Source organism: Paracoccus salsus (genome assembly GCF_021556615.1).
GTDB lineage: Bacteria > Pseudomonadota > Alphaproteobacteria > Rhodobacterales > Rhodobacteraceae > Paracoccus > Paracoccus salsus.
Genome location: NZ_JAKGGD010000003.1, coordinates 225,341 through 279,196 on the forward strand (window position 1 = coordinate 225,341; position 53,856 = coordinate 279,196).

The 53,856-nt window shown below is 65.0% G+C and carries 64 protein-coding genes (1 of these 64 running past the window's edge); 17 read left to right on the top strand and 47 right to left on the bottom strand.

Going from position 1 to position 53,856, the window contains the following annotated elements:
• Window positions 1-89 precede the first annotated feature (89 nt).
• From L1965_RS07640 to L1965_RS07670, 7 genes are read right to left on the bottom strand one after another with little or no spacing between them, the layout of a single operon-like run.
• Window positions 90-977: an FAD:protein FMN transferase gene (locus tag L1965_RS07640; protein ID WP_235755830.1), complete on the bottom strand. Its 888-nt coding sequence runs from the start codon at window positions 975-977 to the stop codon at window positions 90-92.
• Complete coding sequence (locus L1965_RS07645; protein WP_235755831.1) at window positions 974-1,483, bottom strand: nitrous oxide reductase accessory protein NosL; 510 nt, start codon at window positions 1,481-1,483, stop codon at window positions 974-976. The genes L1965_RS07640 and L1965_RS07645 overlap by 4 nt, the downstream gene beginning before the upstream one ends.
• A complete protein-coding gene (locus L1965_RS07650; protein WP_439332068.1) occupies window positions 1,480-2,301 on the bottom strand; it encodes an ABC transporter permease in 822 nt (273 codons plus the stop codon). The genes L1965_RS07645 and L1965_RS07650 overlap by 4 nt, the downstream gene beginning before the upstream one ends.
• Complete coding sequence (locus tag L1965_RS07655; protein WP_235755833.1) at window positions 2,301-3,206, bottom strand: ABC transporter ATP-binding protein; 906 nt, start codon at window positions 3,204-3,206, stop codon at window positions 2,301-2,303. Before L1965_RS07655 ends, L1965_RS07650 begins: the two co-directional genes overlap by 1 nt.
• Complete coding sequence (locus L1965_RS07660; protein WP_235755834.1) at window positions 3,193-4,458, bottom strand: nitrous oxide reductase family maturation protein NosD; 1,266 nt, start codon at window positions 4,456-4,458, stop codon at window positions 3,193-3,195. Before L1965_RS07660 ends, L1965_RS07655 begins: the two co-directional genes overlap by 14 nt.
• Before the next feature lie 3 nt (window positions 4,459-4,461).
• Complete coding sequence (gene nosZ, locus L1965_RS07665) at window positions 4,462-6,372, bottom strand: TAT-dependent nitrous-oxide reductase (RefSeq protein WP_235755835.1); 1,911 nt, start codon at window positions 6,370-6,372, stop codon at window positions 4,462-4,464.
• A complete protein-coding gene (locus tag L1965_RS07670) occupies window positions 6,372-8,579 on the bottom strand; it encodes a NosR/NirI family protein (RefSeq protein WP_235755836.1) in 2,208 nt (735 codons plus the stop codon). The genes nosZ and L1965_RS07670 overlap by 1 nt, the downstream gene beginning before the upstream one ends.
• 769 nt (window positions 8,580-9,348) lie before the next feature.
• Between L1965_RS07670 and L1965_RS07675 the strand changes: the two genes are divergently transcribed.
• Window positions 9,349-9,660 carry an ETC complex I subunit gene (locus tag L1965_RS07675; protein WP_235755837.1) on the top strand — a complete coding sequence of 104 codons (312 nt, stop codon included), beginning with the start codon at window positions 9,349-9,351 and terminating at the stop codon, window positions 9,658-9,660.
• A 162-nt stretch (window positions 9,661-9,822) separates the two neighbouring features.
• Here L1965_RS07675 and L1965_RS07680 read toward each other — a convergent pair whose 3' ends face one another.
• A complete protein-coding gene (locus L1965_RS07680) occupies window positions 9,823-10,785 on the bottom strand; it encodes a threonine-phosphate decarboxylase (RefSeq protein WP_235755838.1) in 963 nt (320 codons plus the stop codon).
• A 207-nt stretch (window positions 10,786-10,992) separates the two neighbouring features.
• On the opposite strand from L1965_RS07680, the gene L1965_RS07685 reads away from it, so the two are divergent.
• The 7 genes from L1965_RS07685 (at window position 10,993) to L1965_RS07715 (ending at window position 16,277) form a co-directional block, all read left to right on the top strand.
• Window positions 10,993-11,496, top strand: a complete 504-nt coding sequence (locus tag L1965_RS07685) for a type III secretion system chaperone family protein (RefSeq protein ID WP_235755839.1) — start codon at window positions 10,993-10,995, stop codon at window positions 11,494-11,496.
• A gap of 44 nt (window positions 11,497-11,540) precedes the next feature.
• Entirely contained in the window at window positions 11,541-12,356 is an 816-nt protein-coding gene (gene proC / locus L1965_RS07690) for a pyrroline-5-carboxylate reductase (protein WP_235755840.1), read from the top strand.
• A complete protein-coding gene (locus tag L1965_RS07695; RefSeq protein WP_235755841.1) occupies window positions 12,353-12,685 on the top strand; it encodes a tRNA-binding protein in 333 nt (110 codons plus the stop codon). The genes proC and L1965_RS07695 overlap by 4 nt, the downstream gene beginning before the upstream one ends.
• Window positions 12,685-13,635: a 2-hydroxyacid dehydrogenase gene (locus tag L1965_RS07700; protein ID WP_235755842.1), complete on the top strand. Its 951-nt coding sequence runs from the start codon at window positions 12,685-12,687 to the stop codon at window positions 13,633-13,635. Before L1965_RS07695 ends, L1965_RS07700 begins: the two co-directional genes overlap by 1 nt.
• Before the next feature lie 78 nt (window positions 13,636-13,713).
• Window positions 13,714-13,914 (top strand): CsbD family protein, encoded by a 201-nt coding sequence (locus L1965_RS07705; RefSeq protein ID WP_235755843.1) that lies wholly within the window; start codon window positions 13,714-13,716, stop codon window positions 13,912-13,914.
• A gap of 121 nt (window positions 13,915-14,035) precedes the next feature.
• Window positions 14,036-15,280, top strand: coding sequence for a glycerate kinase type-2 family protein (locus L1965_RS07710; protein ID WP_235755844.1), 1,245 nt, complete (start codon window positions 14,036-14,038; stop codon window positions 15,278-15,280).
• A 16-nt stretch (window positions 15,281-15,296) separates the two neighbouring features.
• The gene (locus L1965_RS07715; protein WP_235755845.1) at window positions 15,297-16,277 is read left to right on the top strand and encodes a magnesium transporter CorA family protein; all 981 of its coding nucleotides are present in this window, start codon (window positions 15,297-15,299) and stop codon (window positions 16,275-16,277) included.
• Window positions 16,278-16,491: 214 nt separating this feature from the next.
• Here L1965_RS07715 and L1965_RS07720 read toward each other — a convergent pair whose 3' ends face one another.
• From L1965_RS07720 to L1965_RS16040, 6 genes are all read right to left on the bottom strand, one after another.
• Window positions 16,492-17,679, bottom strand: coding sequence for an efflux RND transporter periplasmic adaptor subunit (locus L1965_RS07720; protein WP_235755846.1), 1,188 nt, complete (start codon window positions 17,677-17,679; stop codon window positions 16,492-16,494).
• 3 nt (window positions 17,680-17,682) lie between these two features.
• Window positions 17,683-20,046 (bottom strand): ABC transporter permease, encoded by a 2,364-nt coding sequence (locus L1965_RS07725; RefSeq protein WP_235755847.1) that lies wholly within the window; start codon window positions 20,044-20,046, stop codon window positions 17,683-17,685.
• A complete protein-coding gene (locus L1965_RS07730) occupies window positions 20,043-20,759 on the bottom strand; it encodes an ABC transporter ATP-binding protein (RefSeq protein WP_235755848.1) in 717 nt (238 codons plus the stop codon). Before L1965_RS07730 ends, L1965_RS07725 begins: the two co-directional genes overlap by 4 nt.
• Before the next feature lie 121 nt (window positions 20,760-20,880).
• The gene (locus L1965_RS07735; RefSeq protein ID WP_235755849.1) at window positions 20,881-22,506 is read right to left on the bottom strand and encodes an MBL fold metallo-hydrolase RNA specificity domain-containing protein; all 1,626 of its coding nucleotides are present in this window, start codon (window positions 22,504-22,506) and stop codon (window positions 20,881-20,883) included.
• 25 nt (window positions 22,507-22,531) lie between these two features.
• The gene (locus L1965_RS07740; RefSeq protein ID WP_235755850.1) at window positions 22,532-24,328 is read right to left on the bottom strand and encodes a PHA/PHB synthase family protein; all 1,797 of its coding nucleotides are present in this window, start codon (window positions 24,326-24,328) and stop codon (window positions 22,532-22,534) included.
• Between the two features lie 86 nt (window positions 24,329-24,414).
• On the bottom strand, window positions 24,415-24,549 hold the full coding sequence (locus L1965_RS16040) for a hypothetical protein (protein ID WP_277882948.1): 135 nt from the start codon (window positions 24,547-24,549) through the stop codon (window positions 24,415-24,417).
• Between the two features lie 186 nt (window positions 24,550-24,735).
• On the opposite strand from L1965_RS16040, the gene L1965_RS07745 reads away from it, so the two are divergent.
• Window positions 24,736-25,092 (top strand): DUF4112 domain-containing protein, encoded by a 357-nt coding sequence (locus L1965_RS07745; protein WP_235755851.1) that lies wholly within the window; start codon window positions 24,736-24,738, stop codon window positions 25,090-25,092.
• A gap of 44 nt (window positions 25,093-25,136) precedes the next feature.
• On the opposite strand, the gene L1965_RS07750 is transcribed toward L1965_RS07745, so the two are convergent.
• Window positions 25,137-25,304, bottom strand: a complete 168-nt coding sequence (locus L1965_RS07750; protein ID WP_235755852.1) for a hypothetical protein — start codon at window positions 25,302-25,304, stop codon at window positions 25,137-25,139.
• Window positions 25,305-26,056: 752 nt separating this feature from the next.
• On the opposite strand from L1965_RS07750, the gene L1965_RS07755 reads away from it, so the two are divergent.
• From L1965_RS07755 to L1965_RS07775, 5 genes are all read left to right on the top strand, one after another.
• Window positions 26,057-26,539, top strand: a complete 483-nt coding sequence (locus L1965_RS07755; RefSeq protein WP_235755853.1) for a hypothetical protein — start codon at window positions 26,057-26,059, stop codon at window positions 26,537-26,539.
• A 67-nt stretch (window positions 26,540-26,606) separates the two neighbouring features.
• A complete protein-coding gene (gene ppk2 / locus L1965_RS07760; RefSeq protein WP_235755854.1) occupies window positions 26,607-27,509 on the top strand; it encodes a polyphosphate kinase 2 in 903 nt (300 codons plus the stop codon).
• Between the two features lie 38 nt (window positions 27,510-27,547).
• Entirely contained in the window at window positions 27,548-28,420 is an 873-nt protein-coding gene (locus L1965_RS07765) for a PhzF family phenazine biosynthesis protein (RefSeq protein ID WP_235755855.1), read from the top strand.
• The gene (locus L1965_RS07770; protein ID WP_235755856.1) at window positions 28,417-28,716 is read left to right on the top strand and encodes a DUF1330 domain-containing protein; all 300 of its coding nucleotides are present in this window, start codon (window positions 28,417-28,419) and stop codon (window positions 28,714-28,716) included. Before L1965_RS07765 ends, L1965_RS07770 begins: the two co-directional genes overlap by 4 nt.
• A 38-nt stretch (window positions 28,717-28,754) precedes the next feature.
• The gene (locus L1965_RS07775) at window positions 28,755-29,216 is read left to right on the top strand and encodes a tellurite resistance TerB family protein (protein ID WP_235755857.1); all 462 of its coding nucleotides are present in this window, start codon (window positions 28,755-28,757) and stop codon (window positions 29,214-29,216) included.
• Window positions 29,217-29,218: 2 nt separating this feature from the next.
• On the opposite strand, the gene L1965_RS07780 is transcribed toward L1965_RS07775, so the two are convergent.
• The 3 genes from L1965_RS07780 to L1965_RS07790 are packed head-to-tail and all read right to left on the bottom strand — an operon-like array spanning window position 29,219 to window position 32,579.
• Entirely contained in the window at window positions 29,219-30,529 is a 1,311-nt protein-coding gene (locus L1965_RS07780) for an NAD(P)/FAD-dependent oxidoreductase (RefSeq protein WP_235755858.1), read from the bottom strand.
• Entirely contained in the window at window positions 30,526-31,884 is a 1,359-nt protein-coding gene (locus L1965_RS07785) for a glutamine synthetase family protein (protein ID WP_235755859.1), read from the bottom strand. Before L1965_RS07785 ends, L1965_RS07780 begins: the two co-directional genes overlap by 4 nt.
• A complete protein-coding gene (locus L1965_RS07790) occupies window positions 31,881-32,579 on the bottom strand; it encodes a type 1 glutamine amidotransferase (protein WP_235755860.1) in 699 nt (232 codons plus the stop codon). The genes L1965_RS07785 and L1965_RS07790 overlap by 4 nt, the downstream gene beginning before the upstream one ends.
• Before the next feature lie 141 nt (window positions 32,580-32,720).
• On the opposite strand from L1965_RS07790, the gene L1965_RS07795 reads away from it, so the two are divergent.
• Window positions 32,721-33,836 (top strand): pyridoxal-phosphate-dependent aminotransferase family protein, encoded by a 1,116-nt coding sequence (locus L1965_RS07795; protein ID WP_235755861.1) that lies wholly within the window; start codon window positions 32,721-32,723, stop codon window positions 33,834-33,836.
• A 153-nt stretch (window positions 33,837-33,989) separates the two neighbouring features.
• Window positions 33,990-34,604 carry a hypothetical protein gene (locus L1965_RS07800; protein WP_235755862.1) on the top strand — a complete coding sequence of 205 codons (615 nt, stop codon included), beginning with the start codon at window positions 33,990-33,992 and terminating at the stop codon, window positions 34,602-34,604.
• A gap of 4 nt (window positions 34,605-34,608) precedes the next feature.
• On the opposite strand, the gene L1965_RS07805 is transcribed toward L1965_RS07800, so the two are convergent.
• Complete coding sequence (locus L1965_RS07805; RefSeq protein WP_235755863.1) at window positions 34,609-35,319, bottom strand: hypothetical protein; 711 nt, start codon at window positions 35,317-35,319, stop codon at window positions 34,609-34,611.
• Between the two features lie 115 nt (window positions 35,320-35,434).
• Between L1965_RS07805 and L1965_RS07810 the strand changes: the two genes are divergently transcribed.
• Window positions 35,435-36,004, top strand: coding sequence for a class I SAM-dependent methyltransferase (locus tag L1965_RS07810; RefSeq protein ID WP_235755864.1), 570 nt, complete (start codon window positions 35,435-35,437; stop codon window positions 36,002-36,004).
• A gap of 34 nt (window positions 36,005-36,038) precedes the next feature.
• On the opposite strand, the gene rpmD is transcribed toward L1965_RS07810, so the two are convergent.
• The 28 genes from rpmD to rpoC all read right to left on the bottom strand — a co-directional run.
• Window positions 36,039-36,227, bottom strand: a complete 189-nt coding sequence (rpmD, locus tag L1965_RS07815; protein WP_235755865.1) for a 50S ribosomal protein L30 — start codon at window positions 36,225-36,227, stop codon at window positions 36,039-36,041.
• Window positions 36,228-36,237: 10 nt separating this feature from the next.
• On the bottom strand, window positions 36,238-36,834 hold the full coding sequence (gene rpsE / locus L1965_RS07820; protein ID WP_235755866.1) for a 30S ribosomal protein S5: 597 nt from the start codon (window positions 36,832-36,834) through the stop codon (window positions 36,238-36,240).
• Window positions 36,835-36,938: 104 nt separating this feature from the next.
• Window positions 36,939-37,298: a 50S ribosomal protein L18 gene (gene rplR / locus L1965_RS07825; protein ID WP_235755867.1), complete on the bottom strand. Its 360-nt coding sequence runs from the start codon at window positions 37,296-37,298 to the stop codon at window positions 36,939-36,941.
• Between the two features lie 13 nt (window positions 37,299-37,311).
• A complete protein-coding gene (gene rplF / locus L1965_RS07830; RefSeq protein WP_235755868.1) occupies window positions 37,312-37,845 on the bottom strand; it encodes a 50S ribosomal protein L6 in 534 nt (177 codons plus the stop codon).
• Between the two features lie 12 nt (window positions 37,846-37,857).
• Entirely contained in the window at window positions 37,858-38,256 is a 399-nt protein-coding gene (rpsH, locus tag L1965_RS07835) for a 30S ribosomal protein S8 (protein ID WP_235755869.1), read from the bottom strand.
• Window positions 38,257-38,266: 10 nt separating this feature from the next.
• Window positions 38,267-38,572, bottom strand: coding sequence for a 30S ribosomal protein S14 (gene rpsN, locus L1965_RS07840; RefSeq protein WP_235755870.1), 306 nt, complete (start codon window positions 38,570-38,572; stop codon window positions 38,267-38,269).
• Between the two features lie 18 nt (window positions 38,573-38,590).
• On the bottom strand, window positions 38,591-39,151 hold the full coding sequence (gene rplE, locus L1965_RS07845; protein WP_235755871.1) for a 50S ribosomal protein L5: 561 nt from the start codon (window positions 39,149-39,151) through the stop codon (window positions 38,591-38,593).
• Entirely contained in the window at window positions 39,151-39,456 is a 306-nt protein-coding gene (gene rplX / locus L1965_RS07850) for a 50S ribosomal protein L24 (RefSeq protein ID WP_235755872.1), read from the bottom strand. Before rplX ends, rplE begins: the two co-directional genes overlap by 1 nt.
• Window positions 39,456-39,824 carry a 50S ribosomal protein L14 gene (gene rplN, locus L1965_RS07855; RefSeq protein WP_090746457.1) on the bottom strand — a complete coding sequence of 123 codons (369 nt, stop codon included), beginning with the start codon at window positions 39,822-39,824 and terminating at the stop codon, window positions 39,456-39,458. The genes rplX and rplN overlap by 1 nt, the downstream gene beginning before the upstream one ends.
• Before the next feature lie 67 nt (window positions 39,825-39,891).
• Window positions 39,892-40,137 (bottom strand): 30S ribosomal protein S17, encoded by a 246-nt coding sequence (rpsQ, locus tag L1965_RS07860; RefSeq protein ID WP_235755873.1) that lies wholly within the window; start codon window positions 40,135-40,137, stop codon window positions 39,892-39,894.
• 12 nt (window positions 40,138-40,149) lie between these two features.
• A complete protein-coding gene (rpmC, locus tag L1965_RS07865) occupies window positions 40,150-40,356 on the bottom strand; it encodes a 50S ribosomal protein L29 (RefSeq protein ID WP_235755874.1) in 207 nt (68 codons plus the stop codon).
• Window positions 40,357-40,556: 200 nt separating this feature from the next.
• Entirely contained in the window at window positions 40,557-40,970 is a 414-nt protein-coding gene (rplP, locus tag L1965_RS07870; RefSeq protein WP_235755875.1) for a 50S ribosomal protein L16, read from the bottom strand.
• Between the two features lie 12 nt (window positions 40,971-40,982).
• Window positions 40,983-41,693 (bottom strand): 30S ribosomal protein S3, encoded by a 711-nt coding sequence (gene rpsC, locus L1965_RS07875; protein ID WP_235755876.1) that lies wholly within the window; start codon window positions 41,691-41,693, stop codon window positions 40,983-40,985.
• A complete protein-coding gene (gene rplV, locus L1965_RS07880; RefSeq protein ID WP_101459500.1) occupies window positions 41,693-42,073 on the bottom strand; it encodes a 50S ribosomal protein L22 in 381 nt (126 codons plus the stop codon). The genes rpsC and rplV overlap by 1 nt, the downstream gene beginning before the upstream one ends.
• Window positions 42,074-42,078: 5 nt before the next feature.
• Complete coding sequence (rpsS, locus tag L1965_RS07885) at window positions 42,079-42,357, bottom strand: 30S ribosomal protein S19 (RefSeq protein WP_076526684.1); 279 nt, start codon at window positions 42,355-42,357, stop codon at window positions 42,079-42,081.
• 3 nt (window positions 42,358-42,360) lie between these two features.
• Window positions 42,361-43,200, bottom strand: coding sequence for a 50S ribosomal protein L2 (rplB, locus tag L1965_RS07890; RefSeq protein WP_235755877.1), 840 nt, complete (start codon window positions 43,198-43,200; stop codon window positions 42,361-42,363).
• Window positions 43,201-43,295: 95 nt separating this feature from the next.
• On the bottom strand, window positions 43,296-43,592 hold the full coding sequence (locus L1965_RS07895; protein ID WP_235755878.1) for a 50S ribosomal protein L23: 297 nt from the start codon (window positions 43,590-43,592) through the stop codon (window positions 43,296-43,298).
• Window positions 43,589-44,209 (bottom strand): 50S ribosomal protein L4, encoded by a 621-nt coding sequence (gene rplD, locus L1965_RS07900; protein ID WP_235755879.1) that lies wholly within the window; start codon window positions 44,207-44,209, stop codon window positions 43,589-43,591. The genes L1965_RS07895 and rplD overlap by 4 nt, the downstream gene beginning before the upstream one ends.
• Complete coding sequence (gene rplC / locus L1965_RS07905; RefSeq protein ID WP_235755880.1) at window positions 44,206-45,102, bottom strand: 50S ribosomal protein L3; 897 nt, start codon at window positions 45,100-45,102, stop codon at window positions 44,206-44,208. Before rplC ends, rplD begins: the two co-directional genes overlap by 4 nt.
• A 10-nt stretch (window positions 45,103-45,112) precedes the next feature.
• Window positions 45,113-45,421, bottom strand: coding sequence for a 30S ribosomal protein S10 (gene rpsJ, locus L1965_RS07910; RefSeq protein ID WP_042247848.1), 309 nt, complete (start codon window positions 45,419-45,421; stop codon window positions 45,113-45,115).
• Between the two features lie 185 nt (window positions 45,422-45,606).
• Entirely contained in the window at window positions 45,607-46,782 is a 1,176-nt protein-coding gene (tuf, locus tag L1965_RS07915; RefSeq protein ID WP_235755881.1) for an elongation factor Tu, read from the bottom strand.
• 80 nt (window positions 46,783-46,862) lie between these two features.
• On the bottom strand, window positions 46,863-48,986 hold the full coding sequence (gene fusA / locus L1965_RS07920; protein ID WP_235755882.1) for an elongation factor G: 2,124 nt from the start codon (window positions 48,984-48,986) through the stop codon (window positions 46,863-46,865).
• An 18-nt stretch (window positions 48,987-49,004) separates the two neighbouring features.
• A complete protein-coding gene (gene rpsG / locus L1965_RS07925) occupies window positions 49,005-49,475 on the bottom strand; it encodes a 30S ribosomal protein S7 (protein ID WP_235755883.1) in 471 nt (156 codons plus the stop codon).
• A gap of 12 nt (window positions 49,476-49,487) precedes the next feature.
• Entirely contained in the window at window positions 49,488-49,859 is a 372-nt protein-coding gene (gene rpsL, locus L1965_RS07930) for a 30S ribosomal protein S12 (RefSeq protein ID WP_022705687.1), read from the bottom strand.
• Window positions 49,860-50,149: 290 nt separating this feature from the next.
• Entirely contained in the window at window positions 50,150-51,001 is an 852-nt protein-coding gene (locus tag L1965_RS07935; RefSeq protein WP_235755884.1) for a putative rhamnosyl transferase, read from the bottom strand.
• Window positions 50,998-51,933 carry a DMT family transporter gene (locus L1965_RS07940; protein ID WP_235755885.1) on the bottom strand — a complete coding sequence of 312 codons (936 nt, stop codon included), beginning with the start codon at window positions 51,931-51,933 and terminating at the stop codon, window positions 50,998-51,000. Before L1965_RS07940 ends, L1965_RS07935 begins: the two co-directional genes overlap by 4 nt.
• Before the next feature lie 67 nt (window positions 51,934-52,000).
• The gene (locus L1965_RS07945; protein WP_235755886.1) at window positions 52,001-52,606 is read right to left on the bottom strand and encodes a methyltransferase family protein; all 606 of its coding nucleotides are present in this window, start codon (window positions 52,604-52,606) and stop codon (window positions 52,001-52,003) included.
• A 159-nt stretch (window positions 52,607-52,765) separates the two neighbouring features.
• Window positions 52,766-53,856, bottom strand: partial view of a DNA-directed RNA polymerase subunit beta' gene (gene rpoC, locus L1965_RS07950; protein ID WP_235755887.1) — the 3' end only. It continues 3,166 nt past the right edge of the window; only the last 1,091 of its 4,257 coding nucleotides appear in the window; its start codon lies beyond the right edge, outside the window — the gene reads right to left on this strand; the stop codon is at window positions 52,766-52,768.

Here is a 53,856-nt window from a genome sequence, read left to right on the forward strand (position 1 = left end):
CTTCCGCCGCAGCGGAAGCCGCAACTGGCAAGGACAAGACAGGCTCCCAGGGTCAACCGATTCCGTACTGTTCCATTTCCTCTGCCGGATCATAGCGTGGCTTCGAGCCGCGCCTCCTGAAAACGCGCCAGGGCGTGCGCCGTCTCGTCCGTGTCCAGCAGGCAGAGCGCCGTTGACAGCCCGTCGGCCAGCGCCGCGCGCGGGGCCGACACGCTGACCAGCCTGCGGGTAGGCACGCGCCCCCCGGAGCCCAGAATATGCGCCACCCCGCCTGCCAGCTGCGTGCCGAGCGGGGCCGAGGTCGCCAGCGCGCGGTCGCGCAGCGTCACGCGCTGCGTGATCAGGCCTTCGGGCGTGGCGACGCCCGCGCGCCAGCCTGTGCCGTCGCCACGCTGTCCGCGCGCCGCGATCTCGCCCATATCCACGAGAACGTCGACAAAGCCGCGCGCCGCCAGAAGATCGGCGATGCGGTCGGTGATATAGCCCTGCGCGATGCCGTTGAGCGTCAGTCCCATGCCGGGCCGGGCAAGCGTCACGCGGCTCGTATCGAAGCCGACCTGCCCCCAGCCGATCGCTGCGCGTGCCCTTGCCGTATCGCTGCCGGTGGCGAGCGCCTGCCAGAGCGGTTGCACCGTCGGGTCGAAAGCACCCGCCGTCGCCGCATGAAGTGTGCCGGCCAGCGTCAGCACCTCCAGCAATTCGGGCGGCGGGGTCGCGATATGGCCATCCCGGTTGAGCCGCACCAGCGCGCTGTCATCGCGATAGAGGCTGAAAATCCGCTCGAGCCGAAGCAGTTCGGCCTCGATCGCGGCAAAGACCGGGCGCGCCGCGATCGGCGTGACACCTGCGAGGATCATCGTGGCCGGCGCGCCAAGCGCCACGCCCTGCCAGCGGGCGACGGACTGCGCCCTTGCGCCCGAGGGCAGCGCCAGCGCGGCGGCGGAGAGGGTCAGGAAACGGCGGCGTGTCAGGCTCATGTCGGGGGGTCCTCCAGCACTGTGTCCACCGGACCGAGCACGGTCTCGGGCGGGATCGCGTCGAGGCGCATCACCTCGCCTGCCTTGCCGGCCGCAAAGCTGCGCGCGGCATCGGCATCGCGGAAGGGCACGATCTCGGGGGCCCCCATGCCGCCGGTGACAGCGGCACCTGTGACGAAATGCGCGGTGGCGGCATCGGTCCAGTTGTCGATGCCCGGAAAATCCCAGCTTGTCGCCGCGCCCATGTCGCTGACATAGAAAGCGAGGATATCGGCGTCGCGCTCGAGGCCTTTGACATAGGCCAGCGCGTCCCGGACCTGGGCGAAAAAGATCGGATCGGCCATGCCCGACAGGTGAATCTGCGCCTTGGGACCGGGGTGCTGGTCGAGCTGCATCATGCAGACATGGCCCAAGGCATCCCCGGTCATGGTAACAGCATCCGGGACTTGGGCCGCTTCCTGCCGACAGGCGGTCAGAAGCAGGATCGCAAGCAGGAAACGCTTCATGGCTCGACCCTCGCAAAGGCGGCCCGGGCCAGCACGAGCGCCAGCACCGGCCAGAGGAAAAGCGAAAGCGGCGCGGCCCAGCCCGGCAGGGCCTTCCCTGCCCCGGCCATGCCCGAAATCAGCGCCACCTCCTGCGATCCCGCGACGTTCCACAGGCGGAAGGCGTCGGCCGGGTTGGCGGCCAGAAGCCACGGGAAGATGTGTTTCGTAAAGTCGCCGCCCTGATCGAAGACCAGCGCGCCCAGCAGGCCCAGATCGTAAAGCACCACCAGCACCAGCCAGAGACCCACCGCCAGCCCTGCCGCCGCCGCCCCGCTGCCAGACAGGGCCGAGGCAGCATAGCCCAGCGCCAGGAAGGACGCCCCCAGAAGGATGGACGTGGCGATGAGGCGGGCGAGCGCCCGAGCGCTCTCTGTCCCCGCCCCGCCAGCAAGCCAAGCCGCCAGACCCGCCGCGCCAAGCCCCAGCGTGATCGCGATCGCCAGCACCGCCAGATGCGCCGTGAATTTGCCCAGCAGCATCTCGCCCCGGCTCAGCGGGTAGGTGAGCGTCAGGCCCAAAGTCCCGCGCTCGGCCTCGCCGGCCACCGCGTCAAAGGCAATCATCAACGCCAGGAAAGGCGCCAGATAGACCGCCAGGGTGGTCATCGAGGCCACCGCGACGGTCAGCAGATCCACCCCCAGCGTTCCGGTGGGCGCCGACCCGGCAAAGGTGAGTGCCAGCGCGAAGAGCAGCATCAGCACCGTGGCCGAGGCCAGCCAGCGGTTGCGGGTCTGGATGCGGAACTCGGCAATGGCGATGGCAAGCAGACGGGCGATCATGGACGCAGCTCCGCGCAATAGTGGCGGTAAAGATCTTCAAGGCTGGGCGGCACCATCTCTATATCGCGCACCGCGTCGCCCAGGGCCGAGATGCGCGCGAGCTGCGCCATTTTCTGGTCGGTCGTGCAGTGCAATTCGACCGTGCGGCCATTTTTTCGATCGCCGCCAAGCTCTGCCTGCACGGCATCCGCAGTCCCGTCGCGCGCCGTGAGCCTGATGCGCGTGGGCAGGGCGGCGGCGCGCGCGAGATTGACGAGGCTGTCATCGGCCACCAGCCGACCCTTCGCCATGATAGCGATGCGGTCGGTGCGGGCCTCCAGCTCGGTCAGCGCGTGACTGGCGATGAGCAGAGCGGTGCCGTTTGCCGCCATCTCGTCGACCACGGCGTAAAGATCGTGGCGCGAGATCGGGTCGAGCCCGCTGGTCGGCTCGTCCAGCAGCGCCACACGGCGACGGCCCAGAAGCGCCTGCGCCAGACCCAGCCTTTGCCGCATCCCCTTGGAATACGTCCCGATGCGGCGGTCGGCGGCGTCGATCAGCCCTACACGCTCCAGCAGCGGCGCGACCGTCCTGGGGTGCTCGCCCGCCAGCCTTGCGAAGGTGGTCAGTTGCTCGCGTCCGGTGAGGGATTTGTGAAACGCCACCTGTTCGGGCAGATACGCGGTGGCCGCGCGTGCCGCCGCACTTCCCGGCGCATGGCCGACCACACGGATGGTGCCCGCGCCGGGATGGGTGAGGCCAAGGATCAGCCTGATCAGCGTCGATTTCCCCGCGCCGTTATGGCCCAGAAGCGCCACCCGCTCGCCCGGGGCGAGGTGAATCGTGATGCCCTCGAGCACCGGCGTTCGGCCGTAGCTCTTGTCCAGCCCCGCGATGGTCAGCGCCGTGTCACGATCCGTCATGTCTCGCCTCCCAGTCGGGGATCGGGATCGCGATCGGCTGCATCAGCGGCGCGCGGTCCACCACGCCGCCCGGCAGCAGCGCCGGAAAGGCCGATTGCGCCCACTTCACCAGCTGCACGGCGGGCGCCCCCATCAGAAGCTTGGCCGCCGGCTGCGTCCACAGGATGTGGTCCATGCTGTCATTGGGGCGGTAGGCCGTATCGGCGATGCCGTCGCCATCCAGGTCATAGCCCGCGAAATCCGACCAGTAATTGCCGATGCCCTCCTCGCTCCAGTCGACCCAGGTCGTGCCCACGTATTTCACCTGCGTGCGGTTGCCGACAAAGGCGTTTCCGGTGATCGTGTTGCGCTCGGATCCGGCGGTGAAATGCACGCCGATGTCGCAGCGCTCGAACCGATTGCCAGCGATCTCGTTCTTGTGGGCGTTGTAGATGAACAGGCACTTGGTGCCGCCACCGCTCACCAGGTTGCCACGCATCTCGGAGTCGTTGGTATAGTTCAGCATCACCCCGTGCTTGGCGTCGTTCACCGAGACATTGTCGATGATCCTGACACGCTTGGAATACATCACCGCGTAGCCCAGGTGATTGCCGATCGAAAGGTTGCCGCGCAGTTCCGAGCGGTTGGCATACATGTAATGCACCGCGAAGCGCAGGTCGCGGAAGCGGTTGCCCACAAACGCGTTGGAATGCGAGGTGTTGACGAAGATCCCGTCGCGGCCCCAGCGGATATCGTTGCCGGTCACACGCGCGCCGGGCGCGTTCCAGACATAGACTCCGTTGCCGCGGTCGTTCATGCGGTGATCCGTGCGGCCCTCGATGAGGTTGCCGCGCACGATGCTGTCATCGGCTCCGTGGATGTCCACGCCGTAGAGGTTTCCGAGGATGCGGTTATGCTCGATCACGGCGCGACGCGCCGTCTTGGTCAGCTGCACGCCCGAGTCGATGTCCTGGTGATCGCTGCCCGACCCCACGATGGTGAGGCCGCGCACGGTGATATCCTCGCCTGTCACGGTGATGACCGAACCCGCGCCGCCCGCATCGACCGTGGCCGTGCCGCGGCCATCAAGGGTAAGCGGCTTCGACAGCGTCACCGGCCCGTCATGCCGGCCCGGTGACAGGATCAGCACGTCGCCGGGGGACGCCCCGGCGACGGCCGTCTTGAGTGCTCCGCGCGCAGCCGGGACCGGCACGTCCTCCGCATGGGCGGCGGACGCGATCAGCCCGATCAGCATGAGCAGACGGAGCAGCATCGGTCACGCGCCTCGCGGCTTGACCAGCATCCGCCCGCGCATCTCCATGTGAAGCGCATGGCAGAACCACTGGCAGTAATACCAGTAGACCCCGGGCTTGGCTGCGGTGAAGGTCACCGATGCGGTCTGCTGGGCCGACACTTCCATGGCGACACCGTGGTTGTTCAGCGTGAAGCCGTGGCTCAGGTCGTCGATGTCATCGAGGTTGGTGACGATCACGGTCACCTCGTCGCCCTCGCTCACCTCGAATTTCTCGAGCGAGAAGGTCGGCGCCTGGCTCGCCATGTAAACCCGCACCTTGTCGCCATCGCGAATGATCGTATCGGTCCATCCGTCGATATCGACGCCATCGGCCTCGGCCTGCGCGCGGGTCTCGGCCCACATCGGGTCATTGCGGTCCCAGATGCTGACCGGGTTCACGATGTCGCGCCTGACCAGGATCACGTCATGCGGCTCGGCAAAGGTCGGGCCGTCATGGACCACCTTCATGTCGTCGGTCGAGATGTCGATGACCTGCTCGTTCTCGGGCTTGAGCGGACCGACATTCAGGAAACGGTCCTTCGAGAACTTGTTGAGCGAGACGAGCCAGCGGCCATCAGCCTCCTTGGTCTCTCCCATGGTGGTGTGGTTGTGACCGGGCTGATAATGCACATCGACCTTGGACACGATCGGGTCGACGTCGTCTCCGGCATAGGCGCGCACCGCCTTGGCGATGTCCCATTTCACCATCTGGCTGTCGAGGAACAGCGTGGTATAGGCAAAACCCTTGCCGTCGAACGCGGTGTGCAGAGGCCCAAGGCCCAGTTCCGGCTCGGCCACGATGCACGAGCGCGGATCGGCGTCCTCTTCGAACAGCGCATCCAGCTTACGCACGTCGATCACCGAGCAGGTCGGCGACAGCTTGCCGTTGACCACCACATGCACCCCATCCGGCGCGGTATTGATGCCGTGGGGGCTGTTGGGGATGGGGATATAGCGGGTGTATTTCTTGTTCTGCCCCTTGCGCCCGTCGATCACCGGCACGCCGTTGAGGACCTGCACATCGCCCGAGGCAACGCCCGCCTCGATCTCCTTGATGTTGAAGACCACAACGTGATCCATCTCGTTCTCGGTCATCTCGGCAAGGTTCATGCCCATTTCCGAGTTGTAGGAGGTCGAGAACGCGTATTTGCCCTGATAGTCGCAGTCGGTGTTGTCGAGGTTGCCCGACACCACAACCTGCCAGGAGATTTCCATGGTGTCGCCGTCGAGCGCGGTGAAGAAGTTCACATACTTGTCGGGCTCGTCCAGCACCGTGCCGTCATTGACCATCGGCACCTCGTCCTCGCCATTGGCAAAGACATAGCCCGTGCGCGGGAACTTCTGCGGGCGCAGGCCGTGGATGGCCTTGGCATTGGGGATCTCGACGATGCGATCGCATTTCATCACGTCGCAGCGCACCCGCGCGACGCGCGTGTTGGCCTTGTCGTTCATGAACAGATAGCGCCCGTCATAGGTGCCGTCGGTAAAGGACATGTGCGGGTGATGCAGGTCGCCGTTGTCATGCACGCGCTTGCCGTTGGCCGCGAGGAACGCCCTGGTCTCGGGCAACATGCCGTCATCGAAGATCTTGAGGCTCTCGTTGGTCTGGCCCCAGCCGGTGGCCGAGCAACGGTTGAACACCGGCACGCGCATCAATTCGCGCATGGACGGAAAGCCCAGGATGCGCAATTCGCCGCTCTGGCCCGAGGACCAGAAGCCGTAATACTCGTCCAGTTCGCCGGGCACGGGCGACAATGCGCCTTCGGCGGCCCGCGCCGGGCCCGCGCCGACAAGCAGGCCCGCGCCGCCGGTGGTGGCCGCAAGCGCGCCGGTGGCGGTGGCCCCCAGCATGCCCCGCCGGCTCAGCTTCATCGCTGTTCTTTCCTCAGACATCAGTCAATCTCCTTTGCCGCTGTCCTGGGCTCGATCAGGCGCTCCAGCACGCCTGATTCGGCCTCTCGTGACGCGCGATCCTTCGCGCGCCGTTTCAGTTGCCGGATGATCACCGGACATTTCGCGTCAGACTGGTAGAGCACCTGGCAATGCAGGCAGTTGACGCATTCGTTGGGGTTGATCTCTCCCGTGGGGTGGATCGCCTGCACCGGGCATTCGTTGGCACAGGTCTGGCAAGGGCTGCCGCATTCGCGATACCGCTTGAGCCAGTCGAACATCCGGATCCGCGCAGGGATCGCCAGCGCCGCGCCAAGCGGGCACAGATAGCGGCAATAAAACCGCTCGACGAAGAGCCCGATCAGCAACAGCACGAGGGCGAAGACCACGAACGGCCAGTCGCGCACGAACTTGAGGATGATCGCGGTCTTGAACGGCTCGACCTCGGCCAGTTTTTCGGCCATCGGGATCGAGGCAAGCGAGACGCCGAACAGGCCCAGAAAGATCATGTATTTCACGGGCCAGAGCCGCTCGTGCAGGCCCCAGGGCAGCGTCCATTGCGGCACCTTGAGCCGCCTCGCGACCCGGTTGGTCAGTTCCTGCAGCGCGCCGAAGGGGCACAGCCAGCCGCAATAGGCCCCCCTGCCCCAGAAAATCAGCGCGGCAGCGACCGCGAACCACTGGATGAACACCAGAGGATCCATCAGGAAGGCGTCCCAGGTGAACCCCGCGCGCAGCGATCCGGCAAGCGCCATCAGGTTGACCACAGAAAGCTGCGCATTTGCATACCAGCCGACGAACACCAGCGTGACGAGCAGGAACCCGGTGCGGAACCACAGGTAGGCGCGGGGATGCGCGGTGATCTGCATCTGAAAGAAGAACGCGCCCGTAAGTGCTGTCAGCATCACCGCCAGAACCGCGATTTCGGGCGTCTTGTCGCGCCAGATGCGTTGCCAGAGCGCAGTCTTGGCGGCGGCCTCCTCATCGGCGGCGTCGAGAAGTGGCGACGGCGCGAGCGGCACAAGATAGCTCTCGGGCAATCGGTAGCCCAGATCATAGGCGATGAAATCCTTGTCCACCGCCCCCACGGCGCGCTGAACCAGAAGTTGCAGACGCCACGGCTCGGCAGGGTCAAAGCCGCTGTCGGCGGGGATGCGGAAGATGTCGAGTTCGGTGAAACTCGGCGCGCCGGCCGCTGCGATCTCGCCCAGGCGGCGGTGGTCGCGGTCGAAAAACCGCACCGAGCGGTCGCCCTGGATCAGCTGGATCCGGTCGAAGATGCCGCCGCGCACATAGCCCGAACCCTTGAAGGAATAGCGCCCGCGCCCGGCGACGACAATCGCGTGGTCGCCCTCCTCCAGCCAGGCTTGCAGATTGCTGTATTCCTTCGCGCCCAGCAGGCTGCGCCCGATCGTGGGCACGCTGACAATGGCCACGCGCATGTCGATGAAGGTTGCGTCATCGGGGCCCTTTTCCGGCCGCGCGATGGCGCGCTCGTCCCCGCTCGCCTCGAAGGCGCGATTGACCTGCCCGACATCCAGCGTCAGCCCGCGCAGCGATCCGTCGCCGGCCAGCGTCGACCAGTCCTTGAGCGTGCCTTCGCCCGGCAGCAGCGAGCGTTCCGGCCCCGCCTTCGCCACCTGCGACAGCCCCCCCAGCCCCAACGCGCGCGCCACCTTGATCCCGCCGCGCACGAGGCTGTCGTCGATCACCATCACCGTGACCGTCGCGCCAGAGATGATGTCGAGATCATGCGCCGTGCCCGATTGCGCCGCCTCGGCCTTGAGATCGAGCCCGGCATAGCCCTCGATCACGCGCCGCATCTTGGCCTCGGGGATGCCGATCAGAACGATCGGTTCGGAATGCTCGACCAGCACCGCGCCGGTCATCACCGCATCCGCATCAATCGCCGCGACCACATGGATGGGCTTGCCGGAATATCCCGTGGTTCCGGCGAAGTCCGAGGTCAGGAAGGCCCAGGCGACTGTTTCCCCGTCCTTGAGCACCGGCGCCACCGGCACGTCATCCCGCATCGCCCCGAAGCCAGAGGCACCGGGAAGCAACTCTGCCGCGTCGAGACCGGGCAGGAATCGTCCCAGTTCCGATACGTCGTCGGCCGCCGCCGCAAGTGGTGCCGCAAGACAAGCAAGCGTCAATGCCAAGCGCAATGCCGCGCGCCAAAACCTGCAGAGGTGAGAGGGCGTGATCATGCGCACAGCATTAGCCCAGCCGACGCGCCGTCTCGTTGACGAAAGTCAAGACTGCGCGATCATCCCGGTCCGCAAGCTCGGGGCGCCAGGCCCTTGACCTGCTCGCCGTCGCATCCGCGTTTGCGTGGCAGCCCGTTGCGGACCTGTCACGGTTTCAATTCGGTCCTCGGAGGGCGATGCTCGGCAGGAACGAGACCGGACCGGCCAGCGACGCACAGCGGCGCGTTCAAGCGGGATGCAGTTCGCATCGCGCTCATCAGCGGAGGGGCACGGCGTCAGGCTGCGTCGGATCACGGGGTCGGGCTTGCGACCCCAGGCACATGGCCGGGCGATTTCCGATCCGGCAAAAGTCCCGGAACGCAACGCCGGTCTGGGGCGCGGGGACGAACGGTTGCGCATGGAAGACCGCATGCTCAGGGAAAGGAGGGGGGTGCCAAAGACGGCAGCTCAGGTCTTCGCGGCTCAAAGCCCACAAGGTTTCAGATCATGGCCCGCTGCCTCATGAGCCTGAAACCCATTCTTCGCCAGATCGAGCCCGGCGGTGATGATCTGCGCATTGTCGCATCATCAACGCCCAACCGGGCCGCGTTGGCAGGGATCGGGTCGCCACGTCGATCCTTCACCCCCATCTGTGGAACCGGCCTTGCAAGATGCCTCACAGCCTCACCGCCGCCATCCCCTGCGACACGGGCTGGTCCTTGGGGCTTGATCCGACGCGATGCTTTGGCGATAAACCAGGCAATCGTCAGCCCGAGAGGTTTTTTGTCCCATGCGTGTCCGCATCTACCAACCTGCCCGCAACGTCATGCAATCCGGCACGGCACGCACGAAAGGCTGGGTTCTGGAATTCCCGCCAGCTGATGCGCGCGATATCGATCCGCTGATGGGCTGGACCAGCAGCGACGACACGCAAAGTCAGGTGCGCCTGCGTTTCGAGACGTGCAAGCAGGCCGAAGACTATGCGCGAGACCATGGGCTGGACTATGTGGTGCAAACCCCGCACAAGCGGGCGGTGAACGTCCGGCCGCGCGGCTACGGCGAGAACTTCGCAACAGACCGCCGAGCCCCCTGGACCCACTGATGCATGTTGCAGGCCGAGGGCAAGTCGGCAACGGTATCGGTCAAAGCGTTCCGGGCGCCCATTTCCGTCGGCTCCTGCACAGGGCAGTCGCAAGGGTGACAAGCTTTCGGGCGCATCCGCTTCCTTGCTGACCACCGAAGAATCGTGGCGGATAGGGCTGGCTCAGCCCCTCAGGGCGCGTGACAGGCGGTCCCATTCCTCGCGGCTTCCCGGAATGCCCAGCCGCAACCAGCGGTCCGAACAGGGAAAGCGGCGGGTCCACAGATGCGACCGGGCCAGACGGTCCTGCTCTGCTCTGGCATCATGCGTTCGGTAAAGGCGGAAAAGATGCGTGCCGCCGACCGGCCGCCACCCGGCGCGCAGGGCGAGATGGTCCAGCCGCAGACTGGCCTCGGAGTGATACACCACTGCGTCGTCCGCCCACCCCCGATCAGCCATCGCGGCGGCGCCGATAAAAAGCGCGGGGCCGCTGGCGTCCCACGGCCCCGCGCTGTCCCAGATGCGCGACAGCAGCGCGGGCCATGCGATGACGAAGCCCAGGCGCGGCGCGGCCAGCCCCCAGAACGTTCCGAAGCTGCGCAGAACCAAGGCATTTCGCGGTGCCCCCGCGGCCAGTGAGAGGTCGGGACGCGGATCGGCGAAGCTTTCATCCACGATCAGGTGGCCGACGCGGGCGGCAAGCCTTGCAAGCGACTCGGGCGTCCATTCGCGACCATCCGGATTGTTGGGGTTCACCACCACCGCCAGATCGGCGCCCGCCATCTCGGCCGGGTCGTGCGTCCGGGTCACGTGCCAGCCGGCAGCCTCAAGCCTGGCCGCGTGCTCGTTATCGCTGGGAGACAGCACGGCAGCGCGGCCGACAGGCAAAAGAAGCGCTATCTGCTGCATCGCCGCCGAAACGCCGGCAACGGGCAGGACATGCGCGGGATCGCATCCGAACCAGCCTCCCGCGACCTGCGCCAGCCGGGCGCCAGCCACCGCGGTCGGCAGCGCCCGCCAGGCGTGATCGGGCAGTTGGGCGACCGGCCAGGGGCGCCGGTTGATGCCGGTTGACAGGTCGATCCAGTCCCCCGCCCCATAGCGTGCCACCGCCGCGTCGATATCCCCGCCGTGATCGCGGCGCATCTGGTGTTTCCCCGCCTCGCATCCTGCCGGATCTGGTAGGCCAGCGGCCTTTCGGGCGCAATGCGTTAACGAATTTTCGCTTTACAGCAATCGGATTCGCGCCCACGATATGTAGTAGGAACATTCGGGCACCCATGCCCTGTGTTGTGAGGCCACCAAGGGTTAGCGGCGTCAGAATCGCTCCCGCAGAGAGGCAGGAAGCAGGCTATGGCACAGACGGATCATTTCATCCCCAACGACGAGATCCACCCCATCGACATCGTCGAGACGGTGGCGGCCCACCACCAGTGGGATTTCGACCGGTTGGCCGACGATCAGATCGCGATGGTGGTCGAGGGGCAATGGCGCAGCTACTCTCTGACGCTGGCCTGGTCTCCGCGCGAAGAGGTGCTGCGGCTGATCTGCACCTTCGACATGGACCCGCCCGCCGATCGGCTTCCCCTCATCTATGAAACGCTGAACCTGGCCAATGACCAGGTCTGGGATGGCGGCTTCACCTTCTGGTCGCAGCAGCGGCTGATGGTGTGGCGCTACGGGCTGGTGCTGGCGGGCGACGCGGTCGCCTCGGCCGAGCAGGTCGACCAGATGATCGGCAACGCCCTGATCGGCTGCGAACGCTTTTATCCCTCGTTCCAGCTGGTGGGCTGGGGCGATACCCAGCCGTCCGCAGCGCTGGACATCGCGCTGGGCGAGACCTACGGACGGGCATGAGGGGGCGCCGCGCCCCCGCATGACTGACAGAGGGGGGGAAGCTGATGAGCGATTTCGACGACATCAATGCGCGCGGTCTGGTGCTGGTCGGTTGCGGCCGGATGGGCGGCGCGATGCTGAAGGGCTGGCTGGCGCGCGGTCTGGAACCCGGCGCGGTCACGGTGATCGACCCGAAACTGGCGCCCGAATGGCAGGACAAGGGGCTGCGGATCAACGCGCCCCTGCCGGAAAATCCCGCCGTGCTGGTTCTGGCCGTCAAGCCGCAGATGATGGCCGACGCCCTGGGCGAGGTGCCCCGGCTGCGCGACACCCTGATCGTGTCGGTCGCGGCAGGAACGACGATCTCGACCTATGAACAGACCTTTCCGGACGCGCCGGTGATCCGGGTGATGCCGAATACCCCCGCGGCCATCGGCAAGGGCATCTCGGCGATGATCGGCAATGCGGATGCGACGGACGCGCATCTGGACCTGGCCGAGGCGCTGATGCGTGCCGTGGGTCGGGTGGTGCGCCTGGACAACGAAGGCCAGATGGATGCCGTCACCGGCTTGTCCGGCAGCGGCCCCGCCTATGTGTTCCACATGATCGAGGCCATGGCCAAGGCCGGCGAGGCGCAGGGCCTGTCGCCGGATCTGGCGCTGGAACTGGCGCGGATGACGGTTGCAGGCGCGGGTGCGCTGGCGATCGATGCGGACGAGGATCCCGACGTCCTGCGCGAGAACGTGACCTCGCCGGGCGGGACCACAGCCGCCGGGCTGACGGTCCTGATGGATGCCGAAACCGGCCTGCGGCCGCTCATGGCGCGCACGGTCGCCGCAGCCACCGAACGCGGGCGCGAACTGGGCAAGACGATGAAATGACGATCGATTTCGACGACTTTCTGAAGGTCGATATCCGCGTCGCCACGATCACCCGCGCCGAGGCCTTTCCCGAGGCGCGCAAGCCCGCGGTCAAGCTGTGGCTGGATCTGGGCGAGATGGGCGAGCGCAAATCCTCGGCCCAGATCACACGGCACTACCAGGCCACGGCGCTGGTCGGCAAGCAGGTGCTGTGCGTGGCGAATTTCCCGCCGCGCCAGATCGGCCGGTTCATGTCCGAGGTCCTGGTCCTGGGCGTGCCCGACGCGGATGGCAAAGTCGTGCTGATCGGGCCTGATCTTGAAGTGCCGAACGGGGGGAGGCTTTACTGATGACACTGCTGGTGACGCGCAAGATGCCAGAACGGGCGACGAAATCGATCGCCGCGCGGTTCTCGGCCGAGTTTCGGGACGAGGCTCCGCTGAGCCGCGACGACGCAGCCGCGGCCCTGCGCGATTACGACATGATCATGCCGACGCTGGGGGACGATTTCTCGGCAGGCGCCTTCGAGGGCGGCGATCTGCGCTGCCGGATGATCGCGAATTTCGGAGCGGGCTACAACCATATCGACGTGGCGGCGGCCACGGCAGCCGGAGTTGTCGTGACCAACACGCCCGACGTCGTGACGGACGCGACGGCCGACATTGCGCTGACGCTGATCCTGATGACCATGCGGCGCGCCAGCGAAGGCGAGATGATCGTCCGCGCGGGGCAGTGGACCGGCTGGACACCCACGCAGCTGCTTGGCGCCCAGGTGAGCGGGGCGACGGTCGGGATCATCGGCATGGGCCGGATCGGCAAGGCCATCGCGCGCCGTTGCCATCATGGTTTCGGGATGCGGGTGGTCTTTCACAATCGCTCGAACGTGTCGGCACTGGACATTCCCGCACGCCAGATGCCGGGCCTGCATGAGACGCTGCAAGCCTGCGATATCGCCGTCGTGGCGGTTCCCGGCGGGCCGGGCACCCGACACATGATCGGCGCGGCCGAGCTGCAGGCGCTGGGTCAGCAGAGCTATCTGGTCAATATCGCGCGCGGCGATGTCGTCGAGGAATCGGCGCTGATCGCGGCACTGCAATCGGCTGCGATCGCGGGCGCCGGGCTTGATGTCTATGAAAGGGAGCCCTTGGTGCCGCAGGCGCTGATCGACGCGCCGAACGTCACATTGCTGCCGCATCTGGGAACGGCGACCGAACAGGTCCGCACCGAGATGGCGATGCGCGCGCTTGAAAACCTGATCGATTTTGACGAAGGGCGAAAACCGCGCGACCGCCTGGGCTAACTTTTGCTGCATCGCGGAACCGGTGACTGGCGCGCGCGTTTTCCTCGCACACGAAACATGTATCCAAGGGAGGACGCCATGAACTGGGATATCGTCAAGGGCAAATGGAAGCAGCTGCAAGGTTCGGTCCAGGAGAAATGGGGCGAACTGACGAACGACGATCTGGATCAGATCGACGGCAACAAGGACCAGCTGGCCGGCAAGTTGCAGGAAAAATACGGCTGGACCAAGGAAAAGGCCGAAAGCGAAATCGACGATCACTTTCGCGATCAGGGCTGAGCGCAACCCGAACTGACTGGAAAGGGCGCCTTCGGGCGCCTTTTTCTCATGCCCTGCCGTCGCCCGCTGCGAAAGGCCGGGGGGCTTTCCTTTTGCGCGGTCTGCCTTAACGATGCACCTCATGAGCCAGACCGAGGACCTGCGCGATCGCGCGCTTGAACTGATACGGGCCGGCATCGCAGCAGCCGATCCTGCTGCGGCGGTGCGCGCGGCCATGCCGGAACTGGTCGCGCAGGGGGGCGAATGGCGGATCCTTGCTTTGGGGAAGGCCGCGCGCGCGATGGCCAGCGCGGCGCTTGAGGCGTTGCCGCTGGCACGGGCGCTGGTCGTCACCAACAAGGGCAATGATGCGCCGCTGGCGCGCGCCGAGATCCTGGTCGCGGGCCATCCGGTGCCGGATGCCGCCGGCAAACAGGCTGCGGAACGGGTCGAGACGCTGCTGCGGGGCTGCCGTCCCGGCCAGCGGGTGCTGGCGCTGATCTCGGGCGGTGGTTCGGCGATGCTGCCCGCCCCGGTCGAGGGCGTGTCGCTTGAAGAAAAGCAGCAGGTCAACCGGCTGTTGCTGGGATCTGGCGCCGATATCGGACAGACCAACCTGATCCGGCAGGCGCTGTCGCGCCAGAAAGGCGGCGGCTGGCTGCGGCTATGCCCGGTGCCGGTCACCGCGCTGATCCTTTCCGACGTCCCAGGCGACGATCTGCGCGTGATCGCATCAGGACCGACCGTGGCCCCGATCGGCACGATCGCCGCGGCCGCCGCGACAGCGCGCGATCTGGGCATCTGGGCGCGGTTGCCGCCGGCCGTCCAGCGCGCATTGAAGCGGCCCGAGGATCGCCCTGACCCGCCCGTGGCCCGGAACATCCTTGTCGGCTCGAACGCGATCAGCGTGGCGGCGATGATCGCCGCCGGCGCGCGCAGTGGCGGTCCGCCGCTGGCGGGCGATGTCGAGGACTGCGCCCGTGTCCTGGTTGCAGCGGCCCGCCGGGCGCGGCCGGGCGACGCCTTGGCCTTTGGCGGCGAGACGACCGTTCGCCTGACAGGCGACGGGCTGGGCGGGCGCAACCAGGAACTGGCGCTGCGGTTCGCGCGGCATGCGGAACTGTCGGGCCTCGACGGGCGATGGGTCTTTGCCTCGGTCGGCAGCGACGGGCGCGACGGACCGGGCGAGGCCGCAGGCGGGATCGTCGATCCGGGCACGCTGCCGCGGATGCGCGCAGCGGGGATCGACCCCGACGACGCGCTGGCGCGCAACAATTCCACACCTGCCTTGCACGCTGCGGACGGCTTGGTGACAACCGGCGCGACCGGAACCAACGTCGCGGATCTGGCGATTTTCCTGCGCGGGGCAGCCGCCCCGACCGACTGACGAGGACAGGTTACCGATGTTATATGCCTATGCTGTCCGGAGCGGACGTCTTTCGCTGATCGAGCGCGACACGCCTCTGGAACAGGCGGTCTGGATCGACCTGATCCAGCCGGACAAGGACGAGGTCGCACTCTTGCGCGGACTGGGCGTCGAGGTTCCCTCGCTGGCCGAGATGGAGGAGATCGAGATATCGAGCCGGCTTTATCGTGAAAACGGCATCGACTACATGACGGCCGTGCTGCCGGGCGAACGCCCGGATGGTGTTCGTTCCGCGATGCCGGTCAGCTTTCTGCTCTCGCACTCCCGGCTGGTGACGGTGCGACATCATTCGCCGCGACCGTTCCTGACATTCGCCGACCGCGCCGAACGCTCGACCCTTGGCTGCGGCAATGCCGACCGGATCTTTCTTGGTCTGGTCGAAGAGATCATCGCGCGTCTGGCCGATATTCTGGAAAGCTCGGGGCGGGTTCTGGACGAGACCAGCGCCAGCGTGTTCCAGCAGCAGCGCCCGCCCGGGCGCAAGGCCGGTCGCAGCGCGGCCGAGCGATTGCAGAACGCCCTGCGCAAGGTCGGGCACGAGGCGGAGGTGATGGCAGGCGTCCGGCTGGGCCTACTGACGATCGAGCGCATTCTGGTCTTCCACGCCGCGAGGATCGAGGAGCGGCGCGAAAGCGGCAAGCTGCGCCCGGTCATCAAGGGCCAACTGCGCGACGTGCAGGCGCTGGAGGTGCATGCCGACTTTCTGTCCGCGCGCGTCAGTCTGACGGTGGACACGATCCTGGGGATGATCAATCTCGAACAGAACAATGCGGTGCGCATCCTGTCGGTGATTTCGGCGCTGTTCCTGCCGCCGACCCTGATCGCCAGCATCTACGGCATGAACTTCACCAGCATGCCGGAACTGGACAAGCCCTGGGGCTATCCGATGGCTTTGCTGCTGATGCTGGGCACTTCGGTTGCGATCTGGCTGTTTCTGCGCTGGAAGAACTGGCTGTAAGACCGAACGGCGCGACGACGATCGGACCGGGTTGCGGGGGCGGGGGCGGGGGCGATCCGCATCACCAACTGGAAATCGACGCGCCTGGCGAGGCGCGATCGTCCGATCGCCAGCCATCTCGCCGGACCGAAGGTCGCGATCGTCGAACCGAGCGGGCGGGTCCTGCTGATGGGGCCGTGCCGGGGCGGAAACGGGCGTTGCGGGTCGATCGAACTCACCCGCCTGACCGCGGTTCGACCGCGATACCGTCCGCGATCAGGTCGCTGGGGTGCAGAATCACCCAATCGCCGGCCTCCAGTCCCGAAAGCACCTGCGCGAAGGACTCGTTTCGTTCACCCAGGCGGATGACATGCAGCCTCGCACGCCCGTCACGCACCACATAGGTCGCCCACTCGGCGCCGTCACGGAACAGGGCGCCCACGGGGATGGACAAGACCTCCTCGCCCTTCCAGATATCGATGCGGACGATGACGCGGAAGCCGTGGCCCAGCAATTGCCAGTCCTGCGGATGTCCTCGCAAGCCCAGGATCACCATGACCCGCTGCTCATCGATCCCCAGGGCCGAGATCCTGGTCGTCGCCGAGGGTTCGATCCGCTCGACCACGGCGGCGATCGGGGCCCCGCCCCAGCCGGAAATCAGGGCGTCCGCACCCTCGCGGACCCGCACCGCGTCGCGCGACAGGAGATGGACCGCGATCTCAAGCTGACCGGGATTGCCGACTTCAAGAATCGGCGTGCCGGGCAGGACGACCTGTTCGTCCTCGGTCAGCACCCGCAGGACGCGCCCGGACACAGGGGCGAACAGTTCGATGCAACAGGTTTCGGCGCCATTCCGGTTCGCCGTGTCGAGAACGGCCATGGCGCTTTCAAGTTCTCGTTCGCGCACGGCCAGATTTGCACTGGCGCTGTCGACCGCGGCCTGGGCCGTCTTCTGTTCAAGAACGGCATTGTCCAGCACTCGCCGGGCGATCGCCGCCCTTCCGTAAAGCGCGCGGGCCCGATCCGCCTCGGAGGTCATGAACTCCAGCGTGGCCTTGGCCTGCGCCAGCTGGGCCTGCGCCAGATCGACGGCGGATTGCGCGGCGGCCCGTGTTGCCTCGGCCACCGACCGCGCCCGCGAATCCAGCAGTGCCGGGGCCGCCGGGCCGATGATCGCGACGACGGTTTCCTGCGCGACGACCGGATCGCCCGCATGCAGATCGATGCGCCCAAGCTTGCCCCCGATGGTGGCCGAGATGGTGAAAACCTCCTTGATCCGCGCCACGCCCTCTTCCTCGACCGCGATCTGGATGGTGCGCGGTGCGATCTCGGCCAGCTCGACCTGGATGGGTCGGGGCAGAAACGCCCAGACGACAAGTCCAAGCGTGGCAACGACAGCGATTGCAGAGACAAGCCGGCGCATGGGTCATTCCCTCGTTTTCAGGACTTCGATCATGTTGAGATTGTTGATGCGCCCGCGAATGGCCAGTGCCGAGGCAAGGGCAGCGGCGCCGACGATCAGGCTTGCGGTCGCATAGACATCGGGCCTGATCACGAACGGCACGCGATACAGATCCGATGAAAATGCGCTGACCATGCCAAGCCCCATGAGATAGCCAAGAAACCAGCCAAGCGGTTGAGCCAGAAGAACAATCGCGACCAGTTCGCCCAGGAGGATGCCCGCCACCTCGCGACGGCTGAAACCAAGAACCCTCAGGCTTGCCAGTTCCCGTCCCTGTTCGGACAGGGCGATGCGGGAAAAATTGTAGACCACCCCGACCGCGATGATCCCAGCCAGGGCGACATAGACGGTAATCATGATCGTGATGTTCTCGGCCAGCGTTTCCTTGAACCGGGCGACCGTCAGCGCCGTCACGGTGACGAAACCGGTCGTGGGTGTGTCCTTCGCTGCGGCATAGAAGGCGTCGCGTTCGGCGTCGTCGATCAGCAGGCCGACGCCCGAGATGACATCTCCGTCACCCAGCGCCCGATTCAGGGCCGATAACTCCATCGCGGCGCCAAGGCCGACATAGCCCAGTGACACGCCGCTGACCGGGAGCGTGACCGTCCGGCGCGCGCCTTCGAGGAATTCGACGGTCACGCGGTCACCGGGGCGGACGTCAAGCGCCTCTGCCAGGGCCTCGGAAACGATCAGCCCGGCCTCGGGCATGGTCATCGGGCGCAGGTCGGGTGACAGCACGCGCGACAGAAGGGGTGTCTCAGGCTTTCCGATGACCGACAGTCTGCGCGACAGGTTGCGGTGGCTGATCTGCGCGCTGACCGCCCGGAAAGGCTCTGCCGCAAGCACGCCGGGCATCTGACGCATGGCGTAGGCCGCGCGCGCGGGTCTGGTATCCGTGAACACCACCCGCGCGTCATGACGTTCCGCGCGCGTGAAGGTGACGTCGATCATGTGGTCGATCGACCCGAAGGACCACAGCGATGCCACCAGGATCGCCACGGACATGGCCATGCCCAGGACGCCTGAAGCCGTCCTCAGCGGCCAGTGGACCAGATGCCGCAGGATCATGACGTCGGTCTGCCGCAGCGACAGCCGCCGCCTGAGGAACCCCGTCCTCGCCCGGTAGTCAGCCGGTGCGGGCGGCGACATCGCGATGGCGGGTGGCAGGGCAATGGCCGCGCGCACGGCGAACAGGGCACCACCCGCCGCCGATGCCGCGCTGACGGCGGCGGCCACTCCGTAGATCTGCGGGTCGCGGGTGAAGACGAGGAAGGGAAACGAGAAGAAGCTTGCGTAAAGCTGCGCCAGACCGGCCCCAAGCCAGACCCCGGCGGCAAGCCCGATGACGATGCCCAATGCGGCGATCGCGAGCACGAATTCCAGATAGTGCTGGGCGATGGCGCGCGAGGAATAGCCGATCGCCTTCAGAAGCCCGATCTGCTCGCGCTCCAGCGTGATGAGGCGTGACAGGGTGATGTTCACCAGCATTGCCGCAACCAGCAGGAAAATCGGCGGCAGAATCCTGGCCATGGCGCTGAGCTGTCTGAGTTCGGCATCCAGAAAGGCGTGCGATGTCTGATCGCTGCGCGCCGTGGCCCCACCGCCGCCATAGGGCGCGGTCAGCCGGTCAAGCGCCTCGATCGCACGGTCCACCGACGCACCGGGGGCAAGCTTCAGGACCACGTTGGAAAACGCGGATTCCAGATCGTAGGCCGCCTCCATGCCTGGTCGCGGCAGCCAGGCGATGCCGAAGCGGCGCGGATCGGGCATCATCTCGCCCGGGCCCAGCGCATAGATGAATTCAGGCGACAGCGCGATGCCGGTTACCGTCATCTCGCGCCGCTGCCCGTTCATCAGCACGGCCAGGGAATCGCCCGGACGAAGCCGGTGCGCCCTGGCGAAGCCTTCCGAAAGCACCACCTCGCGGGCTGATTGCGGATCCGGCAGCCGGCCCTGGCGCAGATGCAGCCGGTTCAGTCCCCTGGCTCCGCCTTCGGGCAGCGACACCAGAAGCATCGTCCCCGGCTCGGTCATGGCCGGAAGATCGAGAAGCCCCAGCTTCACGATCCGCGCCTCGGCGGCCAGAACGTCCTCGATCGCCGCAATTTCCGCCATCAGCGCGCGGGGTGCCCGTGTCACATCGGCGAACACGTCGGCGAAACGATAGCTGTCGTAATATCGCGCCCGGGTCTCGTGCAGCGATGAATACGCTCCGTTGCCAAGGATCAGCGTCGCGACACCCGCCGCCAGCACCAGCGCGATGGCCAGCACCTGGGCCCAGAGGCGAAGCAGGTCGCGAAACATCTTGCGGCGAAGGGGCGGGATCACCAGGATACCTCGGCCGGGCTTTTCCTGGCCGCATTCACCGTCTCATCGACGATCCGCCCGTCGGCGAAGCGCAGGACCCGGTCGGCAATCTCGCGGATGGCGGCGTTGTGGGTGATGACCAGCGTGGTCGTTCCGATGGTCCGGTTCACCTGTGTCAGGGCCTCGAGAACGCGAATACCGGTGACCGAGTCCAGCGCGCCCGTCGGCTCGTCGCACAGCAGGACCTCGGGATTCTTGGCGATGGCACGGGCAATGGCCACGCGCTGTTGTTCCCCGCCTGACAGCTGCGCCGGGAAATGATCGCGCCGGTCCGAAAGCCCCACCAGCGCCAGCGCCTCGTCGGGCGACATGGGGCGGCGCGCGATTTCGGTGACAAGGGCGACGTTCTCGTGCGCCGTCAGGCTGGGTACCAGATTGTAGAACTGGAACACGAAGCCGACATGGTCGCGCCGATAGCGGGTCAGCCCGCGTTCGTCCAACGCCGTCAGTTCACGATCCCCGAACCACGCCTTACCCGCCGTCGCGGTATCAAGTCCGCCGACGATGTTCAGGAAGGTCGATTTTCCCGATCCCGACGGACCCAGGATCACGATGAACTCACCCCTTGCCGCCTGAAAATCGACGCGGCGCAGAGCATGCACCTCCTGGGCGCCGCTGCGGTAGATCTTGGTCAGCCCCTTGGTCCGGAAGATGATCTTGCCATCAATCGCCATCGCGCGCGCCCTCACATGATGCAAGCTTACCGGTGCGCGGCGGCACGAGGCCATGACCTGCGTCAAACACGCCGACGAAGGGGCGCAGACGCCGGCCGCAACGGCTTTTGCAGCCCCCGGCTCAATGGCCCGGGCCTTGTTCGCCGCCGTGATCCGCGTGATCGGGCTCAAGCGCGCGCTGCAATCGGCGGATCAGCATCGCGCGGGCCTTGCGGTCCGGACTGGACCGAAGGGCCTCGTTGATGTCGAGGACCAGACGCGACGCGTCGTTGTGCCAGTCAGGTCGCGCGACCTGATCGGGGGCGATGCGCGGGGGCGTGGTTCCGGCGAGTCTTTGCACACCCTCGGGTGCAAGGACGAACCCTTCGTCCAGCACGGGACGCAGCACGTCGGCGGGCTTCACGATGTCGTCCAGCCGTTCCGCGAGTCCCTGCATCGCCGATTCCTCGCCATGAACCAGAAACACCTGGTTCCGGACGGGAAGGCGCGCCTTGATCCAGTCGCGCAATTCGGTTCCGTCGGCATGGCCCGAGTAAAGGTCAAGCGACCTGATTCGGGCGCGGACGGCGAATTCCTCGCCCTGGATGCGCACCGATTTCGCCCCGTCGCGCAAGATGCGCCCAAGCGTTCCGGCAGCCTGAAAACCGGTGAACAGCACCGTCGCCTTGTCGCGCCAAAGCCAGTTCTTCAGCCGGTGCCGGATGCGCCCGGCCTCGCACATGCCCGAAGCGGCGATGACGATATGAAACCCCTGAACCCGGTCAAGCGCGATGCTTTGCTCGCGCGTCTCGGTAAAGTGCAGATGCGGGGATTTCAGGCCCTGCATCAGCACAGCGCCTTCCTCCAGCTCGCGGTGATGTCTGGCAAAGACCCGCGTGGCCCTGGTGGCAAGCGGGCTGTCCACATAGATCGGCACCTGCGGCAAGGCCCCTTCCGCGATCAGTCGGCTCAGATCGCTGATCAGTTCCTGTGCACGCTCGACCGCGAAGGAGGGGATCAGCAGCACGCCACCGGGGTCGATGGCGGCGCGCACCTCGTCGCGCAGCAAGGCGCGGCGATGGTCCGCCGAGGCGTCCATCCGGTCCCGGTCGCCATAGGTGGACTCGCAGATCAGGTAGTCCAGTCCGCTGGGTCCCGTGGGGTCAGGGTGCATCAGCTTGCAGTCGGGACCGATATCGCCGGAAAAGAGGATGCGCAAAGGGTCGCCCCCGGCCTGTGCGGATTCGACCTCTACCGAGGCCGAGCCCAGCAGGTGCCCGGCGTTCCAGAACCGCGCCCGCAGCCCGGGCAAGACGGCAAACCAGCCATCATAGGGGTGCGGATGGAGCAGCCGAAGACAGGCCGCCGCGTCCGCGCCGGTGTAGATCGGCGTGACCGAACCGCGATCCCGCCGGGCCGCACGGCGGTTGAACTGTTCGACCTCAAGCTCCTGGATATGGGCGCTGTCGGGCAGCATGACCCCGGCCAGGTCGGTGGTGGCTTGCGTGGCATGGATCGGGCCGGTGAACCCGTGCCTGACCAGCTTGGGCAGCAGGCCGGAATGGTCGATATGGGCATGGCTGAGAATCACCGCGGCGATCCTGCCGGGCTCGAAGGGGAAGGGGCGGTAGTTCAGCTCTTTCTCGGTTTTCGACCCCTGAAACAGACCGCAGTCGATCAGGATGTCGCCGTGATCGGTCTCAAGCCGAAAGCAGGATCCCGTGACCGAGCGGGCGGCACCGTGGAACGTCAGGCGGGGATAGGCCATGGTCAGATCCCTCCGGGGGCTTGAGTCACGTCTGCAGCACATAGGTTCCGGGCGCGGGCCCAAGCGGGGCAAGGCCCTTGTCCTCGGCCCCGGTTCCAGGCGGGGCCGCCAGGCCATCGCCCTGCGCGGTCAGCCAGTCCGCCCAGTGAGGCCACCACGAACCCGGCACCGGCTGGGTCTGTGCCAACCAGGCATCCGGACCGACATAAAGCGCGCCAGCCGGCCTGCGCGAGACGCGGAAATGCCGCCCCTTGCGGCCCGGTTCGCTGAGGATGCCGGTATTGTGCCCGCCCCTGGTCAGCACGAAAGTCAGGTCGCAGTCGGTGAACAGCTTGGTCTTGTAGACCGAACGCCAGGGCGCGATGTGGTCCGCCTCGGTGCCGACAACGAAAAGTGGCACCGACAGATCCTTCAGCGCGATCACCCGGCCTTCGACGGCAAAGCGGCCGGCGGTCAGCCGGTTTTCCAGAAACAGCCCACGCAGATATTGCGAATGCATCAGGGCCGGCATCCGGGTCGTATCGGACAGCCAGACCCCCAGATCGGTCGGAACATCCTCGCGTCCCAGGAAATAGCGTTGCACGGCACGGGTCCAGATCAGGTCCTCGGCACGGATCGCGGCAAAGGCGCGGGCCATCTGAGGGCGGTCCAGATAGCCCAGTTCCCACATGAGATCCTCCAGAAACGCGATCTGGCTTTCGTCAAGGAACAGCAGCAATTCGCCGGCTTCGGCGAAATCCACCTGAGCCGCCATCAGCGTGACCGAGCAAAGCCGGTCGTCGCCGTCACGCGCCATGGTCGCGGCAGCAATCGCCAGGATGGTGCCGCCCAGACAATAGCCAACCGCATGCACCGGACGGCCCGGCACGATCGTCGTCACCGCGTCCAGCGCCGCCATCACGCCGCGCTTGCGGTAGTCCTCCAGCGACAGGTCGCGCTGCTCGGCGGTCGGGTTGCACCACGAGATCATGAAGACGGTGAAGCCCTGCCCGACAAGATAGCGCACCATCGAATTCCCCGGCGACAGGTCGAGGACGTAATATTTCATGATCCATGCCGGGACGACCAGGATCGGCCGGGCCTGCACCTGCGGTGTCTGCGGCGCATACTGGATCAGTTCGAACAGATCATTGCGAAACACCACCGTTCCGGGCGTTGCGGCCAGATCCGTGCCGATGCGATAACCTTCGGGGGGCGGATCGCGCTCGCCGGTCAGGGTCTTGACCGCATCATGTGCGAAATGGGCCGCCCCTTCGGCCAGGTTGCGGCCGCCGGTGCTGGCCGTTTCGGCGACGATCTCGGGGTTGAGCGGCGGAAAGTTCGAGGGCGACAACACGTCAAGCGTCTGGCGAGCCAGAAAGCGCGTGCGCTCGGCGTCCTCGCGGCTCAGGCCGCGCGTCGGCTCGGTTGCATGGTCCCACCAATCCTGCACCGCCAGGAAGCCCTGCTGCCACAGTCGGAAGGGCGTTTCTTGCCAGCCGGCATGGTCAAAGCGATGGTCATGGGCCTTGGGCACGAAGGGTGGCGGGCTGCCGGGGCTTGCCGCCATAGCCATCAGCTTCACGAGGTTGCGCTGTGCGTGTTCGGCAAGTTCCATCTGCCGGCCGGGCGCGCGCGCCAGATGCTGTGCCCAGTCGCTCCATGCCTGCAGGAAAGCATGGGTGGAGACCCCGCCACTGAGCCGCGCCAGGGCGGCGCGGGCCGCTCGATCGAAGTTCTGATGGGCATGCTCGGGCGCCGGCGCCGCCTCGATCACTGCGGGAAGCTGGACACGGGGCGGCGCCGCGTCGGGGGCCTTGGGCCTTTTCGTGATTCGGGTCATCTCGGCCTCGATTCTCCTGGACGCGGCTTGCCGCAAGGGGACCAGCTTGGTCTAGCGCATCTAACCTGTCCGGACCTTGTCTCAGATCATGCTGTCAGCCGCTGCCGCTTCGGTTTTTCGATCTTGATGGCGGTGCCGCGGACCGGCGAATCGCCATGTTCAGGATGCCGTCCGTTGCTGGCAGGGTCGAGCCAGTCGTGCGGATCGGGCGGCGTGCACATCCGCAGCACCGCTCCTGCGCGGCTTTCACGTGGGTTTTCCGACCTGCGTTGGCGTTGCTCCAGCCACGAAGCGCTGTGGGCTGCCGCAGCTGATCGCCGCCGCTTCAGTGCGGCCGATCATTCCGCCGGCCGACCCGGACATGCATGGCCTGGGAACTCATGGGGCCATGAAGGCTTTTCTCAACCATGAGAGAGACCCCGCACAAGGCCCGTTTCGACCGGCTTGACCGGCTTTCCCGGCAACTGGATTCCGTTTTTCGCATTCCCGGAACCCGTTTCCGTGTGGGTTACGACGCGATCGCGGGCGTGCTGCCGGTCATCGGCGACGCCGCGGCGGCCTTGCCCGCCGCGTGGATCCTGATTGAAAGCTATCGCATGGGGTTGCCGCCGGCGAAGCTTGCCCGTCAGGGCCTGAACCTCGCCGTGGACAGCGTCATCGGCAGCATACCCGTGCTGGGGACCATATTCGATGCCGCTTTCCGGTCGAACCTCCGCAATGTCGAGATCCTCCGCGGTCACCTCGAAGCACTTGACCGAAGCTGAAATGGTCCGCGGGCAAACCGGCCCGGCTGACCAGGCGCCCGATGTCAGGAAAGCCAGCGTCGCACGGCTTCGAGAGCCAGGGTCATGCCCGCAACGCCGAGTCCGACCACGACGAGGGTCGGACCCTCGAGCAGAGTTCCCGCAGCCAGCAGCGCGCCCGCGACGATCCAGCCCGTCGTCGGGGCAGAGGGAAGCGGCATGTTCCGGATCATATCTGGTTCTTCCTTCTTAATGACATGCATCGCGCCGCAGGGCTTTCGCCAGACGACCACGCAGCACCCGACGCCAAGGGAACAGGACGATGAAAACCGGCCTGCCTCGCGGCGTCAGAGATGCGATATGCCGCCCTGCCCTACAGCCCCCCAGAGATGCAGGCAAGACCCGCGCGTTCCAGGTGTCGCTGCGTCATGAGGGGCGGCTGTGCGGCAGCGGTCCGTCCGTGCGCATGCCGAAATCGTCAGCCCGACCGTCAGGTTTTGGTCGATGCCCGACGAAGTGCCGGGCTGCGAGGGGCACTCCGCCGGTCTGGTCCCGGCTGGCGACGGGTCTGGTCGCCGGCGATCCCGGCCAACGGCGGCCGATGCTCGGCGTTCGGGCCGCTCTCTGCATGTCCTGGCCTTCCAGCGTTTCGGGGGCCGGACGGGCAAGGATGGGTGCTTGCCGAGAGGACGCAGGCCCCGCGAGGGGCAAGCCAAGCGCTTGAGGACCTTATCAGAACCGCGCTGGCCTTCGTGGGTTCGGCTTCAGGACCGCGACGGGCTGGCGGCAAGCCTGACGCCCGGCCCGCTGAAAAAGCCTGTTGCAAGCACGCCCATGTCGCCCGCCATCTGGGCTTCACACGGATCCAGCCAGAGGATCCGGACGACTGGATTGGGCGATCACGCCGTTTCGCCACGTTTCTTGCGCGACCGGCTTGGGCGTGCCAGTGATGGCTCATCCTGACTCGCAGCGTTGGAAAATGACCATGGCCCGCGCATTCCGCCCTGTCCTGTTCGGGCTCTTGTCGGTGTTCGGACTGTCTGGTGCGCCGGCCGCCGCCGATGCGCCGTTGATCATCCTGGACCAGACCCAGCTACCCTTCGATCTTGGACCCGGGCACCCCGACAACAGTCCGGCCAGGCAATCGAATTCGCCCAACGCGCCCTGGAATTCCGCCGGCAACACGGCCAACGCCCGTTCGACATGGCAGAACAGGCCGGCAAATCCCGACAATGAAAACCGCTTGATCATGACAGCCGATGGTAATGTTCTGGGTTATTACGCGACCAATGCGGGCGGGGTTCTGAACCTGTTCGACCTGAACGGCCGCCGCGTCGCCTATCGGCCCGCCAGGGGAACGCGCAGCCTGTTCACGACCGCGGGCCAGTGGTGTGGGACCGTCGATGGCGGGGCGAGGGCCTTCGTTCTGGCGGTCACGAAATCCTGTGCGCGCCGCTTTGCGCACTGACCGGATTCAGCCGGACAACCGTTACATTCCCGTTCTAGACGGGGCGCACAAGCCCAAGAGGATCACGATGGACAACCCCAAGGACTGGCTCGACGCCGAACTGCAGGACACGCTGGACGAGGATTACGAGATCGAGCTTGAAGACGCGATCCTGTCGGCCGAGATCAAGCGCATCTATCGCAACAACCACCCCGGCCAGATGGATCGCAGGCTGTATTTCCGCGAGCTGCTGCGTCTGCAATCCGAGCTGATCAAGCTGCAGGACTGGGTCAGCTACCACAAGGAAAAGGTCGTCGTCCTGTTCGAGGGCCGCGATTCGGCAGGCAAGGGCGGCGCGATCAAACGCATCACCCAGCGCCTGAACCCGCGCGTGGCGCGCGTCGTGGCACTGCCGGCACCGTCGGATCGCGAAAAGACCCAGTGGTATTTCCAGCGCTATGTTCCCCATCTTCCGGCCGGCGGCGAGATCGTGCTGTTCGACCGCAGCTGGTACAACCGTGCCGGAGTCGAGCGGGTGATGGGCTTCGCGGACGAGGATCAGGTCGAGCAGTTCTTCCAGGACGTTCCGGAATTCGAACGGATGCTGGTGCGGTCCGGGATCAGGCTGGTCAAGTACTGGTTCTCGGTCACCGACGAGGAACAGCAGATGCGGTTCCTCATGCGCATCCACGATCCCCTGAAGCAGTGGAAACTGTCGCCGATGGACCTGCAATCGCGCGTCCGGTGGGAGGCCTACACCAAGGCCAAGGAGGACATGTTCGAGCGCACGAACATCCCCGAGGCGCCCTGGTACATCGTTCCCGGAAACGACAAGAAACGCGCGCGGCTGAATTGCATCAGCCACCTTCTGGGGCTGGTTCCCTACACCGAAGTGCCGCATGAAGAGGTGGTCCTGCCGAACAGGGTCTTCAATCCCGATTACGAACGCGAGGTCTTGCCGCGCGACCTGTATGTGCCACAGAAATACTGACTGACATGACAGCAGGCGCGGACACAAAGGCGGAACACATGCTGGACTATCATATCTGCGATGTCTTCACCGACCGGGCCTTCAGTGGAAACCCGCTTGCCATCGTTCTGGGCGCGGATGGGCTGAACGCGACTCAGATGCAGATCATCGCCCGGCAGTTCAACCTGTCAGAGACGATCTTCGTGATGGCGCCGCGCGATCCGGACCACACCGCCCGGGTGCGGATCTTCCTGCCCGGGGCCGAGATCCCGTTTGCGGGACATCCCACCATCGGCTGCGCGCTGCATCTGTCGGCGGGGCGCGACGGGCTGATCCTGCTGGAGGAAGAGGCCGGGCTGGTGCCGGTGCGGGTCCGCCAGGGCGAAGCCGAGTTCGTGGCTCCACGACTGCCGGTCTCTCTTCCCGGCGGCACTGACGCCGAACTGATCGCACAAGCGCTGAACCTGCCGCGCGATGCCATCGGCTGGGGGGCGCATCACCCCGGCACCTGGCAGGGCGGCCCGGCTTTCCTGTTCGTCCCGCTGGTCGACCTGGCGGCGCTGGCAGCCGCGCGTCCCGCCGAGCCGCACTGGTCGCGGCTGACGGACGCGGCGGGCGTGGACAAGGTCTATCTGTATACGCCCGAGGATCAGGGCTACCGCGCCCGGATGCTGGCGCCGACCGCCGGAGTGCCCGAGGACCCGGCAACCGGGGCGGCATCCGCGATCCTGGCCGCGCAGCTTCTGGCCGCCGGTGCCCTGCCCGACGGGCAGACCACGATCCGGTTGCGACAAGGCGTCGAGATGGGCCGGCCATCGGACATCAGGATGACGGCAAGCGTCGAGGCCGGGTCGCTGCACGAGGTTCGGGTCGCGGGACGCGCCGTGCCGATCGCTTCGGGCCGCATCAGGGTGCCGGAGGACCGCAGATGAGCAAGGGCTACTGGATCGTGCATCTCAGCGTCGATGACGCCGACGCCTATCAGGCATACCGGCAGGAGGTCGCCGCCTTTCTGGCCACGGTCGGTGGACGCTTTCTGGTCCGCGGCGGGCCGCAGCAGGTGGTCGAGGGCCAGGCGCGACCCCGGACGGTGGTGATCGAGTTCCCCTCGGCCCAGGCGGCGCATGAGTGCTATGCCAGCGATGCCTATCGCCGCATCAAGGCGATGCGCGAATCGATCAGCGCTGCGGACCTGGTCATCGTCGAGGGCTGGGACGCCACGTCCTGATAGCTTGTGACCGCATGAAATCAGCCTATGATCGCACGATGTTCCGCAATCTGCTTTCACGCCTGTTCACCGACGACCCTTCCCCGGCTCCGCTGACCGCGCCGGACGCCGAAGTCGCGATCGCGGCTCTGCTGGTGCGCGTGGCCCGCGCCGACGACCATTACGAACTGGTCGAACGTCAGCGGATCGACCGCGTTCTGGCACGCCGGCGCGGCCTGACGGCGGACGAAGCCGCCGAGCGGCGCGCCGCCGCCGAGATGATCGAGGCCGAGGCGCCCGACACCGTCCGCTTCACCCGGCTCATCAAGGACCGCATCGCGCTGGAGGATCGTTCGACCGTCATCGCCGCGATGTGGGAGATCGCCTATGCCGACCAGAACCGGGACATGGACGAGGAAACGATGATCCGGCTGGTCGCGGGATTGCTGGGCGTGCCGGACCGCGAGTCCGCGCTGATCCGCAGGAAGGTCCTAGAAGATCTGGGCCTTCCCGACGACTGAGGTCAGATCCCAAGCCGGTCGCGCAGCCCGAACCACGCCATCCCCGCAACAAGCAGCGGACCGCGCAAAAGCGTGCCGCCGGGGAAGGCCCTGCCGGGGACAGCGGCCATGGCGTCGAATCCGGCGGCCTGCCCCGCGACCGCCTCGGCCATCAGCCGCCCGGCCAGCGTCGCGATTGCCACGCCATGTCCCGAAAACCCGCTGGCCGACAGGCAGTTCGGCGCAGGCCGCGCAAAGCACGGCATGCGGTTCATCGTGATCGCCAGCGTTCCGCCCCAGGCATGGGTCAGCGGAACCCCTTCAAGCTGCGGATAGACGGCCAGCAGATGCGGGCGCACCACGGCCGCGATGTCCTTGGGAAAGCGATAGGTCGCGGTCTCTCCGCCGCCGAAGATGAGCCGGCGATCATCATCGAGCCGCCAGTAATTGACCACGAATTTCGTGTCCGCGACGGCGGTGTTCTGCGGCAACAGTTCAGGATAGCGGTCGCCAAGCGGCTCGGTCGCGACGATGTAGTTGTTGATCGGCATCACGCGGGCGGCGACACGAGGCGCGATGTCGCCCAGATAGCCATTGCCCGCCAGGATGACATGGTCGCAGACGACCCGGCCCGTGTCGCAATGAACAACGGTCCTGTCACCAGCCTGTGCCGCGTGGCTGATGCGGTGGACATGGCTGTTCTCATGGATGCGGGCACCTGCGGCGTCGGCCAGCCGCGCCATGCCTATGGCCAGGTTCAGCGGATGAAGGTGCGCGGCGCCGCGATCAAGATCGCCGCCGACATAGGCGCGGCTGCCCAGCAAGGCCGCCATCGCCTCTTTGTCCAGCGGCTGGACCCGGTCATAGTCGTAGTGGCGCGCCAGGTGGTCGGCCATGCGGCGGGCGTGGCCGAGTTCGGACTCGGTTCGGCAGGCATGGGCAACTCCGTCACGGACCGGCACCCCGGCCTCGGCGGCCAGCGACCGGACCAGCGCCTTGGCATCCTCGGCCAGATCCCACAGGCGACGCGCGGTTTCGCGGCCCATGCGGGCTTCCAGCCAGTCGACTTCCTGCCGCTGCCCGGACCCGACCTGGCCGCCGTTGCGCCCCGACGCGCCGAAGCCGATGCGGTGCGCCTCGAGCAGCACGACCTGATATCCGCGACGCGCCAGCTGCAGCGCCGCCGACAGGCCGGTATACCCTCCGCCGACCACCGCCACATCGGTTCGCGTCTCGCCGCGAAGCTGCGCGAACGGGTCAAGCGGCAGCCGCGTCTCGGCATAGAGACTGCGCGGATATTCCCCGCGCCGGTCGTTCACATAAAGAAGGTTCATACATTCAACAGCAGGTGTTCGCGTTCCCACGGGCTGATGACCTGCAGGAATTCCTTGTATTCGTTGCGCTTGACCGCCTCGTAGACATTGACGAACTCCTCGCCCAGAATGCCGCGCATCGGCTTGCTTTCCGTCATGATGTCCAGAGCGTCGCCCAGATTATAGGGCAGTTCGTCCTCGGACATGTAGGCATCGCCCAGACACTCCGCGCGCGGTCCTTCCTGTTCCAGCAGGCCCAGGTAACCGCAGGCAAGCGAGGCTGCGATGCCCAGATAGGGGTTGCAGTCCATCCCCGCCAGCCGGTTTTCGATCCGCCGCGCCTCTGGCCCCGAGATCGGCACCCGCAACCCGGTCGTGCGATTGTCGCGACCCCATTCCAGATTGATCGGCGCCGCGAAGTCGGGAACATAGCGGCGATAGCTGTTCACATAGGGCGCCAGCAGGGCGATCGCCGCCGGCAGGTGACGCTGCATCCCGCCGATGAAATACAGGAACGCATCGGTCTCGCGGCCCTTTTCGTCCGAGAAGATGTTCTGCCCGGTATCCACATCGATGACCGAGTGATGGATATGCATCGCGCTGCCCGGCTCTCCCTCGATGGGCTTGGCCATGAAGGTGGCAAAGCAGTCGTGGCGCAGCGCAGCCTCGCGGATCAGTCGCTTGAAATAGAATATCTCGTCGGCGAGGGCGACGGGATCACCGTGGTTCAGGTTGATCTCGACCTGCCCCGCACCGCCTTCCTGCAGAATGCCGTCGATCTCGAAGCCCTGCGCCTCGGCGAAGTCGTAGATGTCGTCGATGACCTTGCCGTATTCGTCCACCGCCGACATCGAATAGGCCTGCTTGGCCGCGGCGCGACGGCCGGTGCGGCCCATCGGCGGAATGATCGGCTGGTTCGGGTCAATATTCCTGGCGACCAGAAAGAACTCCATCTCGGGGGCGACGACGGGCCTCCAGCCCTTTTCCCGATAAAGCCCGACCAGCCGCTTCAAGAGGTTGCGGGGCGCGATCGGGACCGGGTTGCCTTCCTGGTCCAGCGCGTCGTGGATCACCTGAATGGTCCAGTCGGCAGTCCAGGGCGCAGCCGATGCGGTGCTGTAATCGGGTTTCAGAATCATGTCGGGTTCGGTGAAGGCGCCCGTGGGATTGTCTGCCCATTCGCCTGTGATCGTCTGCAGGAAGATCGAGTTCGGCAGGTAGAACTTGTCCTGATGCGCAAATTTCGATGCCGGCATGGCCTTTCCCCGCGCGACCCCCGCGATGTCCGCGAGGATGCATTCGACCTCGTCCAGCCGACGACCGGCCATGTATTCACGCGCGGCAGTCGGTGCCTGTTCCATCCATGCGGCACTCATGCTGCCCCCTTTGCGATCGAACGCGGTTGCCTGAAGAATTTCTCGATCCGGTCAGCGATCGCAGCCGAATCTTTCGGCGTTCCCAACCGGGCGACGGCATCGTCCAGCAGGTCTTGGGGAACCACACCCTTGCCGCGCGTAGCGATCAGGCGTTGCAGGAAATCGTCGCTGAATTCGGGATGCGCCTGGACGGTCAGCGCGCGGTCGCCATAGATCAGCGCCGCGTTCTCGCAGAATTCGTTTCGGGCGATCACGCGTGCATCGTCGGGAGGCGCCGCGACCTGATCCCGATGCCAGGCATTCAGCGTCACCTTCTCACCCTCGAAATCATAATCCGTGGTGCCGACGGCCCACCCCTGCGGATGGGCGATCACCTGGCCGCCAAGCGCTTGCGCGATCAACTGATGGCCAAAGCAGATGCCGACCATCGGAACCGGGGCGGCATAGGCGCCCCGGATGAAATCTTCGAGAGGCGGGATGAAGGCAAGGTCGTCATAGGCACCATGCCGGGACCCGGTCAGCAGCCAGCCATCAGCGTCATGCACATCGTCGGGGAACTGCATCTCCTCGACCAGCCAGGTTCTGAATTCGAAGCCTCGCCCGCCCAGCAGGCGGATGAACATGTCGGGATAGTCGCCCATTTCGTCCTTCAGTTGCGAAGGCGACTGGCCGCATTGAAGTATGCCGATACGCATGAAGATCCTGCGATGTTGCCGATGGCTGCAAGGTAGTCTCGCCCATGGGGGGGCCGCAAGGGGCTGCACCATTTGGTGGTCTGGCGCGCTGCGCCTTGTCAGGCTAGCCTGCACCAAACTTTCCCGGAACGGAGCCGCAGCATGTCCGCGATCGACCCCGACGGCCTTCAGGAATTCTCGGTCGTGTTTACCGACCGCTCTTTGAACCACATGTCGCAACGATTCCAGCAGGTGATGCGCGACCTGTCCGCGACCCTGAAAGAGGTTTACGCGGCGGACGAGGTCGCGATCGTGCCCGGTGGCGGCAGCTATGCCATGGAATCGGTCGCGCGGCAGTTCGGGCGTGACGCGCATGCACTGATCGTCCGCAATGGCTGGTTCAGCTATCGCTGGAGCCAGATCTTCGACGCTGGCGGCTTTGCGCGCGACGTGACCGTCGCGATGGCCCGGCCAGGCGGGAACGATCCGCAGCCCGCCTACGCGCCCCCGCCGATTGACGAGGTGGTGGCGAAGATACACGAAACCCGCCCCGACGCGGTCTTCGCCCCGCATGTCGAGACTTCGGCTGGCCTGATCCTGCCCGACGACTACATCGGCGCGCTGGCAGAGGCGGCGCATCGGGTCGGCGCGCTGATGATCCTGGATTGCATCGCCTCGGGCGCGGTCTGGGTGGACATGCGCGCCACCGGCGTCGATGTCCTGATCTCGGCCCCGCAGAAGGGCTGGTCCGCGTCACCCTCGGCCGGGCTGGTGATGCTGTCGGAACGCGCGGCCACGCGGCTGAACCAGACCGACAGCGACAGTTTCGCATTGGACCTCAGGAAATGGCGCGCGATCATGGCGGCGTATGAAGATGGCGGTCATGCCTATCATGCCACCATGCCGACCGACGCCTTGACCGGGCTGCGCGACGCGATGGAGGAAACCCGCGAGATGGGCTTCGACGCCGCGAACGAGGCGCAGTGGCGCCTGGGGAACGAAGTTCGCGCGTTCCTGTCCGAAAAGGGCATCCGGTCTGTCGCCGCGCAGGGCTTCGGCGCGCCTGGCGTGGTGGTGTCCTATACGTCCGACCCCGATATCAAGTCCGGCAGGAAATTCGCCGCCGAGGGGTTTCAGATCGCGGCCGGCGTGCCGCTGGCGATCAACGAGCCGGCAGACTTCTCGACCTTCCGTCTTGGTCTTTTCGGGCTGGACAAGCTGAAGGATGTCGATGGCACGCTGGCGAGGCTGAAGCCGGTCCTGGACAAGCTGCTGTAGACGGCAGGTCAGGCAAACCACCTCGTCCCCGCACGCGGCAGGGGGCGGTCGGATTAAACTTTTTCACTCCCGCGTGAGACGCCGCGCCACGCGTTGTCTTGCGCCGGTCGAGCGACCATTCTGGCGTTCATGCCCAAGCTTGCCGGAGTGCCCATGTATCGCATGTTGATGATCGCGACCGTCCTGTCGCTGCTGGCCTCGCCGGGTCTTGCCGCCGAACCGACGCTCTGCACGTCCCGGATCGACGGCAAGGACGTCCCGATGGCCTATGACAAGGACGAGGACATCTCGCGCCAGAACTACAGCCTGCGCGAAGTCCTGTTCACGCGCCGGGGCCGCGACACCTGCCCCAGCTATGTGGTGCTGCGCAGCCTGACCCCCGACCTGACGGACGAGCAGCGCCGCCCCTTCTGTCTGCGCCATGACGCGGAAGCGGACTCGATCATCGGCTATGATCTGGGTCGGCGCGACGCCTATGGCCGATGCAGGGCGCCGTCGGGTTCGCTGTGCCGGCGCATCAACCAGACCAAGGGCGCGGCAGGCCAGATTTCCGGCGCGGCAGCCGGTGGCGCGGTCAGGGGCCTGCGCGCGTTGCCCGACGGATCAGGCGCAATCATCCTCGAGGGGTCCAGAAGCCACATCTCAAGCGCGCTTGGCGCCATCGGCGGAGCGGCGGCCAGCCTGGCGGCATCGCCCGTCCTGTTGACCGGCGCGGCGGTCACCGTGCTGACCGTCGGCGGCGCCGTCTATGCCTGCCGCGAGGACTGAACGCTCAGAATTCGAGCCAGCTTCCGATCTTCAACGCCGCTTCGCCCGGGCCTGCGACCGGCGCGATGACACCAAGTTCCAGATTTGCCGGCCCGGCCACGCGCTGCACCACCGACACGGCCAGCTTGGCCGAAAGATCCTCGTCCTTGCGCTGCTCGAGGCGCAGCTGATTGACAAGGGTCGTTCCCTGACGCGGACGAAGGCCGAAGGTGAATTCCGCCTTCGTCGTCATCTCCGGCGTCAGGAAAGCCGATTGCGCGTCCGACAGCGGCCGATCGGGCGTCGGGCGCAATCCCAGGATCTTGACCCGCATCTCGGCCGCGAACCAGCCGCCATCCCTGAACCCTTCAAAGCCACGCCCCCAGCCGATCCCGGTCATGACGACGGGCATGTTCACCCCCTCGCGCCGGATGGCCCCCACCCCCACAGACATGGCCAGCCGGTGCCGCCCCTCACCGGAATCCATGGCGCGCTGCAACCAGAGCAAGGCGCTGGTCTCTCCGACATTCGTGCGCCCGATCTCGTATCCAAGGGTCGTGCGCGGCCGCAGCCCGTATTCACCGTAAAGGCCGGTATGGCTGTTTCCGTCCCGGTCCACCTCGTAGGACGGCGCAACGAAGTTGCTTCCGGGCTCCCTCGGCCAGGGGCTGGCCGAAGCAGGCCCGACGACCAGCCCAAAGCAGAGGCCGAGACTTGCAAGATGAAGTGATCGCATGGGTCCCGCCACATTCTGTGATTGCACGAAGGATACGCCGCACAGGCATTGATTGTGAAGAAGACTTTGCGGCGGGTCGGGACGGCGCAATCGAGCGTCAAAACCGATGATGAGAATGTTACCTGCCGCACCGTCGAAATCTCGAATCAGTCTTCTGGATGATCGTTTCCTGGTGGATGCGAGGATCACCGACCGCTTCAAATCCCGCGCAACCTGGCTGCATGGGCCGCGGGATTGGCGACGACCATCCTGGCCTGAAACCTATCAGCTGGTCTGGGACGAAGACGCCGGCTTCGGTCAGCTTTTGCCACGTCCGACCCCTGCAGAGGCGGCGGCGCTCTATCGGTTCGATTACTATAGGCATGGCAAGGAGGCGCCGTCCCAGCATCCCGAGCCCGGCTTCCTGCGCCGGTTGCTGTTTCATCTTGCCCGGCGCGTCGATCGCGGCGTGGATATCGACGAGGCTTGGTGGTCCACCCTTCAGGGTTCCGCCGGGGCGAAACGGGTTCCGAAAATCGGTTGCGGCGACGCGGTCAATCTCGACCGCCTGTCCCGGATGGGTCATCAAGTCTGTGGTGTCGAGCCTGATCCGACCTCGGGCGAGGTCGCGCGCCAGCGTGGGATCGCGCTTCACGTCAGCACCGCCGAGGATCGTGGCACGGCGCAGCGCCATAGCCGCCGCTAACGAAGAAGGCCGGGGTTTCCCCCGGCCTCCCTTCTCAGTTCTTTTCCTCGATGATCGTCACAAGATGCGGGATCTTGGCGACCATGCCGCGGACCGACGGAGTGTCCTCCAGTTCGCGCGTGCGGTTCATCTTGTTCAGACCCAGTCCTTTCAGCGTCTGGCGCTGTATGGCGGGGCGGCGGATCGGGCTGCCGATCTGCTTGACGACGATGGTATTGGCCATGTCTCTCTCCTTACGCCTGCGCGGCCGAGGTCACGGTCGCGTCCGTGCCAGCGGTCGCGTCCGGAGCCTTCTCCTGCGAGGGCAGGATGTCGGCAACCTTCTTGCCACGACGCTGCGCGACGGAACGCGGGCTGGCTTCCTTCTTCAGGCCATCCAGCGTCGCGCGGATCATGTTGTAGGGGTTCTGCGACCCCTGCGACTTGGCCACCACGTCCTGCACGCCCAGCATCTCGAACACGGCACGCATCGGGCCGCCGGCGATGATGCCGGTCCCCGGCACGGCCGTGCGCATGATCACCTTGCCGGCGCCGTGCCGACCTTCGATGTCATGGTGCAGGGTCCGGCCATCGCGCAGAGGCACGCGGATCATGCCGCGCTTGGCCTGCTCGGTCGCCTTGCGGATCGCCTCGGGAACTTCCTTGGCCTTGCCCTTGCCGAAACCGACACGGCCCCGCTGGTCGCCCACGACCACCAGCGCCGCAAAGCCGAAGCGCTTGCCGCCCTTGACGGTTTTCGACACGCGGTTGATCGCAACCAGGCGATCGGCGAATTCGGGGTTTTCTTCACGCTGGTCGCGCCGACCCCGGCGATTGTCACGTTCTGCCATCAGGCATTCCTTGTACGCTGGCGCAGCTTCGGCGCCGTTATATCCAATCCAGGTGGACCGAGAGCCCCCGGATCATCGGGGTGGCGCGAACGCCACCCGCAATATCAGAACTTCAGCCCGCCTTCGCGCGCGGCATCCGCCAAGGCCTTGACCTTGCCGTGGAACAGAAAGCCGCCGCGGTCGAAGACGACCTCTTCCACGCCGGCTTTCTTCGCACGTTCGGCGATCGCCGCGCCGATCTTGGCAGCGGCCTCGACGTTGTTCTTGCCCACGACGCCAAAATCCTTCTCGAGCGTGCTGGCCGAGGCCAGGGTCACGCCTTTCAGATCGTCGATGATCTGAACCGACAGGTTCTTGGACGAACGGTGAACCGACATGCGCGGACGGCCATTCGACATCGCCCGCAATTTGTTCCGTACGCGCAGGCGGCGCTTCTGGAACAGCTCTTGCTTTTTCAGTGCCATTTCTCTGCGCCCCTTACTTCTTCTTGCCTTCCTTGCGGAAGACATACTCGCCCTTGTAGCGAATACCCTTGCCCTTGTAGGGCTCGGGCTGTCGCCACTCGCGGATGTTCGCCGCCACCTGGCCGACCAGTTGCTGGTCGATCCCTTCGACCACGATTTCGGTCTGCTTGGGCGCGGTGATCGTCACGCCTTCGGGCGTTTCGAAATTCACCTCGTGCGAATAACCCAGAGACAGCTTCAGGGTCCTGCCCTGCATCTGCGCGCGGTAACCCACGCCCTGGATCTCCAGTTCTTTCTTGAAGCCGTCCGAGACGCCGACCGTCAGGTTCTCCACCATCGAGCGGGTCATTCCCCACTGCTGGCGCGCACGTTTCGATGCACCGCGCGGCGTCACGCTGACGCGACCATCGTCCACGGCCAGAACCACGTCGTCGGTCGCGGTGAAGCTGCGGGTGCCTTTCGGCCCCTTCACCTCGATCGTCTGACCCTTGATCTCGGCCGTCACGCCCTTGGGCAGTTCGACCGGCTTCTTACCAATCCGAGACATCTGCTGCCCTCCCTAGAATACGGTGCAGAGAACTTCGCCGCCGATATTGGCGTTGCGAGCCGCTGCATCCGACATGACACCCTTGGGGGTCGACACGATCGAAACGCCCAGGCCCTGGCGGACTTGCGGGATATCGCGGGCGCCCGCGTAAACGCGGCGACCGGGTTTCGAAACGCGCGACAATTCCCGAATAACCGGGGTGCCATCGTGATATTTCAGGCCGATTTCCAGCTCGGTGTGGCCGGCTTCGGTGGTCACTTCCTCGTAGCCGCGGATGTAACCTTCTGCTTTCAGCACATCCAGAACCCAGGCGCGCAGCTTGGATGCCGGGGTGCGAACGGTCGATTTGCCGCGCATCTGCGCATTGCGGATGCGGGTCAGCATATCGCCGAGAGGATCGTTCATGTTCATTTTCGCCCCCTTACCAGCTGGATTTGACCAGGCCGGGGATCTGACCTTGCGAGCCCAGCTCGCGCAGCATGATCCGCGACAGTTTCAGTTTGCGGTAATACGCATGCGGACGCCCGGTCAGTTGGCACCGGTTGTGCAGACGCGTCGCCGAGGAATTGCGCGGCAGTTCGGCCAGCTTCAGCGTGGCCTTGAAGCGCTCTTCCATCGGGCGGGACTGATCCTTGACGATCTCGTTCAGGGCTGCACGCTTGGCGGCGTATTTCTGAACCAGACGCTCGCGCTTCTTCTCGCGCTCGACCATCGATTTCTTTGCCATATCTTCTTCCCTCCGCGATCAGCTGTTGAAAGGCATGTTGAAATGCTTCAACAGCGACTTCGCTTCCGCGTCGGTCTTCGCGGTGGTGCAGATGATGATGTCCATCCCCAGAACTTCGTCGACCTTGTCGAAGTTGATTTCCGGGAACACGATGTGCTCTTTCAGGCCCATGGCATAATTGCCGCGGCCGTCGAAAGAGCTGCCCTTGACGCCGCGAAAGTCGCGGACGCGGGGCAGCGCGATGTTGATCAGGCGGTCCAGGAATTCGTACATCCGGTCGCCACGCAGCGTCACCTTGGCACCAAGAGGCATTTCCTCGCGGACACGGAAGCCGGCAATCGAGTTCTTCGCCTTGGTGATGACGGCTTTCTGGCCGGCGATCAGCGACAGTTCCTCGGCGCCCTGCTTGACCTTCTTGGTATCCTTCACGGCCTCGCCGATGCCCATGTTCAGGACGATCTTGTCCAGACGCGGGATCTGCATGTCGTTCTTGTAACCAAACTCTTCCTTCAACGCGGCCTTGATCTGCTCGCTGAATTGCGCCCTCAGGCGCGGCGTGTATTTGGCGGCATCCAGCATCAGATCAGATCTCCCGTGGTCTTGGCGAAACGCACCTTCTTGCCGTCTTCCTCGCGGAAGCCGACGCGGGTCGCTTTGCCGTTCTTGTCCATCAGAGCAAGGTTCGACAGGTCGATCGGCATCGCCTTCGGCACACGCCCGCCCTGGCTGTTCTGCGACTGCTTGGTGTGACGGATGGCGACATTCACGCCGTCAACGACGGCCTTGTTGTCCTTGGGCATGACAGCGGTGATTTCGCCCTGCTTGCCCTTGTCCTTGCCGGCCAGCACGACGACCTTGTCGCCCTTCTTCAGCTTGGCAGCCATCACAGCACCTCCGGAGCAAGCGAGATGATCTTCATGAAGTTCTTGGCACGCAGTTCGCGAACGACCGGCCCGAAAATACGGGTTCCGACCGGCTCGCCCTGGTTGTTCAGGATGACGGCGGCGTTGCGATCAAAGCGGATCGAGGTGCCGTCTTCACGGGTGACTTCTTTCGCGGTGCGGACGACGACGGCCTTGCGGACATCGCCCTTCTTGACCCGGCCCCGCGGGATGGCTTCCTTGACGGACACGACGATGATGTCGCCCACCGACGCATAGCGACGGTGCGAACCACCCAGGACCTTGATGCACTGAACCCGGCGAGCGCCAGAGTTGTCAGCGACATCCAGATTGGTCTGCATCTGGATCATTTGGTTTCTCCCGACCTTTGGGGACTTGCCCCAGGGTTTCGATCATTTCTGACCTGTGATGATGGACTTACGCGTTAGCCGCTTCGTCCGTCAGGACAGTCCAGCGTTTCGTCTTCGAGATCGGGGCACATTCGACGATACGAACGCTGTCTCCGATCTTGAACTGGTTGTTGGCGTCATGCGCGCGGAATTTCTTCGACATGCGGACGGTCTTGTGCAGCAGCGGGTGCTTGAAGCGGCGCTCGACCAGGACGGTCACGGTCTGATCGTTCTTGTCGCTGGTCACGCGGCCTTGCAGAATGCGTTTGGGCATGGGCCGGGCTCCTTAATTCGAGGCCGCGGCTTCCGCCGCTTTCTGGTTCAGAATGGTCTTCACGCGCGCCACGTCACGACGCACGACACGCATGCGGGCGGTGTTGTCAAGCTGGCCGGTGGCCTGCTGGAAGCGCAGGTTGAAGGCCTCTTTCTTCAGCGCGACCAGCTGATCCTTCAGCTGGTCAGGCGTCTTTGATTTCAGTTCTTGCGCGTCCATGCGCGTCTTCCTTTCGACATCACCGGAGAGCCCCGGGTTGCCCGGGCCACCCTGATTCCGGTGGAGTTTCGTGGTGAAGGACTGCCCATACAGGCGGACCCGGATTTTTGCAAGCCCTCTCCCCCGCAAATCGGGGAAAAGGCAAGCCCCGCCGTGTCCGGCGGGGCAATTGTCATGGCATGCGCGTCAGCGCAGCCTCCTTACCAGTCTTCGCGCGCGACGATGCGCGTCTGAACCGGCAGTTTCATCGCGCCCAGGCGCAGGGCCTCGCGGGCGATCACGTCGTTCACGCCGTCGATCTCGAACATGATACGACCCGGGTGGACGCGGGCGGCCCAGAAATCGACCGAGCCCTTGCCCTTGCCCATCCGCACTTCCGTCGGCTTCGACGAAACCGGGACATCCGGGAAGATCCGGATCCAGACCCGGCCCTGACGCTTCATGTGCCGGGTGATCGCGCGGCGGGCCGCCTCGATCTGGCGTGCGGTGACGCGCTCGGGCTCGATCGCTTTCAGGGCGAACGACCCGAAATTCAGGTCGAAACCGCCCTTCGCGTTGCCGTGGATCCGGCCCTTGTGCTGTTTGCGGAACTTCGTCCGTTTAGGTTGCAGCATCTCTCGTTCTCCTTACCGGCCGTCGCGGCGCGGACCGCGCGGAGCCGGACCTTCCTGCGCCTCGGCGGCCTTGCGGTCGCGAGCCTGCGGGTCATGCTCCATGATCTCGCCTTTGAAGATCCAGACCTTCACCCCGATGATCCCGTAAGGGGTCGTGGCTTCGGCCAGTGCATAATCGATGTCGGCGCGAAGCGTGTGCAGCGGCACTCGGCCTTCGCGATACCACTCGGTGCGCGCGATCTCGGCGCCGCCGAGACGGCCGGCGACGTTGACGCGGATGCCCAGGGCACCCATGCGCATCGCGTTCTGAACCGAACGCTTCATCGCGCGGCGGAACGACACCCGACGCTCAAGCTGCTGGGCGATCGATTCCGCGACCAGCGCGGCATCGACTTCCGGCTTGCGGACTTCGACGATGTTCAGGTTCACATCGCTTTTGGTGAAGTTCGCCAGCTTCTTGCGCAGCACCTCGATATCGGCGCCTTTTTTGCCGATGATGACGCCCGGACGCGCGGCATGAATGGTCACGCGGCACTTCTTGTGGGGACGCTCGATGATGACGCGGCTGATACCGGCCTGCTTGGCTTCCTTCTTGATGAAGTCCCGAATCTTCAGGTCTTCAAGCAGCAGATTGCCATATTCCTTGTCATCGGCATACCAGCGGCTGTCCCAGGTGCGGTTGACCTGCAGGCGCATCCCGATTGGGTTGACTTTCTGACCCATTACGCTTGCTCCTCGACTTGGCGCACCTTGATGGTGATTTCCGAAAACGGCTTCATGATCTTGCCATAACGGCCACGCGCCCGCGGACGGCCGCGCTTCATCACCAGGTTCTTGCCGACCCAGGCTTCGGCGACGATCAGGCTGTCAACGTCGAGACCGTGGTTGTTCTCGGCATTCGCGATGGCCGACTGAAGGCATTTCTTCACGTCCCCGGCGATGCGCTTGTGCGAGAAGGTCAGATCGGCGAGAGCCTTGTCCACCTTCTTGCCCCGGATCAACTGAGCCACCAGGTTCAGCTTCTGCGGCGAGGTGCGAAGCATCTTGGTCTTGGCGAATGCCTCGTTCTCCGCCACGCGGCGCGGATTGTTTTCCTTACCCATGACGATTATTTCCTCTTGGCTTTCTTGTCCGCCGCGTGACCGTAATAGGTGCGCGTGGGCGAGTATTCACCGAATTTCTGCCCGATCATGTCCTCGGAAACGTTCACCGGGATATGCTTGTGTCCGTTATAGACACCAAAGGTCAGGCCGACGAATTGCGGCAGGATGGTCGACCGACGCGACCAGATCTTGATGACGTCGGATTTACCCGACTCACGGGCCTTTTCCGCTTTCTTGAGCACATAGGCATCAACAAAGGGGCCCTTCCAAACAGAACGTGCCATAGGTCAGCGCCCCTTCTTCTTCGCGTGACGCGACCGCAGGATGTACTTGTCGGTCGCCTTGTTGCTGCGGGTCTTCTTGCCCTTGGTGTCCTTGCCCCAGGGCGTGACCGGCGTGCGGCCTCCCGAGGTGCGGCCCTCACCACCACCATGCGGGTGGTCGATCGGGTTCATCGCGACGCCGCGGACCGAGGGACGGATGCCCTTGTGGCGGTTGCGACCGGCCTTGCCGAGATTCTGGTTCGAGTGGTCGGCGTTCGACACCGCACCAATGGTCGCCATGCATTCCTGCCGGACCATCCGCAACTCGCCCGAGCTGAGGCGGATCTGGGCATAACCACCGTCCCGGCCGACGAACTGCGCGTAGGTGCCGGCCGAGCGTGCGATCTGGCCGCCCTTGCCGGGCTTCAGTTCGACATTATGGACGATCGTGCCGATCGGCATGCCGCTGAACGGCATCGCGTTGCCGGGTTTCACATCGACCTTGCTGCCGGCGATGATCTTGTCGCCAACCGCCAGACGCTGCGGCGCCAGGATATAAGCGCGCTCGCCGTCCTCATAGCTGACCAGCGCGATGAAAGCGGTCCGGTTGGGATCGTATTCGATCCGCTCGACCACCGCGGTCACGTCGAACTTGTTGCGCTTGAAATCGACGATGCGATACAGGCGCTTCGCCCCGCCGCCCTTGCGGCGCATGGTGATCCGTCCGGTGTTGTTCCGACCGCCCTTCTTGGTCAGGCCCTCAGTGAGGGACTTGACCGGGCGACCTTTCCAAAGCTCCGAACGGTCGATCAGAACCAGCCCGCGCTGGCCAGGCGTCGTCGGTTTATACGACTTCAATGCCATCTTTCTGTCTTCCGTCGCTTTGGACCGAGATGGTCCGTTTCAGTCAAATGATCGCGGCCCCGGATCAGCCGGGGCCGCGTATTCGCGGCCTGCTATCAAAGTCCCGTCGAGACGTCGATGGTGTTGCCCTCTTCCAGGGTCACATAGGCCTTCTTCACGTCGCTGCGGCGGCCAAGCTGGCCCCGGAAGCGTTTCTGCTTGCCCTTGGTGATGGTCGTGTTGACGGCCTTCACCTTGACACCGAACAGCGCCTCGACCGCTTCCTTGATCTGCGGTTTGGTCGAGTCCTTGGCCACCTGGAACACGACACCGTTGTTTTCGGACGTCAGGGTCGCTTTCTCGGTGATGATCGGCTTCACGATCACATCGTAATGTTCAGCTTTCGCGCTCATTTCAGGCGAGCCTCCAGAGCTTCGACACCCGCACGCGTGATCACCAGAGTGTCGCGCTTCAGGATGTCATAGACGTTGGCGCCCATCGACGGCAGGATATCCACGCCTTCGATGTTGCGCGCGGCGCGGGCGAAGCCTTCGTTCACTTCGGCACCATCGATCACCAGCACACGCTTCCAGCCGTTCTCCTTGACGGCCTTGGCGACGGCTGCTGTCTTGGCGTCGGTGAGGTTCAGATCCTCGACGACGACCAGCTCGCCCGCCGTGGCTTTCGCCGACAGGGCGTGCTTCAGCCCCAGGGCGCGCACCTTCTTGGGCAGATCGAACGCGTGCGAACGCGGCGTCGGGCCCTTGTAGACACCACCCTTCCGGAAGATCGGCGCCTTGCGCGAGCCGTGACGAGCGCCGCCCGTGCCCTTCTGGCGATAGATCTTCTTGGTCGAATAGCTGACCTCCGACCGGCCCAGCACCGAGTGCGTACCGGCCTGCGCCTTGGCGCGCTGCCAACGGACGACGCGCTGCAGAAGGTCGCCGCGCGGCTCTAGCCCGAAGATTTCGTCGGCCAGCTCGATGGACCCGGCCTTACCGGAGTCCAGCTTGATCACATCGAGTTTCATTCCTTGTCTCCTTCAGGCGCAGAATCGTCAGCTTCGGCGGCCGGATCGGCATTCGGATCGGCTGCTTCCCTGTCGGACTTGATCGAAGCCTCTGCCTCGGCCAGAGCCGCGGCCTCCTGCTCGGCTGCCAGACGGGCGGCCTCCTCGCGAGCGGCTTCTTCTTCGGCTGCGGCTTGCGCGGCGGCTTCTTCGGCCAGCCGCCTGGCTTCTTCAGCGGCGGATTTCAGCGCGGCAGGGTAGATCAGGTTATCGGGCGTGGTCTTCTTGACCGCGTCCTTGACCGTCACCCAGCCACCCTTCGAACCCGGCACAGAGCCCTTGACCATGATCAGGCCGCGTTCCGCATCGGTCCGCACCACTTGCAGGTTCTGAGTGGTGACGCGGACGGCGCCCAGGTGACCGGCCATCTTCTTGCCCTTGAACACCTTGCCGGGGTCCTGGCACTGACCGGTCGAACCATGCGAACGGTGGCTGATGGACACGCCGTGCGATGCACGCAGACCGCCAAAGTTGTGACGCTTCATCGCGCCCGCGAAGCCCTTACCGATCGACGTGCCGGCGATGTCCACGAACTGACCCGCGAAGTAGTGGTCAGCGGTGATCTCTTCACCGACATTGATCAGGTTCTCGGCGGCCACGCGGAATTCCGCGATCTTGCGCTTGGGCGCGACCGAAGCCTTGGCGAAGTGACCGCGCAGAGCGGCGGTCGTGCGCTTGGCCTTGGCGACTCCGGCTCCAAGCTGAACGGCGGTATAGCCGTCGCGCTCGACCGTGCGCTGGTCCACGACCTGAAGGTTGTCCAGTTGCAGGACGGTTACCGGAACCTGACGGCCGTCTTCCATGAACAGCCGGGTCATGCCCAGTTTCTTGGCAATAACACCAGTACGCAGCATGCTCGCCTCCTCAGACCTTGATCTCGACATCCACGCCGGCGGCGAGGTCGAGCTTCATCAGGGCGTCAACCGTCTGCGGGGTCGGGTCGACGATGTCCAGAAGGCGCTTGTGGGTACGGATCTCCCACTGGTCGCGCGACTTCTTGTCGATATGCGGACCGCGCAGGACGGTGAATTTCTCGATCTTGTTCGGCAGCGGGATCGGACCGCGAACGGTCGCGCCGGTGCGCTTGGCGGTGTTGACGATTTCCTGGGTGCTGGCGTCCAGCACGCGATAGTCGAACGCCTTCAGCCGAATGCGGATATTCTGGCTTTGCATGAATTTATCCCTTGGATGGGATTTCAGTTGAGAGGCAGACCCCGCACCGCGCGACGCCTGCTTCGAACCGTAGTAAATGGACAGAGCGGCCAGTTAGCGGCCGCTGCGCCCGATGGCAATCCCCTTTCGGAGAATTTCTCAGATGTCGCGAAAGCCGCGCAAAGCGCGGCTTCCGGATCACATCGTCACTCGATGATTTTCGAGACGACGCCTGCGCCGACGGTGCGGCCGCCTTCGCGGATGGCGAAGCGCAGCTTTTCTTCCATGGCGATCGGGGCGATCAGCTCGACCTCGAATTTCAGGTTGTCGCCCGGCATCACCATCTCGGTGCCTTCCGGCAGCTTGACGGTCCCGGTGACATCCGTGGTGCGGAAGTAGAATTGCGGGCGGTAGTTCGCGAAGAACGGCGTGTGGCGGCCGCCTTCCTCCTTGGTCAGGATATAGGCCTCGGCCTCGAACTTGGTGTGCGGGTTGACCGATTTCGGCTTGCACAGCACCTGGCCGCGCTCGACCCCGTCACGCTCGATTCCGCGCAGCAGAACGCCCACATTGTCGCCCGCCTCTCCGCGGTCCAGCAGCTTGCGGAACATCTCGACGCCGGTGCAGGTGGTCTTCTTGGTCGGGCGGATGCCGACGATTTCCAGCTCGTCGCCCACGTTCACCGCGCCACGCTCGACCCGGCCCGTCACGACCGTGCCGCGGCCCGAGATCGAGAACACGTCCTCGATCGGCATCAGGAACGGCTGGTCCACGGCGCGCTCGGGCGTCGGGATGTAATCGTCCACCGCCTTGATCAGCTCGCGGATCGAGTTCTCGCCGATCTCGGGATCGCGGCCTTCCATCGCCGCCAGCGCCGAGCCCTTGACGATCGGAATGTCGTCGCCCGGATAGTCGTAGGAGGACAGCAGCTCGCGCACCTCCATCTCGACCAGTTCCAGCAGCTCCTCGTCATCCACCTGGTCGACCTTGTTCAGGTACACGACCATGTAGGGGATGCCGACCTGGCGGCCCAGAAGGATGTGCTCGCGCGTCTGCGGCATCGGGCCGTCGGCCGCGTTCACCACCAGGATCGCGCCGTCCATCTGCGCCGCTCCGGTGATCATGTTCTTCACGTAGTCGGCGTGGCCCGGGCAGTCCACATGCGCATAGTGGCGCGCATCGGATTCGTATTCCACATGCGCCGTCGAGATCGTGATCCCGCGCGCCTTCTCCTCGGGGGCCCCGTCGATCTGGTCATAGGCCCGGAAATCGCCGAAATACTTCGTGATCGCTGCCGTCAGAGTCGTCTTGCCGTGGTCAACGTGACCAATCGTCCCGATGTTAACATGCGGTTTGTTACGTTCGAACTTTGCCTTTGCCATAACTGGCTCCTTTCGATGTGACGGTGCGTGCAGTCACGCACCCTACGAGGGTGGTAGGGTGCGCGGCCCGCGCACCGCCCTTATGCGTATTTCTTTTGAATCTCGTCCGAGATGTTCTGCGGCACGGCCTCATAGTGGTCGAACTGCATCGAGAACACCGCACGGCCCGAAGACATCGAACGCAGGTTGTTGATGTAGCCGAACATGTTGGCCAGAGGGACAAAGCAGTCGATGACGTTCGCGTTGCCGCGGCTGTCCTGTCCCCGGACCATGCCACGACGGCTGGTCAGGTCCCCGATGATCGACCCGGTATATTCCTCCGGCGTGACGACCTCGACCTTCATGATCGGCTCCAGCAGCTTGGCGCCGGCCTTCTTCAGGCCTTCGCGCATCGCCGCACGGGCCGCGATCTCGAATGCCAGCACCGATGAGTCGACGTCATGGAACGCACCGTCCGTCAGCGCGACCTTGAAGTCGATGACCGGGAAGCCCGCAAGCGGACCGGAGTCCATGACCGACTTGATGCCCTTCTCGACGCCCGGAATGTATTCCTTGGGCACAGCGCCACCGACGATCTTGGATTCGAACGAGTAGCCTTCGCCCGGCTCGGTCGGGGTGATGGTCAGCTTGATGCGGGCGAACTGGCCCGTGCCGCCGGTCTGCTTCTTGTGGGTATAGTCGATCTCCGCCTGCTGGCTGATCGTCTCGCGATACGCCACCTGCGGGGCACCGATATTCGCCTCGACCTTGAACTCGCGCTTCATGCGGTCGACCAGGATATCGAGGTGAAGTTCGCCCATGCCCTTCATGATCGTCTGGCCCGATTCGATATCGGTCTCGACGCGGAAGGACGGGTCCTCGGCAGCCAGGCGCTGCAACGCCAGACCCATCTTTTCCTGGTCGGCCTTGGATTTCGGCTCGACCGCGATCTCGATCACCGGGTCCGGGAACGTCATGGTTTCCAGCACGACGGGCTTGGCCGGATCGCACAGCGTGTCGCCGGTGGTCGTCTCTTTCAGGCCGGCCAGCGCGATGATGTCGCCTGCAAAGGCTTCGTCGATCTCCTCGCGGTTGATCGAGTGCATCATCATCATCCGGCCAACGCGCTCGCGCTTGCCCTTGGTTGCGTTCAGCATCTGGCCGCCCTTGCTGATCTTGCCCGAATAGATCCGGGTGAAGGTCAGCGAGCCGACGAACGGGTCGTTCATGATCTTGAAGGCCAGACCCGAGAACGGTTCGTCGTCATCGGCGTGCCGCGCGATGTTGCGCGTCTCGGTCTCGTCGTCGGGCGAAAAGCCCATATAGGCCGGCACGTCCAGAGGCGTGGGCAGAAAGTCGATGACCGCGTTCAGCAGCGGCTGCACGCCCTTGTTCTTGAAGGCCGACCCGGCAGTGACCGGGAAGAACGACAGCGACAGCGTACCCTTGCGGATCAGCTTGCGCAGAGTGTCCTCGTCGGGCTCGTTGCCTTCCAGATAGGCTTCCATCGCAACATCGTCCTGCTCGACGGCAAGTTCGATCAGGTTGTTGCGCCATTCCTCGGCGACGTCCTTCAGCTCATCGCGGATCGGCTGGCGGGTCCAGGACGCGCCCAGATCTTCGCCGCGCCAGGTCCACTCTTCCATCTTGATCAGGTCGATGATGCCTTCCAGCTTGTCCTCGGCGCCGATCGGCAGGGCGATCGGGCACGGGATGCCGCCGGTACGATCCTTGATCATCTTCACGCAGTTGAAGAAGTCGGCACCGATCTTGTCCATCTTGTTGACGAACACGATCCGCGGAACCTTGTAGCGATCGGCCTGGCGCCAGACGGTCTCGGTCTGCGGCTCGACGCCGGCATTGGCGTCCAGCAGACATATGGCGCCGTCCAGCACCGCCAGCGAACGCTCGACCTCGATGGTGAAGTCCACGTGGCCGGGCGTGTCGATGATGTTGAACCGGTACTTGGTGTCCGAAGTCCCTTCCGTGGTCGGGTCTTCCTGACGCTGCCAGAACGTGGTGGTCGCGGCAGACGTGATCGTGATGCCGCGTTCCTGTTCCTGCTCCATCCAGTCCATGGTCGCGGCGCCGTCATGCACTTCGCCGATCTTGTGCGACTTGCCGGTGTAGAAAAGGATGCGCTCGGTCGTCGTCGTCTTGCCGGCATCGATGTGGGCCATGATGCCGAAGTTGCGATAACGCTGCAGCGGATATTCGCGTGCCATGGGTGGAGTCCTTTCGCCTTACCAGCGGTAGTGGCTGAACGCCTTGTTCGCGTCGGCCATCTTGTGCGTATCTTCGCGCTTCTTGACGGCCGTGCCGCGGCCGTTGACGGCGTCGGCAAGCTCGCCCGCAAGGCGCTCTTCCATCGTGTGTTCGTTGCGCTTGGCCGCGGCCGTGATCAGCCAGCGGATCGCCAGAGCCTCGCGGCGAATCGGGCGCACCTCGACCGGGACCTGATAGGTGGCGCCACCGACGCGGCGCGAACGGACTTCCACCGAGGGCTTCACGTTGTCGAGCGCCTCGTGGAAAACTTCGATCGGCTCGCGCTTGAGGCGGGTCTCGACGCGCTCGAGCGCGTTGTAGACGATCCGCTCGGCAACCGATTTCTTGCCGTCAACCATCAGGTTGTTCATGAATTTGGTCAGCACGCGATCGCCATATTTGGCGTCGGGCAGGATTTCGCGCTTTTCAGCGGCGTGACGACGGGACATTGATGCCTCTCCTTACTTCGGACGCTTGGCGCCGTATTTCGAACGACGCTGGCGACGATCCTTGACGCCCTGGGTATCCAGCACACCGCGCAGGATGTGGTAACGGACACCCGGAAGGTCTTTCACGCGGCCGCCGCGGATCAGCACGACGCTGTGTTCCTGCAGGTTGTGCTTTTCGCCCGGAATGTAGGAGATGACCTCGAAACCATTCGTCAGGCGGACCTTGGCCACCTTCCGCATAGCAGAGTTCGGCTTTTTCGGCGTCGTGGTGTAGACGCGCGTGCAGACGCCGCGCTTCTGCGGGCATCCTTGCAAGTGCTGCGACTTGCTACGCTGCACCTTGGGCTGCCGCGGCTTGCGGATCAGCTGTTGAATCGTCGGCATTCGGTTCCCCGTCTTGCTCTGTCAATACTCGCAGCCGACCGGCTGCGCCGCTTCTCGACGGCGCCTTGCGCGAATCGCAAAACGCCAAGCCCATCCGGCCCCGTAGCGCGAGGTGGACGAGCTGAATTCCAGAGGATCGGGGCATTTTCGGCCCGGATCGTGACCACACAGGTTCTGGTTCCCGTGACGGTTTCCCGCCGGGTGTGGGGCGTATATGGGGATTCCCCGGGCAAGTCAACAGCACGCCCGGCAGCAGTCCCGGTGCCCGCAAGACCGTTCGTCCGGGCCCCTCAGAGGCCCCAGCGCGGACGGTCCGCGCCTGGCAGTCCATAGTCACGCGCGGCCTGGTTCAGGCATCGCAGATCGATCCTGAACCGGTCCATCAGGACGCTTTGCCAGTCGGTGCTGTCCGGCTCCCACCGATAGCCCGCCCCGATCGCGCCCGAGTCGTTGTCATGGTTCAGGAAGCGCACGAACATCGTCTTGCCGGGCAAGGTCACGCCGGGCATCGACAGCCCGATCTGCCAATGCGGGAAATGCATCACGCTGCGGCCGGAATCGGGTGGCAGATAGACCGTCAGCGCGGCGACGGCATTATAGATCATGCGCGGCTCGATGGTGACGCCAGCCTCGGTCGCCTTCAGCACCAGCCCGCGCGAATAGTCGCATGACAGCCGCCGCCTGCGCTGCCACAACGGCTGCAGCACCTCGAAGTCCCGCCTTGCGTCACGGATATAGTCCACGGCCACCGCATCGTCATCATCCTGGCGGAAATGACCGATCACATCGGCGGTCATCTCCAGATGCGGCGCAATGGCGGCAAGGCAGGCCTCCAGATGCTTGTCCATGGGCGGGATCAGCGCCAGGTGGACTTGCGGAACCGTCAGGGCCAGGTCGCGCAGACGCGACAGGTAAGGCTCTGGCAGGTCCGGCCCGGTCATCAGGACCAGCGTGAAATCGGGATCGGTCTGCGCCAGAAGGCCCGGCAAGGTCACGTTCTCGAACCAGAACCAGCGCCGCGCCAGTCTCTGGGGATCGTAAAGGAAGTCCCGACGTTCCGCATGGTTGTCGTGAAGAACCTGAAAACCGCGGCCGCCCAGATACGAGAACCGGCACAAACCCAGCATCTGTACGCGCATCATCGCCTCCCAAGCTGGGCTTCGCGCCAGATCGTATAGCCCCCCGCCCCGACGATCAGCCCCGATCCCAGCCAGGTATACAGATCGGGCCATTCGCCGAAAATCAGCAGGCCTGCCACGATCGCAACCAGCAGCGAGGTATAACGGAACGGCGCGATATACGAGATTTCGCCGACCCGCATTGCGCCGACCGCGGTCACATAGCCAAGCGTCAGGAACGCCGCGCTCAGCAGCAAAAGCCCCAGCTGTGCCGCATCCGGCATGATCCAGCCCTGTCCCAGGCTGAGGACCAGACCCATCACCGTCACCGCCAACGCCGCATAGAACGAGATCGTCGCCGAGGATGCGTCACGCCCGAACAGCCGCGTGACCATGTCGCGCAACACCATGAGCAGCATCGCCCCCAGCGCAACCAGCGCCCAGACCCCGAAGGCGCCGCTTCCGGGACGCAGGATCACCATGACGCCCACCAGGCCGACCATGACGGCGCTGGTCCGCCGCCACCCCAGCGGTTCGCCGAAGAACAGCGCCGCACCCAGCATCACGGCAAGCGGCAAGGACTGCATGACCGCAGCCAGATCGCCGATTGCCATGGCCTGAAGCGCGTTGAGAAACAGGACCGTCGAACCGACCTCACCCAGCACGCGCCAGAACATCGGCCAGCGATCCCCTGGCGCAAGCCGCAGCCGCAATCCCCCGTCGCGCTGCGCCAGCAGCGCCAGCGCCACCAGCATCACCAGGCCCCGCAGGGTGATCGCCTGATACAGCGGCATCTGTTGGGTGACGAACTTCATTACCGCGTCGTTGCAGCCGAATCCCAGCATCGACAGGCACATCAGGACCGCACCGCGCAGATTGTCCCCCGGCTGAGGCGGCAACGTGGTTATCGAAGCCGGGCTGACCCGGCGAAAGGGCGAAATCAGGGGCGCGCGCATTCATCACCTGCGGCATTTTCATGCCCTCTTGCGACAGGCCCTTCACCGGTCGGTGAAAAGCCCTGGCCTACCACAGCAGAAAACCGCTCAAGGCAAAATGCTGCTTGAAGACATCCAGCAACTCGACCAGCGGAATGAAAGACAGGAACACGAAAGCATCGAACAGGTTGCGGCGCAGCGGTCCGGTGCGAAACACGGCCTCGGGCGCGGCCCGGAACAGACGCGGATCGGGCAGGAAGAACGGCACGCGACCGGCATAGGCATCATAGGTCGCGCCGAACTCCTGATGCAGGAAGGCCGCCTCGCGCCGGGCGGTCAGATAGAGGATCAGCCCGACCGCGCCACCAATCAGGATCGCGAAACTCAGGGCCCCCATCATCAATCCGATCCCGAACGCCGCCACGGTCGAGAAGAAATAAAGCGGATTGCGCGTCATCGAGAACGGGCCATCCTGCATGACCTCGCTATTCTTGCGGCCGCCAAGGTAGAGGATCGACCAGAAGCGCCCCAGCACGCCGGCAATCAGGGTCAGCACCCCGATCGCCTCCATCACCTCATGCGCGGTGCCGTTCACTTGCAGATGCGGCCTGGCGAAAACCAGGATCGGCAGCATCAGCAGCATGCCGACGCGGAGGATGTTGATCCGGATCCGCTGATTCACCGCCGCACGCATGTCCACGCCCTTGCCCGAAAGATGTCCCGGTCAGAGCTAGACCCGCGCCGGCCGCAGGGTCAACCCCCGCACATTGCCTCTGCCAAGACGCCGAGATGACACCGCCATGAAAAAAGGCCCGGCCTGGCGGCCGGGCCTTGTGCTGTCATGACAAGACGATCATTCCTCGCCGTTGGTTTCCGGCAGATCGCTGATCGCGCTTTCGGTCATCGTCTCGGGCGCGGTCTCACCCATGGTGGGCTCGGGCGCGGCAAGCGCGGCGGCGGCCTCGGCCTCGGCGCGGCGTGCCTCGATCACCTCGGCGTCACGGTCGGTCGCGATCCGGCGCAAGCGGGCGGCCGCGCCACCGGTGCCGGCCGGGATAAGACGGCCGACGATGACGTTCTCCTTGAGCCCGACCAGCTTGTCGCGCTTGCCCTGCACGGCAGCCTCGGTCAGCACGCGCGTCGTCTCCTGGAACGAGGCGGCCGAGATGAAGCTGCGGGTCTGCAACGATGCCTTGGTGATCCCCAGCAGCACCGGCTCGCCCGAGGCCGGTCGGCCCCCCTTGGCTTCGCTCTTGGCGTTCTCTTCCTCGAACTCGTCGCGTTCGACATGCTCGCCCTTCAGCAGGGTGGTATCGCCGCTGTCGATGATCTCGATCTTCTGCAGCATCTGGCGAACGATCACCTCGATATGCTTGTCGTTGATCTTCACGCCCTGCAGGCGATAGACATCCTGCACCTCGTCGATCAGATAATCGGCAAGAGCCTCGATGCCCATGATCCGCAGGATGTCATGCGGCGCAGGATTGCCGTCCATGATGTAGTCACCCTTCTGCACGAAGTCGCCTTCCTGCACCGGGATGTGCTTGCCTTTCGGCACCATGTATTCGACCGGCGTGTTGCCTTCCTCCGAGGGCTCGATGCTGATCCGGCGCTTGTTCTTGTAGTCCTTGCCGAACCGTACATAGCCGTCGATCTCGGCGATGATCGCGTGATCCTTGGGACGACGGGCCTCGAACAGTTCCGCCACGCGGGGAAGACCCCCGGTGATGTCCTTGGTCCGGGCGCCTTCACGCGGGATCCGCGCCACCACGTCGCCCGGACGGATATCCTGGCCGTCCTCGACCGACAGGATCGCGTCCACCGACATCGGATAGCTGACCGGGTTCCCCTGATCGTTCCGCACCGGCTCTCCGTTCACATCCAGGATGATGATCTCGGGCTTCAGATCGTTGCCTTTCGGCGCGCTGCGCCAGTCGGTCACGA

Excerpts from the sequence above, each read along its gene's own strand:
- rplE (WP_235755871.1), bottom strand. The coding sequence starts at position 39,151 with ATGCTGGATGCCGCCAAATACACGCCGCGCCTGAGGGCGCAATTCAGC.
- L1965_RS07895 (WP_235755878.1), bottom strand. The coding sequence starts at position 43,592 with ATGAGCGCGAAAGCTGAACATTACGATGTGATCGTGAAGCCGATCATC.
- rpsG (WP_235755883.1), bottom strand. The coding sequence starts at position 49,475 with ATGTCCCGTCGTCACGCCGCTGAAAAGCGCGAAATCCTGCCCGACGCC.
- L1965_RS07805 (WP_235755863.1), bottom strand. The coding sequence starts at position 35,319 with ATGCGATCACTTCATCTTGCAAGTCTCGGCCTCTGCTTTGGGCTGGTC.
- L1965_RS07745 (WP_235755851.1), top strand. The coding sequence starts at position 24,736 with ATGAGAGAGACCCCGCACAAGGCCCGTTTCGACCGGCTTGACCGGCTT.
- L1965_RS07645 (WP_235755831.1), bottom strand. The coding sequence starts at position 1,483 with ATGAAGCGTTTCCTGCTTGCGATCCTGCTTCTGACCGCCTGTCGGCAG.
- L1965_RS07660 (WP_235755834.1), bottom strand. The coding sequence starts at position 4,458 with ATGCTGCTCCGTCTGCTCATGCTGATCGGGCTGATCGCGTCCGCCGCC.
- rplB (WP_235755877.1), bottom strand. The coding sequence starts at position 43,200 with ATGGCATTGAAGTCGTATAAACCGACGACGCCTGGCCAGCGCGGGCTG.
- L1965_RS07700 (WP_235755842.1), top strand. The coding sequence starts at position 12,685 with ATGACACTGCTGGTGACGCGCAAGATGCCAGAACGGGCGACGAAATCG.
- rplD (WP_235755879.1), bottom strand. The coding sequence starts at position 44,209 with ATGAAACTCGATGTGATCAAGCTGGACTCCGGTAAGGCCGGGTCCATC.
- L1965_RS07790 (WP_235755860.1), bottom strand. The coding sequence starts at position 32,579 with ATGCGTATCGGCATACTTCAATGCGGCCAGTCGCCTTCGCAACTGAAG.
- L1965_RS07680 (WP_235755838.1), bottom strand. The coding sequence starts at position 10,785 with ATGCGCCGCGATCACGGCGGGGATATCGACGCGGCGGTGGCACGCTAT.
- L1965_RS07685 (WP_235755839.1), top strand. The coding sequence starts at position 10,993 with ATGGCACAGACGGATCATTTCATCCCCAACGACGAGATCCACCCCATC.
- L1965_RS07655 (WP_235755833.1), bottom strand. The coding sequence starts at position 3,206 with ATGACGGATCGTGACACGGCGCTGACCATCGCGGGGCTGGACAAGAGC.
- rplF (WP_235755868.1), bottom strand. The coding sequence starts at position 37,845 with ATGTCTCGGATTGGTAAGAAGCCGGTCGAACTGCCCAAGGGCGTGACG.
- rplR (WP_235755867.1), bottom strand. The coding sequence starts at position 37,298 with ATGGCACTGAAAAAGCAAGAGCTGTTCCAGAAGCGCCGCCTGCGCGTA.
- L1965_RS07755 (WP_235755853.1), top strand. The coding sequence starts at position 26,057 with ATGGCCCGCGCATTCCGCCCTGTCCTGTTCGGGCTCTTGTCGGTGTTC.
- rplV (WP_101459500.1), bottom strand. The coding sequence starts at position 42,073 with ATGGGTAAGGAAAACAATCCGCGCCGCGTGGCGGAGAACGAGGCATTC.
- rpsC (WP_235755876.1), bottom strand. The coding sequence starts at position 41,693 with ATGGGTCAGAAAGTCAACCCAATCGGGATGCGCCTGCAGGTCAACCGC.
- L1965_RS07770 (WP_235755856.1), top strand. The coding sequence starts at position 28,417 with ATGAGCAAGGGCTACTGGATCGTGCATCTCAGCGTCGATGACGCCGAC.
- rplC (WP_235755880.1), bottom strand. The coding sequence starts at position 45,102 with ATGCTGCGTACTGGTGTTATTGCCAAGAAACTGGGCATGACCCGGCTG.
- rplP (WP_235755875.1), bottom strand. The coding sequence starts at position 40,970 with ATGCTGCAACCTAAACGGACGAAGTTCCGCAAACAGCACAAGGGCCGG.
- L1965_RS16040 (WP_277882948.1), bottom strand. The coding sequence starts at position 24,549 with ATGTGCACGCCGCCCGATCCGCACGACTGGCTCGACCCTGCCAGCAAC.
- L1965_RS07715 (WP_235755845.1), top strand. The coding sequence starts at position 15,297 with ATGTTATATGCCTATGCTGTCCGGAGCGGACGTCTTTCGCTGATCGAG.
- L1965_RS07780 (WP_235755858.1), bottom strand. The coding sequence starts at position 30,529 with ATGAACCTTCTTTATGTGAACGACCGGCGCGGGGAATATCCGCGCAGT.
- L1965_RS07675 (WP_235755837.1), top strand. The coding sequence starts at position 9,349 with ATGCGTGTCCGCATCTACCAACCTGCCCGCAACGTCATGCAATCCGGC.
- rpsH (WP_235755869.1), bottom strand. The coding sequence starts at position 38,256 with ATGAACATGAACGATCCTCTCGGCGATATGCTGACCCGCATCCGCAAT.
- L1965_RS07810 (WP_235755864.1), top strand. The coding sequence starts at position 35,435 with ATGTTACCTGCCGCACCGTCGAAATCTCGAATCAGTCTTCTGGATGAT.
- L1965_RS07710 (WP_235755844.1), top strand. The coding sequence starts at position 14,036 with ATGAGCCAGACCGAGGACCTGCGCGATCGCGCGCTTGAACTGATACGG.
- tuf (WP_235755881.1), bottom strand. The coding sequence starts at position 46,782 with ATGGCAAAGGCAAAGTTCGAACGTAACAAACCGCATGTTAACATCGGG.
- L1965_RS07720 (WP_235755846.1), bottom strand. The coding sequence starts at position 17,679 with ATGCGCCGGCTTGTCTCTGCAATCGCTGTCGTTGCCACGCTTGGACTT.
- L1965_RS07735 (WP_235755849.1), bottom strand. The coding sequence starts at position 22,506 with ATGGCCTATCCCCGCCTGACGTTCCACGGTGCCGCCCGCTCGGTCACG.
- L1965_RS07750 (WP_235755852.1), bottom strand. The coding sequence starts at position 25,304 with ATGATCCGGAACATGCCGCTTCCCTCTGCCCCGACGACGGGCTGGATC.
- rpmC (WP_235755874.1), bottom strand. The coding sequence starts at position 40,356 with ATGGACGCGCAAGAACTGAAATCAAAGACGCCTGACCAGCTGAAGGAT.
- rpmD (WP_235755865.1), bottom strand. The coding sequence starts at position 36,227 with ATGGCCAATACCATCGTCGTCAAGCAGATCGGCAGCCCGATCCGCCGC.
- L1965_RS07935 (WP_235755884.1), bottom strand. The coding sequence starts at position 51,001 with ATGATGCGCGTACAGATGCTGGGTTTGTGCCGGTTCTCGTATCTGGGC.
- L1965_RS07740 (WP_235755850.1), bottom strand. The coding sequence starts at position 24,328 with ATGACCCGAATCACGAAAAGGCCCAAGGCCCCCGACGCGGCGCCGCCC.
- rplN (WP_090746457.1), bottom strand. The coding sequence starts at position 39,824 with ATGATCCAGATGCAGACCAATCTGGATGTCGCTGACAACTCTGGCGCT.
- L1965_RS07730 (WP_235755848.1), bottom strand. The coding sequence starts at position 20,759 with ATGGCGATTGATGGCAAGATCATCTTCCGGACCAAGGGGCTGACCAAG.
- rpsN (WP_235755870.1), bottom strand. The coding sequence starts at position 38,572 with ATGGCAAAGAAATCGATGGTCGAGCGCGAGAAGAAGCGCGAGCGTCTG.
- L1965_RS07640 (WP_235755830.1), bottom strand. The coding sequence starts at position 977 with ATGAGCCTGACACGCCGCCGTTTCCTGACCCTCTCCGCCGCCGCGCTG.
- L1965_RS07765 (WP_235755855.1), top strand. The coding sequence starts at position 27,548 with ATGCTGGACTATCATATCTGCGATGTCTTCACCGACCGGGCCTTCAGT.
- nosZ (WP_235755835.1), bottom strand. The coding sequence starts at position 6,372 with ATGTCTGAGGAAAGAACAGCGATGAAGCTGAGCCGGCGGGGCATGCTG.
- L1965_RS07800 (WP_235755862.1), top strand. The coding sequence starts at position 33,990 with ATGTATCGCATGTTGATGATCGCGACCGTCCTGTCGCTGCTGGCCTCG.
- L1965_RS07695 (WP_235755841.1), top strand. The coding sequence starts at position 12,353 with ATGACGATCGATTTCGACGACTTTCTGAAGGTCGATATCCGCGTCGCC.
- ppk2 (WP_235755854.1), top strand. The coding sequence starts at position 26,607 with ATGGACAACCCCAAGGACTGGCTCGACGCCGAACTGCAGGACACGCTG.
- L1965_RS07795 (WP_235755861.1), top strand. The coding sequence starts at position 32,721 with ATGTCCGCGATCGACCCCGACGGCCTTCAGGAATTCTCGGTCGTGTTT.
- rplX (WP_235755872.1), bottom strand. The coding sequence starts at position 39,456 with ATGGCTGCCAAGCTGAAGAAGGGCGACAAGGTCGTCGTGCTGGCCGGC.
- rpsQ (WP_235755873.1), bottom strand. The coding sequence starts at position 40,137 with ATGCCCAAACGCATTCTGCAAGGCCGCGTGACCAGCGACAAGAACGAT.
- rpsE (WP_235755866.1), bottom strand. The coding sequence starts at position 36,834 with ATGGCAGAACGTGACAATCGCCGGGGTCGGCGCGACCAGCGTGAAGAA.
- L1965_RS07705 (WP_235755843.1), top strand. The coding sequence starts at position 13,714 with ATGAACTGGGATATCGTCAAGGGCAAATGGAAGCAGCTGCAAGGTTCG.
- rpsS (WP_076526684.1), bottom strand. The coding sequence starts at position 42,357 with ATGGCACGTTCTGTTTGGAAGGGCCCCTTTGTTGATGCCTATGTGCTC.
- L1965_RS07775 (WP_235755857.1), top strand. The coding sequence starts at position 28,755 with ATGTTCCGCAATCTGCTTTCACGCCTGTTCACCGACGACCCTTCCCCG.
- L1965_RS07945 (WP_235755886.1), bottom strand. The coding sequence starts at position 52,606 with ATGCGTGCGGCGGTGAATCAGCGGATCCGGATCAACATCCTCCGCGTC.
- L1965_RS07670 (WP_235755836.1), bottom strand. The coding sequence starts at position 8,579 with ATGATCACGCCCTCTCACCTCTGCAGGTTTTGGCGCGCGGCATTGCGC.
- L1965_RS07940 (WP_235755885.1), bottom strand. The coding sequence starts at position 51,933 with ATGCGCGCGCCCCTGATTTCGCCCTTTCGCCGGGTCAGCCCGGCTTCG.
- rpsJ (WP_042247848.1), bottom strand. The coding sequence starts at position 45,421 with ATGCAAAGCCAGAATATCCGCATTCGGCTGAAGGCGTTCGACTATCGC.
- L1965_RS07785 (WP_235755859.1), bottom strand. The coding sequence starts at position 31,884 with ATGAGTGCCGCATGGATGGAACAGGCACCGACTGCCGCGCGTGAATAC.
- rpsL (WP_022705687.1), bottom strand. The coding sequence starts at position 49,859 with ATGCCGACGATTCAACAGCTGATCCGCAAGCCGCGGCAGCCCAAGGTG.
- fusA (WP_235755882.1), bottom strand. The coding sequence starts at position 48,986 with ATGGCACGCGAATATCCGCTGCAGCGTTATCGCAACTTCGGCATCATG.
- proC (WP_235755840.1), top strand. The coding sequence starts at position 11,541 with ATGAGCGATTTCGACGACATCAATGCGCGCGGTCTGGTGCTGGTCGGT.